This is a genomic window from Stenotrophomonas sp. 1337, from assembly GCF_031455455.1.
Lineage (GTDB): Bacteria > Pseudomonadota > Gammaproteobacteria > Xanthomonadales > Xanthomonadaceae > Stenotrophomonas > Stenotrophomonas indicatrix.
This window is the reverse complement of record NZ_JAVDSR010000012.1, coordinates 1-56552: the sequence shown is the minus strand read 5'-3', so window position 1 is coordinate 56552 and position 56552 is coordinate 1. Positions and strand designations below refer to the sequence as shown.

The following is a 56552-nucleotide window of genomic DNA, read 5'->3' as shown; positions in this document are numbered from 1 at the left end:
GAGGTGGGCCAGCTTGGCGTAATCCACTGGTTGCTGGCGCACCGCGTACAGGCCCAGCAGCGCCAGGCCGATGCCGAGCACGCCACCGACCACGCCTACCGCACCCGCTTCGACCAGACACTGCAGGAAGATCTGCCCGCGGCTGGCGCCCAGTGCGCGACGCACACCGATTTCACCGCTGCGGCGCAGGAACTTGGCCAGCAGCAGGCCGACCGTGTTGACCAGGCAGACACCGAGGAAACCCAGCGCCAGCCACATCTGCAGGCGCACGTCGCTGGGCACTGCGTTGTTGAAGGTCAGCCACTCCATCACGGTGCGCAGGCGCACGTTGGCCGGGCGCTCGAAACGGCCGGCAGCCCGCTGCTGGTCCGAGTAGTTCACCAGGTAGCGGCGGTAGTCCTCGGCCTTGGACGGGTCAAGCTCCACCCAGTACTGGATCCAGGTGCACGGCGCGTTGATCGAATTGCTGTCGTCATCGGGTGCGCCGTCGCGGAAGCAGTTCATGTTGCCGTTGCTGCCGAGCTTGAGGTCCATCGCGGTGGACAGCGGCATCATCAGGTCCTCTTCGCGGCCGTAGTTGCCCACAGTCAGGTCGAAGAAGTGCGGTTCCGGATTCCAGGTGTCCATCACCCCGATCACCCGCAGCGAATGGCCATCGGCACGGATCTCACGGCCGACACTGTCCGCTCCCTGGAACAGCTTGTCGTTGATCACCTTGGACAGCACCACCACGCGGGAGCGACCGTCATCGTCGCTGGCCGTCCAGGCACGGCCATACAGCATCGGCACGTTGAACATCGGGAAGAAGTCAGCCGAGGTCCAGCGGGTATCGATGTTGAACGGCTTCAACGTGCTGCCTTCCGGCTCGATGGTCGCGTCACCGGCACTCATCATCGCCTGGCGCTCGCCACGCTTCTCGCGCAGCAGCGTCTCGGCATCGAAGCGGGTCATCTGGGTCTCCGGCTCTTCGCCGGTCAGGTAACCCGAGCGCGGGCGCGGATCGACCTGCACGTAGAACAGGCGGTCGCTCTTGTCAGGGATCGGGTCGCCGGACAGCACGTGGAACACGGTCAGGGTGGTCATCGAAGCACCGATGCCCAGCGCGATGGCCACCACCATCAGCGCGGTCAGTACCTTGTTGCGGCGGAAGCTGCGTACCGCCAGTCGGGCGTAGTAGGCGAACATGGTCGTGCCCTCACTCGTTGACGGCGACGATGCGACGCGGGGTGGCCAGCACCGGCTCGCGCACCAGGTCGGTGACCTGGCCGTCGACGATGTGCACGTTGCGCTGCGCGCGTGCGGCCAGTTCCGGGTCGTGGGTGACCATCACGATGGTGGTGCCGGCGGCGTTGATCTCCTCCAGCAGTTCCATCACCCCGCGCGCCATCTGCGTGTCCAGGTTGCCGGTCGGTTCGTCAGCCAGCAGCAGACGGGGGCTGCCGGCCAGGGCACGGGCGATCGCCGCGCGCTGCTGCTGGCCGCCGGAGAGTTCGTTCGGGTAGTGCTTCATGCGCGAGCCCAGGCCAACCTGGCTCAGCGCCTTCTCGATGCGCTCGCGGCGCTCGCCGGCGCTCATCTTGCGGTAGCGCAGCGGCACGTCCACGTTGTCGAACAGGTTGAGGTCCGGAATCAGGTTGAAGCCCTGGAAGATGAAGCCGATCTTCTGGTTGCGCAGGCGGCTGCGGGCATCATCGCCGAGCTTGCTGACGTCCTGGCCATCAAGCATGTAGGTGCCGCTGGTGAAGGTTTCCAGCAGGCCGGCGATGTTGAGGAAGGTGGTCTTGCCGGAGCCGGACGGACCGGTGACGGCGACGAACTCGCCTTCCTTGACCTGCAGTTCCAGTGAACGCAGCGCGTGGGTTTCCACCTGTTCGGTACGGAAGACCTTGGCGACCGAACGCATTTCGAGCATGTACATGGGGTGTCCTCTCTCCAGGATGTATGAGTTGTCAGTTGACGGAGACGCGTTCGGCGTCCTTGAACAGGTCGCTGCCCGAGACCACGATGCGGTCCCCCGGCTGCACACCCGACTTGATTTCCACTTCGCCCAGGCTGCTGACGCCCAGTTCGATCGGACGACGCACCGCGGTGCGGCCATCCATTACGTACGCCACACCGTTGCCCTGTTCCACGAACGGGCCGCGCTCGACCTTCATGACATTCCTGCGGGTATCCAGCAGCACCCGCACCGACATCCGCTGGCTCTGGCGCAGGCCTTCAGGCTGGGCTGCGGCAAAGCGGACGCGTGCGTTGACTTCGCCATTGACCACTTCCGGCGACACCGCACTGATCTCGCCCGGGAACGGCTGGCCATTGCCGCCGGTCAGCTGCGCCGGCATGCCGATCGCCAGATCGCGCGCGAAGCTCTCCGGCACCTTGATCTCGACTTCGAACTTGGACAGGTCGACCACGCCCAGCACCGGCGCGTTGGCGGCAAGGTTGGTGGCCTGGGTGGCCTGCACCTGACCGACCTGGCCATCGAACGGTGCACGCAGGGTCAGTGCGTCCACCTGGCGCCGCACTTCGGCCACTACGGCCTTCTGGCGGTCGGCCAGCAAACGCTTGTTGCGTGCGTCCAGGTCCGCGCCCTGGCTCTGCAGGCGTGCATCGGTGGTGGCATTGACCAGGCTGATGTCGGCCTTCTTCAGGGTGTCCTGGGCCTTGGCCAGATCGATCTGCGGCACCGCGCCGCCATCGAAGCCGCGCTGGTAGCGCTGCAGGTCGCGGTCGGCGGCCTGTCGCTCGATGCTGGCTTGGTCGGTTTCCTTGCGCGATTTGGCCCGGGCCAGGGTGGCATCCAGGTTGGCGCGGCTGGCCTCGGCCTCCAGGCCGGCCAGGGTGGCCTCCTCCTGGGCGAGCTTGCTGCGCAGCTCGGGGCTGTCGATGATCGCCAGCTCCTGGCCCTTCTTGACCACGTCACCGGCGACCACCTTCAGGTCCACCGTGCCGGCGGAGATGGCGTACAGCACCGGGCTGTTGGCGGCGATCACGCGGCCGTCGGCGGCGATGTCGCGCACCAGGTCGCCGCGCTGCACTTCGGCGATGCGCACCCGGCTGCTGTCGAACGAGCTGCTGGCATTGGACCAGGCATGCACGGCCCAGCCGATGCCGGCCAGCAGCGCGATACCCGCCAGGGCCGGCCAGCGGTAACGGTGCCATGCGGCCTTGGGGGCACTGGCTGAAGCGGAGGAAACGATCTGGTCCTGGGCGGAGGTGTCGCGGATCATCGGGTTCGTGCCTGTCGGTGGTGCCAGAGTGGTGCTATGGACAAAGCACACAGCGTGCCAACTTTATTTCCTTTTCCATCAATGAGTTGAACGTGTGTCGCTACTGTCCGGGTGTCCGCGGACACCTTTCCGGACACTTTCATTAAGCGGACAGGAGGGGGCTGGCGGACGCGCAGGCTAGAATGCGGCGACCGTCTTCAAGGAAATGCGTGACATGTGTGGAATCGTGGGTGCGATCGCCGGGCGCGACGTGGTGCCGCTGCTGATCGAAGGACTGAAGCGACTGGAATACCGCGGCTACGATTCCTCCGGCATCGCCGTGATCGATCAGGCCGAACGGCCCGAGGTGCGCCGCGTACGCCGCACCGGTCGTGTCTCGGAGATGGCCACTGCTGCCGAGGCTGAAGGCTTCAACGCCAGCCTGGGTATCGGCCACACCCGCTGGGCCACCCATGGTGGTGTCACCGAGGCGAACGCGCATCCGCACATCAGCCATGGCGTGGCGCTGGTGCACAACGGCATCATCGAGAACCATGAGGAGCAGCGCGAGAAGCTGCGCGTGCTGGGCTATACCTTCGAGTCGCAGACCGACACCGAAGTGATCGCCCACCTGATCCACCACCATCTGAAGAAGGGCGATGACCTGCTGGTCGCGCTGCAGCACACGGTGAAGGAACTGACCGGTGCCTATGCGCTGGCCGTGGTCAGCCGTGCCGAGCCGGAACGCTTCGTCTGTGCCCGCATGGGCTGCCCGCTGCTGGTCGGGCTGGGCGAGGGCGAGAACTTCGTGGCGTCCGATGTGTCGGCCGTGCTGTCGGCCACGCGCAAGGTGATCTTCCTGGAAGAGGGCGACACCGCCGAGATCCGCCGTGATGGCGTGAGCATCTTCGATGGCAACGATCAGCCGATCGAGCGCGATGTGCATCTCTCCGATGTCTCGCTGGCATCGCTGGAGCTGGGCCCGTACCGCCACTTCATGCAGAAGGAGATCCACGAGCAGCCGCGTGCGCTGGGCGACACCATCGAAGCGGCGATCGATGCTGGTGGCTTCCCGGCCGAACTGTTCGGCAAGAATGCCGAAGCGGTGCTGTCGGGTATCGAGGGCGTGCAGATCCTGGCCTGTGGTACCAGTTACTACTCGGGCCTGACCGCGCGCTACTGGATCGAGGCCATCGCCGGCCTGCCGTGCAGCGTGGAGATCGCCAGTGAGTACCGCTACCGCGCCGCGTATGCCAATCCCAAGCACCTGATCGTGACCATCTCCCAGTCCGGCGAAACGCTGGACACGATGGAAGCGCTGAAGTACGCCAAATCGCTGGGCCACACGCACACGCTGTCGATCTGCAACGTGCCGGAAAGCGCGATTCCGCGCGCCAGCGAACTGGTCTGCTACACCCGTGCCGGCGCCGAGATCGGCGTGGCCTCGACCAAGGCGTTCACCACCCAGCTGGCCGCGCTGTTCCAGCTGACCGTGGTGCTGGGCAAGCTGCATGGCCGCGTTGATGCCGCACAGGAAGCGGACTACCTGGAGCAGCTGCGTTTCCTGCCGGGCAGCGTGCAGCATGCGTTGAACATGGAACCGCAGATCGCCGCATGGGCCGAGCGCTTCGCACGCAAGAGCAGTGCGCTGTTCCTCGGCCGTGGCCTGCACTATCCGATCGCCCTGGAAGGCGCGCTCAAGTTGAAGGAAATCTCGTACATCCATGCCGAGGCCTACCCGGCCGGCGAGCTCAAGCACGGGCCGCTGGCGCTGGTGGACGAGGACATGCCGGTGGTGGTGATCGCACCCAACGACAGCCTGCTGGAGAAGGTCAAATCCAACATGCAGGAAGTGCGCGCGCGTGGCGGCGAGCTGTTCGTGTTCGCCGACCAGGACAGCAACTTCAACGCGTCCGAAGGCGTGCACGTGATCCGCACCCCGCGCCATGCCGGCGTGCTCAGCCCGGTGGTGCACACCATCCCGGTGCAGCTGCTGGCGTACCACACCGCGCTGGCGCGCGGCACCGACGTGGACAAGCCGCGCAACCTGGCCAAGAGCGTTACGGTGGAGTAACACTCGGATCCATTGGATGCTGCATGCGAAAGGGGCCCACGTGGCCCCTTTCGTTTACGACGCTGGCGCTGCCAAGTGGGACAGCTGCCGGGTTTTCTGTCCGCAGTCGGCAGCAGGCAATCAATCTTTAATGCGCGACATCGCCTGTATTCAGCGGCGGTTTCAGCCGCGGTGCCATTCTCTGGATCGTCAGTTGGTTCCTACGACGAACTGTCCCATCGATGCCGCTAGTGACCGATGGTCGCAGTCGTAGAATCGAGTTGACCGAGATCCGGGTTGAGCCGTTGAACCCCCTCGTTCGTGTTGCAGCACGACGTCTGCCGATCCATTCCAAGCGGCAGGTGGGTGCGCCAGACGTGCACTGAAAGGTCTGTTCCCGGGGAGGGGGCGAATCGGCAGAGCACACTTTTTTGACTTCAGTGACCTGCACCAGGAAACAAGAATGAACGTCCGCGAGCTCCTGCAATCCAAGAAAGAAGCTGTCATCACCATCGACACGGAAGACACGATCGGTGCCGCCGCGCACAAGATGAGCGCGAATAAAATCGCCGCACTGGTAGTGATGAAGGATGATGCGCCGGTCGGCATCATTTCCGAAAAGGACATCGTCCGCAGCCTGGCCGATGATGGCCCGCAGGCCGGTCGCCGGGTGATTTCCAGCCTGCCGTCCACCGGCCTGGAAGGCATTGCGCCGGACGCCACGTTGAAGCAGGCCATGTCCCTGATGACCTACTCGCGTCGTCGCCACCTGATGGTCACCGACGGCAGCAAGCTGGTCGGCATCCTCAGCCTGGGTGACATCGTGAAGAACCTGCTGGGCGAGCTGGAGCTGGAAAAGGCCGTGTTGCAGGACATCTACATGGCGGCCCACTGAGGCCTGCGCTGTGTGATGAAACGAAGCCGGGCATTGCCCGGCTTCTTCGTTGGTAGCGCCGGGCCATGCCCGGCGAGCGCGTAGCGCAGGAATCAGAAACTGACCTTCACCGAATCGGCGCTGTAGTTCGCCGGGCCGTGGTAGACGACCTCGATGTTGTTGCCATCCGGATCGAGCACGAAGGCGCCGTAGTAGCCGGGATGGTACGGGCGCTCGCCGGGCGCGCCGTTGTCCTTGCCGCCAGCCGCCAGCGCAGCGCTGTGGAAAGCATCGACGGTGGCGGTATCGCGTGCCTGGAACGCCAGATGGTGGCGACCGGTCAGCTGGCCGGCAGCGGCCTCGCTGCTGGCGCTGGAAATGAACAACTCGTCGGCCCAGAAGTAGTCATCGCCTTCGCCGGCCACCGGGATGCCGATCGTGTCGAACACCGCCTGGTAGAAGCGGCGGCTGGCGGCCAGATCGCGTACGACCAGCTGGATGTGGTCGATCAATCGCCCACGGTGCAGTTCCATCGTTTCCATACGAACCTCGCAAAAAAGGGGGACGGAGTCGGTAGCGCCGGGCCGGGCCCGGCGAGCGCGCAGCGCGGCCTGCTCAAGGCCGCCGGGTATGGCCCGGCGCTACCGGAATTGTGCCCCTTTCTGGGTCAGGCGTTGGCGATGATCTCGACCCAGTAGCCGTCCGGGTCCTTGATGAAGGCCAGGTTCTTCATGCGGCCGTCGGTCAGGCGCTTCTGGAAGGTGACGCCCAGGTCTTCGAAACGCTGGCAGGCCGCTTCGATGTCCGGCACCGACACGCAGATGTGGCCGAAGCCGCGCGGGTCGCTGTTGCCGTCGTGGTAGACGGCGCCTTCCTGGTTCTCGGTGCCATGGTTGTGGGTCAGTTCCAGCACGCCCGGCAGGCCGGCCATCCACAGGCGGCGGGTGTTGTCATCTTCCGGCACCACGGTGCCGGCCGGTACGTAGGCCAGGAAGTACAGGCTGAACTGGGCTTCGGCGAAGTCGCGCTTGTCGATCAGCTGGTAGCCCAGCACGCGGGTGTAGAAGTCCAGCGAGGCGGTGGCGTCCTTGACCCGCAGCATGGTGTGGTTGAAGACGAAGCCGGTGGTCTCGGCCGGGGCCTGGGTGGCGACGCCGGGGACATCGCGCAGGGCGGGAATGGTCATGGGGGAGGTCCTTCAGACAGGGCCGTTGCCGGCCGGATGGGTGTCATTCTACGGGCCGGCAGCTGACGGCACCGCGACGTACAATGGCCGGATCGCACCGTTCCGTCCTGATGACCATTGCCCGCCATGTCGCAGCGTGAATGGGTGGCCGCCGCCATCCGCAAGATCGAAGCCGATTTCAACCGTTCCGCCGATACCCATCTGATCCCGCTGGCGCTGCCCGGGTTCGAGGGCATCGAGGTGTACCTGAAGGATGAATCGAGCCATCCCACCGGCAGCCTCAAGCACCGGCTGGCGCGTTCGCTGTTCCTGTATGCGCTGGCCAACGGCTGGCTGCGTGAAGGACGGCCGGTGATCGAGGCCTCCAGCGGCTCCACCGCCGTTTCCGAGGCCTACTTCGCGCGCCTGCTCGGCCTGCCGTTCATCGCAGTGATGCCGGCCACGACGTCGCCGGAGAAGATTGCCGCGATCGAGTTCCACGGTGGCCGCTGCCATCTGGTCGAGCGCGCCTGCGACCTCAACTGCGATTCGGAAAAGCTGGCCCGCGAAACCGGCGGCCACTTCATGGACCAGTTCACCTATGCCGAGCGCGCCACCGACTGGCGTGCCAACAACAACATCGCCGAATCGATCTTCAAGCAGATGGCCGAGGAGCCCAGCCCGATTCCGGACTGGATCGTGTGCAGCCCCGGCACCGGCGGTACCGCAGCAACGCTCGGGCGCTACGTCAGCTATCGCCGGCATGACACCCGCATCCTGTGTGCGGACCCGGAAGTCTCGGTGTTCTACGATGGATACCAGGCTGCCCTGGCCGGCGGCAACGAGTGGCGCGGCATGACCTGCAACGGCGGCTCGCGGGTGGAAGGCATCGGCCGGCCGCGGGTGGAGTCCAGCTTCATCCCGACCAGTGTCGATGCCATGGTGAAGGTGCCCGACGCCTTGAGCCTGGCTGCGATGCGTCATGTCAGCCGCCAGCTGGGGCGCCGCGTCGGTGGCTCCACCGGCACCAACTTCATTGGCGTGCTGCAGGCCGCGCAGTGGATGCGCGAGGCCGGCCGCCAGGGCAGTATCGTCAGCATCCTGTGCGACAGCGGCGATCGCTACGCGCACAGCTATTACGACCCGGCCTGGTATGTGCGGCAGGGAATCGATGTGGACGCTGCCGACGCGCAGGTAGCGGCGGCGGTGGCCGGGCAGGGCCTGCCTGGATTGCCGTGGTGCAGTCTGGAAGCGCTGTAAGCCCGTCAGGCATCCGCCGGGCATGGCCCGGCGCTACCAGGACAGGTCGGCAGCGCCGGGCCATGCCCGGCGAGCGCAGCGGCGCATTGGATCGCGCTCAATACCCGGCGGCCATGAAGGCATCCAGTACCGCATCGCGCAGCGCGTCGGGCAGGGCCTCGATCTCCACGGCGCGGTCGTCCAGGTGCAGGCGTGGGTCCAGGCTGCTGGCCCGGCCCTGGGCCAGGGCCTGCAGCCACAGCAGCACGCAGATGACGAATTCGCGCTCGTGGCCCAGCCGCACCTGGCTGGCACCGCGCTCGATCACTTCGAAGGGATACCATTCCTGCTCGTCGCTGAACCTGCCGCCCTGGCGCTGCAGTGCCTGCAACTGCTGCAGGTGGCGCGGCGCATCATCGCCCGCATCGCACAGCGCGGCGATCCAGGCCAGTTCAGTCGGGCTGGCCGACAGCGCCAGCGTTGGTGAACGTACTGCGGATGGAGCTGGAGCCAGACCTTCCATGTGGGGCCTCCTCGACACGTTCCGCTGCGGTCTCCCCCGCGCAGCAAGCTTCAGCCGGCGGCCGTAAGGCCGACGTGAACAATGGCCCGCCGCCCCTTGTCTGCCGGCCCGGCCAGCGCCATATCGATCTGGCTGCCCGCGCTGCCGGGCCCGTACTCTGGAGACCTGCCGTGACCGTTGCCAACCCCCTGCTCGATTTTTCCGGCCTGCCGCGCTTCGAGGCGATCCGCCCCGAGCATGTGGCGCCGGCGCTGGACGTGCTGCTGGCGCAGGCCGAAGCGGCGGTCAGCGCTGCCGAGCAGGTGCAGCCGGTAACCTGGCAGACCTTCGTCACCCCGCTGGACGACGCCACCGAACGCCTGTGGCGCGCCTGGGGCCTGGTGGGCCACCTGCAGGGCGTGGTCAACACGCCGGAACTGCGTGAGGCCTACAACAGCAACCTGCCGCGGGTGACCCGCTTTGCCAGTGCGCTGGGCCAGAACCTGGCGCTGTACCGCCAGTACCAGGCGCTGGCGGCCAGCACCGAAGCGGCCGGTTTTGATGAGGCGCGCCGCAAGGTGCTGGACAACACCCTGCGTGATTTCCGCCTCGGCGGTGCTGAACTGGATGCGGACGCGCAGCAGCGTTTTTCCGCCATCAAGGAGGAACTGTCGGCGCTGTCGGCGAAGTTCTCGCAGAACGTGCTCGACGCCACCGATGCGTGGTCGCTGATCGTCGAAGACCCGGCGCGCCTGGCCGGCGTGCCGGACGACGTGAAGGCTGCTGCACGCGCCGCTGCGGAAAAAGACGGCAAGGCAGGCTGGAAGCTGACCCTGCAGATGCCGTGCTACCTGCCGGTGCAGACCTGGGGCGAGGACCGCGACCTGCGCGAGATCCTGTACCGCGCCAGCGCGCAACGCGCCTCCGAGTTCGGCGACGATGCGCTGGACAACGGCGGCAACATCGATCGCATCCTTGCACTGCGTGCCGAGCTGGCCGCGCTGCTGGGCTTTGATTCCTACGCCGACTATTCGGTGGCCACCAAGATGGCCAGCGACCCCGCCGAAGTGCTGGGCTTCCTGCGTGACCTGGCCGCGCGCGCCAAGCCGTTCGCCGCCAAGGACCGCGCCGAGCTGGAGCAGTTCGCCCGCGAGCATCTCGGTATCGATAGCCTGCAGGCCTGGGATCTGGCGTTCGCCGCCGACCGCCTGAAGCAGGCGCGTTACAGCTACTCCGAGCAGGAAGTGAAGCAGTATTTCACCGAACCGAAGGTACTCGGCGGCCTGTTCTCGGTGATCGAGCAGTTGTACGGCCTGCGCGTGCAGGAAGACAGCGCGCCGGTCTGGCATGAGGACGTGCGCTTCTTCCGCCTGGTGGATGCGCAGGGCGCCCTGGTGGGCCAGTTCTACCTGGACCTGTACGCCCGCGAGGGCAAGCGTGGCGGCGCGTGGATGGATGACTGCCGCAACCGCCGCGAGCGCGCCGATGGCAGCGTACAGACGCCGCTGGTGTACCTGGTGTGCAACTTCGGCCGTGGTGCCGATGGCAAGCCGGCAACCTTCAGCCACAATGAAGTGACCACGCTGTTCCATGAAATGGGCCATGGCCTGCATCAGCTGCTGACCCGCATCGGCGAACTGGGCGTGGCCGGCATCAACGGCGTGGAGTGGGATGCGGTGGAGCTGCCCAGCCAGTTCATGGAGAACTTCTGCTGGGAATGGGACCACCTGCAGGGCATGACCGCGCATGTGGAAACCGGCGAGCCGCTGCCGCGCGCGCTGTACGAGCGCATGCTGGCCGCACGCAACTTCCACAGCGGCATGGCCACCGTGCGCCAGTTGGAATTCGGTCTGTTCGACATGCTGCTGCACAGCCAGTTCGAGGCGGCGCAGGACAGCGTGCTCGCACTGCTTGAGCGGGTGCGTGCGGAAGTGGCGGTGAACCATCCGCCGAGCTGGAATCGCTTCCCGCACCAGTTCAGCCATATCTTCGCCGGTGGCTATGCCGCCGGTTACTACAGCTACAAGTGGGCCGAAGTACTGAGCGCCGATGCCTACGCCGCGTTCGAGGAAGCGCCGCAGGCGCTGGCCGCAACCGGCGCGCGTTTCCGCGACGAGGTGCTGTCGCGCGGCGGCAGCCGCCCGGCCGCCGAGAACTTCAAGGCCTTCCGCGGCCGTGCGCCGCAGATCGACGCACTGCTGCGCCATTCGGGCATGGCGTAAGCAGGTTGCCGCCATCCACGCATGGCGTGGATCTACCGGAATGCTCCGGCATGGCGTAAACGCAAAAAAGGGCAGCGCTCCGGTAGCGCCGGGCCATGCCCGGCGAGCACGTAGCGCGGCGTAGGAAAGCCGCCGGGCATGGCCCGGCGCTACCGGGGCGTCCCGCTTTCAATCGGCGTAGATCATCTTCCGGGTCATGCCGCCGTCGACGATGAAATCCTGGCCGGTGCTGAAGCCGGACAACGAGGACAGCAGGTACACCGCCAGTGCGCCGATGTCCTCGGGTTCGCCGACGCGGCCAACCGGATGCTGGGCGTGGTCGGTGGCCGAGTACTGCGGCACGTGCCGGCGTGACGGCGCCTGCCAGGCATCGGTGCTGATCCAGCCGGGGCTGATGCTGTTCACCCGCACCGCCGGTCCCGCACTGATGGCCAGTGCATGGGTGAAGGCCACCAGCCCACCCTTGGCCGCAGCGTAGGCTTCGCTGTGCGCCTCGGACTGCCAGGCGCGCGTCGATGCGATGTTGATGATCGCGCCTGCGTCGGCCGACAACGCCGGCAATGCGTGCTTGCTGCACAGGAACGCGCCATGCAGCGATGACAGTCGGCGCTGCCATTCTTCCCACTCCATGTCCTGCAGCAGGGTGCCGTGCGGCCCGGCGATGCCGGCATTGTTGACCAGGCCGTCGATGCGCCCGAAGCGTTGCAGGGCCACTGCGATGAAGTCGCGCACGCTGCTTTCGTCGGTGATGTCCAGCCGCTGGAACGCGGCATCATCGCCGCGCTGCCATTCGGCCAGGCAGGCATGGCCCGCCTCCACATCCAGATCGCCGATCAGCACACGGCCGCCGGCCCCGAGCACCGCCTGGGCGATGCCGCGGCCGATGCCGTTGGCACCGCCGGTGACCAGCACCACCCTGCCGTGCAGCGGCGCAGCCGGCCAGGTGGCAATCGGCGGCACCGTGCTCATGACAGGTCGTCGCCGCGCAGGCGACGGTGCCAGCCCTCGACACCGATCCGGTCCAGGGTCTGGATGTTGCGCTCGACGATCACGTCCGGGTCCGGGTAGACATCCACCGCGCGTGCCACGCTGTCTTCGCGCAGCAGGTGCAGGGTGGGGTAGGGCGCGCGGTTGGTGTAGTTGCTGGCGTCATCGGCGGCGACGCCATCGAACTGGTAGTCCGGATGGAAGCTGGCCACCTGCAGGATGCCCTGCAGGTCCAGCGCCTCGATCGCCGCATCGGCGTTGTCGAGGAAGTCGTTGTAGTCGAGGAAGTCGGTCAGTACCTGCGGATGCACGATCAGGGTGGTATCGATCTGCTCGGCCGGCGTGTCGCGCAGCAGCACCAGTTCCTCGGCCAGTTCTTCCACCAGGGCTTCGGGTGTGGTCGCGTCGCTCAGCACGATGCGGACCTGGTCCTTCACGTACACCGCCTTGGCGAACGGGCACAGGTTCAGGCCGATGACGATGCGCTCCAGCCACAGGCGGGTGGCGGCGATCGGGTCATCGGTGGGCAGGGGGGTGTCGGTCATGGCGGGCGCATCGGCTGGCGGGGGTGGCCATTGTAGGCGGGCCGCTGCAGGGGCGCCGTTCACTGTGCAGGAACTGGACAACGGCGATGCTGGAAATTCCCATCGATTCAATTCCTTGCCGATATCACGCCAATGGCCGATTGCCGACGCTGCGGGCCAGGCGTGCAATGGCGGCACGACACAGGAGGACTTTTCATGACTGCATCTTCCCCATGGCTGCCGGACGCACTCTGGTCAGGCGCCTTCTTCGACGGTCAATGGAGCGCCGCTGCACAGCGCCAGCCGGTGATCGAGCCCGCCACCGGGCACTCGCTTGGCGAAATCGGCCTGGCCGATGCGGCGCAGGTCGCACGTTCGGCGGCCGCGGCGGCGCAGGCACAACAGGCATGGGCGGCAGCGCCGTACGAACAGCGCGCCGAGGTGCTGCGCAAGGCTGCACGCCTGGCCGAAGAAAACATCGATACGCTGATCGACTGGCTGGTCCGCGAAAGTGGCTCCACCCGCCTGAAGGCTGGTTTCGAGGCCAAGGTGACCATCAAGGCGCTGCATGAGGCCGCCGCGCTCCCTTCGCGCAGCGTGGGTGAGATCCTGCCGTCCGAGCCTGGGCGGCTGAACCTGGCGCGGCGCCGTCCGCTGGGTGTGGTCGGGGTGATCTCTCCGTTCAATTTCCCGCTGTACCTGGCGATGCGCGCGGTGGCACCGGCGATCGCGCTCGGCAATGCCGTGGTGCTCAAGCCGGACCCGCGCACGGCGGTGTGTGGTGGTGCGGTGATCGCACGCCTGTTCGAGCAGGCTGGTCTTCCGCAGGGTGTGCTGCAGATGTTGCCCGGCGACGGCGCCGCCGGTGCCGCGCTGACCAGCGACCCGCATGTGGCGATGATCCAGTTCACCGGCTCGACGGCGGCCGGACGCAAGGTTGGCGAAGCCGCCGGCAAGCACCTGAAAAAGGTGTCGCTGGAGCTGGGCGGCAAGAACGCGCTGATCATCCTTGACGATGCCGATCTCGACCTGGCCGTGGCCAACACCGCTTGGGGCGTGTACCTGCACCAGGGCCAGATCTGCATGGCCACCGGCCGTGTGCTGGTACAGCGCAGCATCCACCAGGCCTTCCTGCAGAAGCTGGTGGCCAAGGCGAAGTCGCTGAAGGTGGGTGACCCGGCACGCGAGGATGTTGCGCTGGGCCCACTGATCAATGCCGCGCAACGCGACCATGCGGCGCGTGTGGTCGACGACGCGGTGAAGGCCGGTGCCACGCTTGAAACCGGCGGCACCCACCAGGACCTGTTCTTCGCACCCACCGTGCTCGGCAACGTCAGTGTCGACAATCCGGCGTTCAACGAAGAGATTTTCGCGCCAGTAGCGGTGGTGGTGCCGTTCGATGACGACGACGAAGCCGTGCGCCTGGCCAATGACAGCGAGTACGGCCTGTCGATGGCGATCGTCTCCCGCAATGTCGGCCGCGCGCTGAAGCTGGGCGAGCGCCTGCGCACCGGTCTGCTGCACATCAACGACCAGACCGTGAACGACGAGGTCATCAATCCCTTCGGTGGGGTAGGGGCGTCCGGCAACGGCACCAGCATCGGCGGCCCGTCCAACGTGGAGGAATTCACCCAGTGGCAATGGATGACGGTCAAGGGCGAAGCCCCGGCCTATCCCATCTGATCGAGGAGAACGCAACGATGAGCAGCAACAGTGGATCGCGTGACATCACCGCCGCGGTGGTGCGCGGCAAGGAACAGCCCTTTGTCATCGAGCAGGCGCGCCTGCGCGGCCCGCAGGACGACGAAGTGCTGGTGAAGATCGTAGCGACCGGCCTGTGCCATACCGATCTGATCGTGCGTGACCAGTACTATCCGGTGCCGCTGCCGGCGGTGCTGGGCCATGAGGGTGCGGGCATCGTCGAGGCGGTCGGCCCCAACGTGCGCGAGCTGAAGGCCGGCGACCATGTCGTGCTGACCTACGGCCAATGCGGCCACTGCAATCCCTGTCGTGGTGGCCACGGTGCGTACTGCCGCGATTTCTTCGCGCTGAATTTCGGTGGTGATGATGGCCACGGCCATACGGCCATCACCGATGCACAGGGCCAACCGCTGCACGATCACTTCTTTGCACAGTCGTCGTTCGCCACGTTTGCGCTGGCGCGCGAGATCAATGCGATCAAGGTGCCTGACGATGCGCCGCTGGAGCTGCTCGGTCCGCTGGGCTGCGGCATCCAGACCGGTGCCGGTGCGGTGCTCAACTCGCTGCAGGTGCGATCGGGCAGCAGCTTCGCCAGCTATGGCGCCGGTGCGGTCGGCCTGAGTGCGGTGATGGCGGCCAAGGTCGCCGGTGCCACCACCATCATCGCCATCGACGTGGTGCCCTCGCGGTTGCAGCTGGCCATGGAGCTGGGCGCCACCCATGTGGTCAACAGCCGCGAGACCGATGTGATCGAGGCGGTGCGCGCGATCACCGGTGGTGGCGCCGATTTCGCGCTGGAATCGACCGGGCGCCCGGAAGTGCTGTCGGCCGGCATCGAAGCGCTCGGCGGGCTTGGCATGATGGGCGTGGTCGGTGCGCCGAAGCTGGGCACCACTGCCAGTTTCGATGTGAACAACCTGCTGCTGGGTGGCCGCAGCATCCGTGGCATTGTCGAGGGCGACAGCGTGCCGCAGGTGTTCATTCCGCAGCTGGTGACGCTGTACCAGCAGGGGCGCTTCCCGTTCGACAGGCTGGTGAAGTTCTACCCGCTGGAGCAGATCAACCAGGCGGCCGAGGACAGCACGCGGGGGATTACGTTGAAGCCGATTCTGCGGATCGCGGCGTGAGGTGAGGATGGGGTGGGTTTGCAGGGCTGCGCCCTGCACCCGCCGAATCGACGGCAATGGCAACAGCAACAGCAACAGCGGGCATACCGTGGGATGGCGGGGTGGGTCCGGTTGCGGGGGCCGCTGCAAGTACGTCCATGTAAGCTCGGTCGCCGCTTGCTCGTGTGCGCTGTCCTGCGCACACGGCAAGGCCCGGGTTGGGCGTCCTGCCCAACCCGCCCGAGGCATGCCTCGGGCCCATGCGGCTCACGCCCCCGCAACCGGACCCACCCCGCCTTCGACAGGTTCCCGCTGCTGTTGGTGGGTGTCGACCACGCGGCTGTTGGTGGGTGTTGACCACGCTGCTGTTGGTGGGTGTCGACCTTGGTCGACACGTGGATCCACGCGATGCGTGGATGAATGCCGGACGAGAATGGAAGCGCATTTCCCGGCTTGGCGCTGTGCTGGGGTGATCGTGGGCTCCCGCGATCTGTCGTAACGGCATGGGCTGCTCTTGGTGGGTGGCGACCACGCGGCTGTTGGTGGGTGTCGACCTTGGTCGACACGTGGATCCACGCCATGCGTGGATGAATGCCGGGCGAAAATGGAAACGCTCCGTTGTTGGCATGTAACGCGGGCATGGCGTGTGTGGGTGTACGCTGCATGCATGATGGCCACGACAGTCGGGCAACAGCAGCTGGTGGCGGCTCGGGCCGCCTTCGCCGAGGGCGACGTGCAGTCGCTGGCGATGCTGCCCCTGCCGTTGCAGCAGTCCTGGCAGCGCTCGCATGCGGCCGGTGTGCGCCCCGGGCAGGAGCCGTATTACCCGCCGTTGCAGGGCAATGGACACCGCTTGGAGTCCCGCGATGACCGCCGCCTGGCGCGTTGCGTGCAGCCGGAACTGGAGCAGTTGTGGGCCGCGTTCGGTGCGCGCGGGTGGACGATGTTCTGCGCCAACCGCGAGGGCATGGTGATCGTGCATCGCGCCCATGGCCTGGAAGATGCAGCGCTGCTGCGGCCGATCCAGGTGGGCCGGCGGCTGGGCGAGGCCGAGATCGGCACCACCGCGCCTGCGGTCAGCCTGGCCGACGACCTGCCCGCGCTGGTACGCGGCAATGAACACTATCTGCAGCGGTTCGCCCCCGTGTTCTGCCTGAGTGAGCCGCTGCATGACCTGCAGGGGCAGGTCTGCGGTGCGATCGACATCACTGGGCTGGGGGAACGCGATCCGGCGTTGCTGCAGGGCTATTTCCGGCAGGCAGCGCTGGCCATCGAGAACCGATTGATGCACACGCTCAGCGATGTGCATCTGCTGGCGGTGCAGCATGATCCGCGCTGGTTGGCATCACCGCTGCAGGGCCTGTTGGCGGTGCAGGAAGACGGCCAGTTGCTTTGCGCCAATCGCGTCGCCCGGCGCTTGCTCGGCCTGCCGCGGCGTGGGCCGCTGCCGCTGCTTTCGCTGGACACGCTGTTTGCCGGCGCCAGCGCAGCACAGCGACGTCGACTGCTGCAGCCCGGCCCTGCGCATCGGGTGCGACTGGGCGAGGGCAGTGCGGTCCATCTGCAGCATCTGCAGGCACCGCGCGCCGCACGGACGCGTTCACCGGCTACGGCCGCAGCGCCCGTGCAGGCGGCACCATTGCGTGACCAGCAGCGCGATGCGGCACGGCGAGCCGCCCATACCGCCGAAGGCAACCTCAGCCTCGCCGCACGCCAGCTCGGCATCTCGCGGACAACGCTGTACAAACTGCTGCGCGAGTGAGGCCGGCCACGTAGGCCGGCGCTACATCGCGGTGTTGATCAATCGCGGAAGTTGTTGAACTGCAGCGGCAGTTCGAACTTGCCGGCCTTCAGCACGGCGATGGCGTCCTGCAGGTCGTCGCGCTTCTTGCCCATCACCCGCAGCTTGTCGCCGTTGATCTGGGTTTCCACCTTCAGCTTGGCTTCCTTCAGCGCCGCAGCGATCTTCTTGGCGATCTTCTGCTCGATGCCCTGCTTGACGGTGATCTTCTGCCGGGCCTGCGCAAGGTTGGTTTCCACGTCGCCATATTCCAGGCTGAGCACGTCGATGCTGCGGGCGGCCAGGCGAGCGCGCAGGATGTCGTTCATCTGCTTGAGCTGGAACTCGCTCGGTGCGGACTGGGTGATCACTTCGCCGTCGCGCTCGAACTTGGCGTCCACGCCCTTGAAGTCGAAACGGGTGGCAAGCTCGCGGTTGGCCTGGTCGAGCGCATTGGTCAGTTCGTGGGTGTCGACTTCGGACACAACGTCGAAGGAAGGCATGGGCGTTACTCCGCAGAAATCAGTGGCGGCCATTCTATCGCGCCGGTCGCGGCGGCAACGCCCGCGGTCGGCGATAATGGGCCATGAACGTGCAACGCTCCCCTTCGCGCGCCGTGGCCTGGATGGTCGCTGCTGTCGCCTGTTTCTCGCTGATGGACGCCGGCATGAAGCAGCTCTCGGCCGGCTATCCCTCGCTGCAGGTCACCTTCCTGCGTGGCGCGGCGTCGCTGCCCTTCGTGCTGGTCTGGGTGCTGGCCAGTGCCGGGCCGCGCTCTCTGATCCCGCGCCGCTGGGGGCTGCACCTGCTGCGCGGCGGGCTGGGCATGGCGATGATCGGCTGCTTCGTGTTCGCCCTGCGCGACCTGCCGCTGTCCACCGCCTACACCATTTATTTCGTCGCGCCGCTGCTGATTGCCGCACTGTCGGTGCCGCTGCTGGGCGAGCGGGTCGGGCCGCGGCGCTGGGTCGCCATCGGCATCGGCCTGGTCGGCGTGCTGGTGGTGCTGCGGCCGGGCGTGGGCGGTTTCATCTCGGTGCCGGGCCTGATGGTGCTGGCCGCCGCCACCGCCTATGCCATCGCCGCGATCACCGTCAGCCTGCTGACCCGCACCGACACCTCGCAGTCGATGGTGGTCTGGTTCCTGGTCATCATGGCCATCGGCGCCGGGCTGCTGGCTATTCCCGGCTGGGTACCGCTGCAGCTGGCACATGCGCCGTTGATTGCCGGCATGGGCCTGGCCGGGGCGCTGGGCCAGATCGCGCTGACCAAGGCCTTCCAGCTGGGTGAGGCCTCGATGATCGCACCGCTCGAATACAGCGGCCTGGTCTGGGTGATCGGCTGGGACCTGGCCTTCTGGGGGCAGCTGCCCGATGGCTACACCTGGGCAGGCGCGGCAATCATCGTCGCCTCGGGCCTGTACCTGCTGCACCGCGAACGGGTGAACCGGCAGGAGCCGCCGAAACCGTTGGACCATCCCTGAACCGATCTGGCTGGGGAAGGGGCTCTGACCGCCGCCGATGTACCGATGCGGGCCGCTTAGAACCAAAAGGAATAACATTCTGGCCCATAGCGCGGGCGCGCGAGCGCCGGCGCTGGTAGGCTGCACGCCCCCTTCCATCGCCCTTCCGGTGAGCTGATCCCGTGATCGAGTTCCAGCGCCTGCACAAATCCTATGCCGTTGCCGGCCGCGCGGTCAGCGCGCTGCAGCCGCTGGACCTGACCATCGAGGCCGGCGAGGTGTTCGGCATCATCGGTCATTCCGGTGCGGGCAAATCGACGCTGATCCGCATGATCAACCGCCTGGAGGAGCCCAGTGGTGGCCGCCTGCTGATCGCCGGCGAAGATGTCACCGCGCTGGATCCGGAAGGCCTGCGCGCGCTGCGCCGCCGGATCGGCATGATCTTCCAGCACTTCAACCTGCTGTCCTCGCGCACGGTGGCCGGCAATGTCGCCTTCCCGCTGGAGCTGGCCGGTACGCCGAAGGCCGAGATCGATGCGCGCGTCGCCGAGCTGCTGCAGACCGTGGGCCTGCAGGCGCATGCGGACAAGTACCCGGCGCAGTTGTCGGGCGGCCAGAAGCAACGTGTGGGCATCGCCCGCGCACTGGCCACCCGCCCGCAGATCCTGCTGTGCGACGAGGCCACCAGCGCGCTCGATCCGCAGACCACCGCGTCGGTGCTGGCGCTGCTGTCGAAGATCAACCGCGAACTGGGCCTGACCATCGTGCTGATCACCCACGAGATGGACGTGATCCGTCGCGTCTGCGACCGTGTGGCCGTGCTTGATGCCGGCCAGCTGGTCGAGACCGGCCCGGTAACGAAGGTGTTCCTGCACCCGCAGCACCCGACCACCCGCCGTTTCGTCAGCGAATCGGAGCAGGTGGACGAGGGCACCCTGCACCGCGATTTCGACGCGGTCGGTGGCCGTGTCGTGCGCCTGACCTTCCTTGGCGCCGACACCTACGAACCCCTGCTCGGCAGCGTCGCGCGGCAGACCGGGGTCGACTACAACATCCTGTCCGGGCGTATCGACCGGATCAAGGACACCCCGTATGGCCAGCTGATCGTCGCCCTGGTGGGCGGTGACCAGTCCGCCGCGCAGGCCGCATTCGTGGCTGCCGGCGTGCATGTTGAGGAACTGCGTCGATGATCATCGCCACCGCCGGCGGCTTCTTCCGTCACCTGGATGCAGGCAAGTGGGCCGACATCGGCCAGGCCACCATCGACACCCTGCTGATGCTGGCCGGTTCGCTGCCGCTGACCCTGGCCATCGGCCTGCCGCTGGGCGTGCTGCTGTACCTGTTCGGTGCGCCACAGCTGAAACGCCGGCCGGTTGCCTACGGCGTGCTGGCGCTGGTGGTGAACCTGCTGCGCTCGGTGCCCTTCATCATCCTTATGATCGTGCTGATCCCGGTGACCCTGTTCATGATGGGCACCTCGCTGGGCGTACGTGGCGCGATCGTGCCGCTGGTCATCGGCGCTGCGCCGTTCTATGCGCGGTTGGTGGAAACCGCGCTGCGTGAAGTGGACCGCGGGGTGATCGAGGCGACCCAGGCAATGGGTGCCACCACCTGGCAGCTGGTCACCCGCGTGCTGCTGCCCGAAGCACGGCCGGGCCTGATTGCCGGTGCCACGGTGACCACCGTGGCCCTGATCGGCTTCACCGCGATGGGCGGTGCGATCGGTTCCGGTGGCCTGGGCGACCTGGCCTTCCGCGACGGCTACCAGCGCTCGCACACCGACGTGGCGCTGGTCACGGTGGTCCTGTTGCTGGTGCTGGTGCAGCTGCTGCAGATGCTGGGCGACCGCCTGGTCGCGCATTACAGCCGCAGATAACAGAATGCCGGGCGGCGCCCGGCATCGTTCAGGGTAGTGCCGGCCGCTGGCCGGCAACCTCATGTCTGGTAGTGCCGGCCGCTGGCCGGCAACCTCATGAACGCGGGAAGCACCGTGCAGTTGCCGGCCAGCGGCCGGCACTACCACCGTGTGCAGTCAACGCACGTTTGGTACTTCGTAGCCCAGCTTGCCCACCTGCTCGGCGTGCTGCGGCACGCGCTTGAGCTTGTCGGTGTTGACCCCGTACTCGTCGCGCAGGCGTTCGGCCAGGTCCTTGTACAGGGCCTTGTCCATGTCAGGCGTGCGGGCGAAGATCCAGGCCATCTCGCGGCCCGGGTAGCCGATCAGCGCCCAGGAATAGTCCGGCGCTACTTCCAGTACCCGCGAATGGGTCGGCACGACCCGGTAGAACCAGGTGCGCCAGCCGTGGTTGCCACTGTCGGGATCGACGCTGGCGCGCGCACGGATTTCCTGCAGCGGTTCACCGAAACCATCGCGGTAGCGATAGGTGATGGCGACCTTGTGGTCCTCGCGCAGCTCGTACTGGTTGACGCTGGCGACGTGGCCGCGCTCGATGAAGTTCGGCACGCGGCCGATCACGTACCAGGTCCCCATGAAGCGCTGCAGGTCGATCACCCCATCTGCAGAGGCTTCCGCGGCGCTGTTGCGGGACGACGGTGGGGAATTGGCAGCCACTGCCGGACCGCCCAGGGACAGGGCCAGCAACACAGCGCAGAGCGGGCGGATCGAGGTCATGCGGGAGCGGGCTCCAGTGGGCTTGCCCGCGCATGGTCACTGTGTGCACGCCATCCGTCAATGGTGTCGCAGCCGGTGAGAAGCCCCGCAGCCAAGCTGACCGGCATCGACCACCGGAGAATCCGCATGCGCACACGTCCCCGCCACCGCCCGCCAACTGAACGCGTCAGCGAACGCGCCGATCCGCGCCTGTTGCGGGTGGTGCCGCAGCTCGCCCTTGCTGGCCTGGCCGTGGTGCTGGTGTGGCCGGCCGCGCGCGGCAGCAGTGCCTGGCTGGGCTGGTTGCCGCTGTGGCTGGTCGGCATGCCGTTGGCGGCCTGGTGGGCACTGCTGCGCTGCCCGTTGCCTACGCTGGCCGCGCTCCGCTCGCTGCGACGCGACCATGGGCAGGCCCGGCGGCGCTCCCCCACACGTACGCGCAAGGCGCACACCGCCACGGCCTGACCTTCGACACGGGGGCGGCCCCGGTGATCCATGCTAGCGTTCCACGGCTAATGACTGCCTGGAGCTGCAATGTCACGATTCGCTTCCGCCTGCCTGCTGGCCGGCATGATGACCGCTGCCTCGGTGGGTACCGCCGTGGCCGCTGAAGACACCGACCGTTACGCCTGGCTGGAGGACGTCACCGGCGACAAGCCGTTGTCCTGGGTCAAGGAACAGAACGCCAAGTCCGAGGCGCGCCTGGCGCAGACCCCGGCCTTCAAGCAGATGGAGAGCAGCATCCGCGAGGTGCTCGACTCGGACGCCAAGATTCCCGGCGTGCAGAAGATCGGCGATTACTACTACAACTTCTGGAAGGACAAGCAGCACGAGCGCGGCCTGTGGCGTCGCACCACCCTGGCCGAGTACCGCAAGGCCTCGCCGACCTGGGAAACCGTGCTCGACCTGGATGCGCTGAACAAGGCCGAGAACGAAAACTGGGTCTGGCACGGCGCCGACTGCCTGCGTCCGGATTACAGCCGCTGCCTGATCGCGCTGTCGCGCGGTGGTGCCGACGCCGATGTCACCCGCGAGTTCGACCTGGCCAGCAAGAGCTGGATCAAGGACGGCTTCTTCCGTCCCGAATCGAAGGGCGGCCTGAGCTGGATCGACCGCGACACCGTGTTCGTCTACACCGATTTCGGCAGCGGCTCGATGACCACCTCCGGTTACCCGCGCGTGGCCAAGCTGTGGAAGCGTGGCACGCCGATGTCCGCCGCCAGCCTGGTCTATGAAGGCAAGCCGGAAGACATGTACATCGCGGCGATGCACGATGACACCCCGGGCTTCGAGCGCAACCTGGTCAGCCGTACGCTGGCCTTCTACAACAACGAGATCTACCTGCGCGGCGACGATGGCAAGCTGACCAGGATCGATGCGCCGAACTCGGCCGAGAAGGGCCTGCACAAGCAGTGGCTGACCCTGGAACTGCGCGATCCGTGGACCGTGGGTGGCAAGACCTACGCCTCCGGCGCACTGCTGGTGACCAAGCTGGATGATTTCCTGGCCGGCAAGCATGACTTCGAGGTGCTGTTCACCCCGACCGCGACCACCTCGCTGGCCAGTGCCTCGTGGACCAAGAACCACCTGGTGCTGAACGTGCTGGACGACGTCAAGAACCGCCTGTCGGTGCTGACTCCGACCGCCAAGGGCTGGCAGAAGAGCGATTTCGTCGGCGCGCCGGCTTTCGGCACCCTGGGCGTCAGTGCGGTCGACAGCAATGACAGCGATGCGGTATGGCTGACCGCCACCGACTACCTGACCCCGACCACCCTGGCGATCGCCGACATCGGCAAGGCGCCGGAAGTGCTCAAGACCATGCCGGCGTTCTTCGATGCCGACGGCAAGGTGATCGAGCAGCATTTCGCCACCAGCAAGGACGGTACCCGCGTGCCGTACTTCGTGGTGCACGACAAGGCGATGAAGCTCGACGGTTCCAACCCGACCCTGCTGTACGGCTACGGTGGTTTCGAGATTTCGCTGACCCCGTCGTACTCGGGCGGCATGGGCCGCGCCTGGCTGGAGAAGGGCGGCGTGTACGTGGTCGCCAACATCCGTGGTGGTGGCGAGTACGGCCCGCGCTGGCACCAGGCGGCGCTGAAGCAGAACCGTCACAAGGCCTATGAAGACATGGCCGCGGTTGCCCAGGACCTGGTCACCCGCAGGATCACTTCTGCCAAGCACCTGGGCGTGCAGGGCGGCAGCAACGGTGGCCTGCTCACCGGCAACATGCTGACCCAGTACCCCGAGCTGTTCGGTGCGGTGGTGGTGCAGGTTCCGCTGCTGGACATGAAGCGTTACAGCCACCTGCTGGCCGGCGCCTCGTGGATGGCCGAGTACGGCAACCCGGACACCAGCGACTGGGAGTTCATCAAGACCTTCTCGCCTTACCACCTGTTCGACGCGAAGAAGAGCTACCCGCCGGTGCTGTTCACCACCTCCACCCGCGATGACCGCGTGCATCCGGGCCACGCCCGCAAGATGGCCGCGAAGATGATCGATGCCGGCAAGGACGTGACCTACTACGAGAACATCGAAGGCGGTCATGGCGGTGCAGCCAACAACGCGCAGGCCGCGCACATGTCCGCACTGGCCTACAGCTTCCTGTGGGAGCGGTTGGGCGGTAAATGATGAAATGAAAAACGCCGCCCTCGGGCGGCGTTTTTCGTTGGGTATTCGTTGAACGATAGCGCCGGGCACGGCCCGGCGCTACCGGAATCGTTTCAATCCGCGCGCGATACGCTCCACCGCTTCCTGCAGCCGCGGCACTTCCTGGGTATAGGCCAGGCGTACGTGCTGGTTCGATCGATGGAAGCCGAAATCCAGGCCCGGGGTGAACGCCACATGCTCGGTCTCCAGGAAGTGTGCGCAGAACGCCTGCGCGTCATCGGTGAACGCGCTGACGTCGGCGTACAGGTAGAACGCCCCCTGCGGCTCCACTTCGATGCGGAAGCCCAGTTCGCGCAGGGCTGGCAGCAGGAAGTCGCGGCGCTGCTGGAAGGCCTGGCGGCGCTGCTCGAAGATCGCCATCGCCTCGTCGCTGAAACAGGCAAGGGCCGCGTGCTGGGCGATGCTCGAAGCGCTGATGTACAGGTTCTGCGCCAGCTTCTCCAGGTCGGGTACCGCCGCCGGTGGCGCCACCAGCCAGCCCAGTCGCCAGCCGGTCATGCCGAAGTACTTGGAGAAACTGTTCAGCACGAAGGCACTGTCATCCACCTGCAGCACGCTCGCTGCATCCAGGCCGTAGGTCAGGCCGTGATAGATCTCGTCGACCACCAGGTGGCCGCCGCGCGCATGCAGCGAAGCCGAGAGGGCCGCCAGTTCATCGGCTGACAGCACGGTGCCGGTGGGATTGGCCGGCGACGCCACCAACGCGCCGACGCTGTCGGCGTTCCAGTGCTGCTGCACCAGCGAAGGGGTCAACTGGTAGGCCGTTTCGGGGCCGACCGGAACGAGCTGCGCGCCGCCTTCCACCAGCCGCAGGAAGTGGCGGTTGCACGGATAACCGGGATCGGCCAGCAGCCAGTGGCGGCCGGGGTCGACCAGCAGGCTGCTGGCCAGCAGCAGCGCGCCGGAGCCGCCCGGCGTGACCAGGATGCGTTCGGGGTCGATATCCAGGCCGTAATGACTGCGATAGAAACCGCTGATCGCCTGGCGCAGGGCGGGCAGGCCGCGTGCGGCGGTGTAGCGGGTGTGCCCGGCGGCCAACGCCGCCTGGCCGGCACGCACGACCGGCTCGGCGGTGGTGAAGTCCGGTTCGCCGATCTCCAGATGGATCACATCGTGACCGGCCTGTTCCAGCGCCTGTGCGCGGGCCAGCAGGGACATCACATGGAAGGGAGCGATTTCGTGGCTGCGCCGGCTGTAGCCCGGCGTGTGGGGCAGGGTACTCATGCCCCACATGGTACGCCGGGTGTCCCGGTAGTGTCGGCCGCTGGCCGGCAACCTCGGGATGAACAGTCTGCTGCCGTTGCCGGCCAGCGGCCGGCACTACCCCCGCGCACCCATGACGATCCGCAGGGTTGCCCGCAGCCCCCCTGCCACCCAGACTCAGGCGCAAGGACGCCATTGCATTGCCGATCAAGGAGCCTTATTTCATGAAATCCACTCTCTGCCTGTTGCTTGCGAGCCTGATGACCAGCACCGCTACCGCCGCCACCCCGCCCGTTCCGCCGGATGTTGAGAAGCGTCCGCACGTGGTCAAGGCGCCGTTCGGCGCGACCCGCAACGATGACTATTACTGGCTGCGCGACGACAAGCGCGAGGACAAGGCCATGCTGGCCTACCTGCAGGCCGAGAACGCCTACGCCGACCAGCTGCTGGCACCGCTGAAGCCGCTGGAGGATGCGCTGTACGGCGAGATCGTCGGCCGCATCAAGCAGGACGATGCCAGCGTTCCGGCGCGCGAGCGCGGCTACTGGTACTACAGCCGCTACGAGACCGGCCAGGACTATCCCATCCATGCGCGCCGCAAGGCCAGCATGGACGCGCCGGAAGAGGTCCTGCTCAACGTCAACACGATGGCCGCCGGCAAGGGCTATTTCAGCGTCGGCTCGATGGAGGTCAGCCAGGACAACCAGCTGCTGGCCTGGGCCGACGATGACGTGGGTCGCCGCCAGTACGTCATCCGCTTCAAGGACCTGCGCACCGGCGCGGTGCTGCCGGATACGATCACCGGCACCTCCGGCGACCTGGTCTGGGCCGACGACAACCGCACTGTGCTGTACGTCGAGAACGATCCGGAAACCCTGCTGACCGTGCGGGTGAAGAAGCACGTGCTGGGCACCCCGGCCAGCGCCGACACCGTCGTCTACGAAGAGAAGGACGACAGCTTCTACATGGGCATCGGCCGCACCCGCGACGATCGCTTCATCACCATCGGCGTGCACAGCACCGTGTCCTCCGAAGAGCGCTACGCGCCGGCCAGCGACCCGACCACGTTCACCGTGCTCGCCCCGCGCCAACGCGACGTGGAGTACGACGCCGACCACTACGACGGCCGCTGGGTGATCCGCACCAACGATGGCGCGAAGAACTTCAAGCTGGTGACCGCACCGACCGATGCCACCTCGCGTGCGCAGTGGAAGGATTGGATCGCCCATGACGATGCGGTGTTCATCGAAGGCTTCGAACTGTTCGATACCTACACCGCCATCGCCGAACGTTCCGAAGGCCTGGAGCGCATCCGCCTGCTGTTCAAGGACGGTCGCAACGACTACGTAAAGGCCGACGAACCGGCCTATTCGATGGGCCTGGGCGACAACACCGAGGCTGACACCACGTGGCTGCGCTACGTGTACACCTCGATGACCACGCCGACCACGGTGTACGAACTGAACACCGCCACCGGCGAGCGTCGCCAGCTCAAGCAGCAGCCGGTGATCGGCTATGACGCCTCGAAGTACGAGACTGATCGGGTGTGGATCACCGCGCGCGACGGGGTGAAGGTGCCGGTGTCGCTGGTCTATCGCAAGGGCTACAGGAAGGATGGCACCGGCGCGCTGTTCCAGTACGCCTACGGCAGCTACGGCATGTCGATGGACCCCTACTTCAACCAGACGGCGGTGAGCCTGCTCGACCGTGGTGTGGTGTACGCCATCGCCCACATCCGCGGTGGCCAGGAAATGGGTCGCGACTGGTACGAGAACGGCAAGCTGCTGCACAAGCAGAACACCTTCAACGACTTCATCGACGTCACCCGTGGCCTGGTGGCACAGGGCTGGGCGGCGAAGGACCGTGTCGCCGCGTCCGGTGGCAGCGCCGGTGGCCTGCTGATGGGCGCCATCGCCAACCAGGCGCCACAGGACTACCGCGTGCTGGTGGCGCAGGTGCCGTTCGTGGACGTGGTCACCACCATGCTCGACCCGACCATCCCGCTGACCACCAACGAGTACGACGAGTGGGGCAACCCCGAGCAGAAGCCGTACTACGAGTACATGCTGTCCTACTCGCCCTACGACAACGTGAAAAAGCAGGCCTATCCGTCGCTGTTCGTGGGTACCGGCCTGTGGGATTCGCAGGTGCAGTACTGGGAACCGGCCAAGTGGGTGGCCAAGCTGCGTGATGACAACACCAGCACCTTCCCGATCCTGTTCCGCACCAACATGGAAGCCGGCCACGGCGGCAAGTCCGGGCGCTTCCAGCGTTACCGCGAACTGTCCGAGTCGTATGCATTCGTGCTGCAGCAGCTGGGCGTCGAAACGCCCGCGGCCGGTGCTGCGACGGAATGACGCATCGTGGCGGCGGTGATATCGCCGCCGCCACCTGCGCTCGGTATCCTTGCGCGATGCGCCCGCCCGAACCGCCTGCCACCAAGGACCTGCCAACGCCCGCCCGGCCGGTGCGGTTCCGTTGGGCGTGGTGGCTGCTGGCCTATGCCAGCCTGGGCACCGGCATCGTCGGCATCTTCGTGCCGGGGCTGCCTACCACCGTATTCATCCTGATCTCGGCCTGGGCCGCCTCGCGCGGCTCCGAGCGCCTGCACGGCTGGCTGCTGCAGCACCCGCGCTTCGGCCCGGCCATCGCCAACTGGCAGGCACATGGTGCGGTGAGCCGCTACGGCAAATGGATGGCCACGATCACCATGGCGGTGTGCGCCGGCATCATGCTGTGGTGCGTGCCGGTGGCCTGGGTGAAGTGGTTCTCCATCGGCAGCATGACCGTGGTGGCGATCTGGCTGTGGACCCGGCCGCTGCCGCCGGCCGATTGATCTCTCCCGCCGGGCATGGCCCGGCGCTACCAGGGGTGCTGGGTTGCGGTAGCGTCGGGCCATGCCCGGCGGATGCCTGACGCGGCACCCTGCACCAACCGCTCAGCCGCCAATGGCTATACTCGGGGCATGAACATCCCCCATCGCAATGTCATCCTGATTCCGCTGGCAGCGGCCTCGCTGCTGTTCCTCGCCGCATGCGGCAACAAGGGCCCGCTGGTGCTGCCGCAGAAGCCGGTGCCGGTGGAAGAAACCGTCGAACCGGCCGCTGATGCCGACGCCACGCCTGCTGCCACCCAGGCCCCGCGCGACGGCAGTCCGTCCGTCACTCCTGATCCGGCCAAGAAGGTGGACGACGGGAATGAGTAAGGCCGGTACCAACGGCCTGCGCTTCAGCAAGATGCACGGCGCGGGCAACGATTTCGTAGTGATCGACCTGCGCGACGGCACGCCGCCGCCCACCCCGGAACTGGCCGCGCGCCTGGCCGACCGCCATACCGGCGTCGGCTGCGACCAGATCCTGACCATCGAGCCGCCGCGCGCCGAAGGCTCCGTCGCCTCTTACCGCATCTGGAACGCCGATGGTTCCAATTCCGAGCAGTGCGGCAACGGCGCGCGCTGCATCGCTGCCTGGCTGGTGCGCGAGGGCAGTGCGCAGGGCGACCGCTTCGTCATCGACAGCCCGCTGGCCAGCCACGCCGTGGATGTCCTCGGCGATGGCCAGTACGCGGTGGCGATGGGCGTGCCGCTGTTCGATCCGGCGCAGGTGCCGCTGATCGGCTTCGCCCACCCGCGCGAGGAGTACCTGCTGCCACTGCAGGGTGAGACCGTGCGCTTCGCGGCGGTGTCGATGGGCAATCCGCACGCGGTGATTGAAGTGGGCCTGGTCGATGCCGCACCGGTCGAGCGCGTGGGCGGACTGCTGCAGCAGCATGCCTCGTTCCCGAAGTCGGTGAACGTGGGCTTCGCCCAGGTAATGGGCCCGGAACATGTGCGCCTGCGCGTGTTCGAGCGCGGCGTCGGTGAAACCCTGGCCTGCGGCAGTGGCGCCTGCGCGGCGGCAGTGACCCTGATGCATCGCGGCCGCCTGCAGCGCGATGCGCGCATCAGCCTGCCTGGTGGCGACCTGCGCATCCAGTGGCCGGGCGATGGCCAGCCGGTGGTGATGGCGGGCCCGACCGCATTCGTCTTCGAAGGGGAGTGGATCGCATGACTGAGACCGTCGACAAGCTCGGTGCCCATGAAGTCGCCGCCTGGTTGCGGCGCCATCCGGGTTTCCTCAAGCAGTTCCCGGACCTGGCGCTGACCCTGGTGGTGCCACGCGATGACGGCCCGACCGCATCGCTGGCCAGCTACCAGCTGGAAGTGCTGCGCGAGAAGAACCGCGAGCTGGCGCGACGGTTGGCCGACCTGGGCGCGACCGCGCAGGTCAACGAGCGGTTGGCGGTGCGCACGCATCAGCTCACCCTGGCCCTGATGAAGCAGGACAACGCCGCCGACACGCTGCGCGCGATGGCGGCGTCACTGCAGGAAGATTTCGCCGGCGATCTGGTACGGCTGGTCGTGCATGCGCCGGTGGCGGGGCTGGAGCAGGCCGAGTGGCTACAGGTGCTGGCTGCCGATGATGCGCAGCTGGGCCCGTTCCGCGACTGCCTGAAGGATGGTGAGCCGATCTGCGGCCGCCTGCACGGCGACAAGAACGCGGTGCTGTACGGCGCGCGCAGCGAGGAGGTGCAGACCACCGCGCTGCTGCCGCTGCCGGGTGTTGGCCTGATCGCGGTGGGCAGCCATGATCCGAACCGCTTCTATCCCGGCATGGGCACGCTGTTCCTGCGGATGATGGGTGAGGCCCTGGTGACCGGGCTCAAGCGCTTCGCGGATTGAGCGGGAAACGACGACGATGAGCGCGGTGCAGGCGTTCCTGCAGCACCTGCAGGTGGAGCGGCGGATGTCGGCGCATACGCTCGATGCCTATCGCCGCGACCTGGACGCGTTGTCGGTGTGGGCCGAACCCCGCGGGGTGGCCGTGGAGGCGCTGGATACCGACGCGGTGCGCCAGTTCGTTGCCGATGAACACCGCCGCGGCCTGTCGGCCAAGAGCCTGCAACGCCGGCTGTCGGCCTGCCGCAGCTTCTATGCCTGGCTGCTCAAGCATGGCCGCATCGAGGCCAGCCCGGCAGCGACACTGAAGGCGCCGCGTGCGCCGCGACGGCTGCCGCAGGTACTCGACGCCGATGAAGCCGTGCAGCTGGTTGAACTGGAGCCGGAAGGCGAGCTGGGTCGTCGTGACCGCGCATTGCTGGAACTGTTCTATTCCTCCGGCCTGCGCTTGAGCGAAGTCTGTGCGCTGACCTGGCGCGATCTGGATTTCGCCAGCGGCCTGGTCAACGTGATGGGCAAGGGCAACCGGCAACGTCGCGTCCCCTTCGGAAAGCCGGCACGCGAAGCGCTGCTGACCTGGCGCAGCGAAAGTGGCGGTGGTGGCGCCACACCGGTTTTCCCCGGCCGCAACGGGCCGATCAGCCAGCGCGCGGTGCAGATCCGCATCCGCCAGCTGGGGCAGCGCCAGGGCCTGTTCAAGCACGTGCACCCGCACATGCTGCGGCACAGTTTCGCCAGCCACATCCTGGAATCCTCCGGTGACCTGCGCGGTGTGCAGGAACTGCTCGGCCATGCCGACATCGCCACCACGCAGATCTACACCCACCTGGATTTCCAGCATCTGGCCAAGGTCTACGATGCGGCGCATCCGCGCGCGAAACGTCGCAAAGACCCGCCCGACTCGGGGGGGTAGCGCCGGGCCATGCCCGGCGGCTGTGCGATCCATGTGTCGTGTACGCGACGCCGCCCGCACTGCGCGCTCGCAGGGCATGGCCCGGCGCTACCGGAACGGCCGCCGCTTGATCTGGATCAGGGCGGGGCAGTGGTCGCCGGTGCATCGTGGCCGCAGGCCACGACGAGATGCCGACCATGGCAAAGCCCATTCCGCTGCGCCCCAAGCACCCCGAGCGCATCTGCTGGGGCTGCGACCGTTACTGCGCTGCCGACGCACTGGCCTGTGGCAACGGCTCGGGCCGCACCCAGCACCCGATCGAAACCCAGGGTGAAGACTGGTACGTGGCGTGGGGCATTGAACCCAATCCGGACCGGCCATCGCATGCCAAGCGCTGAACGGCAGCTATCGGTGCGGGCTTGATCGCTTCGGCGGCTGTCCCCATGTCCCGTGAACAGCTATCGGAGGCCGCATGGACCCCAGTCAGAATCCCACCGTTTTCCACGCCACCACCATCGTCTGCGTTCGTCGCGGCGAGCACGTGGCCATTGCCGGCGACGGCCAGGTCACCCTCGGCCACACGGTGATGAAGGGCAACGCACGCAAGGTCCGCCGCCTTGGCCGCGATGGCCAGGTACTGGCCGGCTTTGCCGGTGCCGCCGCCGATGCCTTCACCCTGTTCGAGCTGTTCGAAGCCAAGCTGGAAAAGCATGGCCAGCTGCAGCGCGCCGCGGTGGAACTGGCCAAGGATTGGCGCACCGAGCGCCGCCTCGGCAAGCTCGAAGCCCTGCTGGCGGTGGCCGACAAGGAAACCTCGCTGATCATCAGCGGCACCGGCGACGTGATCGAGCCGGAGGACGGCATCATCGCCATCGGTTCCGGTGGTTCGTATGCGCTGTCCGCTGCACGCGCGCTGATGGCGCACACCGAACTGGATGCACGCACCATCGCCAGCGAAGCGATCAACATCGCCGGTGACATCTGCATCTACACCAACCGCAACGTGGTGGTCGAGGAGTTGTGACGGGGAACCGTCACACGCATTCCTGATCCGCCGGGCATGGCCCGGCGCTACCGACAACGCATTCGTGAGCACACCCATGCCGCACAAGATCGAAGTTTCCTCCGCCACCATGACCCCGCGCGAGATCGTGCAGGAGCTGGACCGGCACATCGTCGGCCAGCACGACGCCAAGCGCGCGGTCGCCATCGCCCTGCGCAACCGCTGGCGCCGCATGCAGCTGCAGCCCGAGCTGCGCAACGAGGTCATGCCCAAGAACATCCTGATGATCGGCCCGACCGGCGTCGGCAAGACCGAGATCGCGCGCCGCCTGGCCACGCTGGCCAACGCGCCGTTCGTCAAGGTCGAAGCGACCCGCTTCACCGAAGTCGGCTATGTCGGCAAGGATGTCGAGCAGATCATCCGTGACCTGGCCGATACCGCGGTCAAGCTGTACCGCGAGCAGGCCAAGGTGCGCGTGCGCACGCAGGCCGAAGAGCGCGCCGAAGACCGCATCCTCGATGCGCTGCTGCCGCGCCGCAGCGGTGGCATCGGCTTCGACCCGGAGGCTGCGCGCAACGAACCGTCGGCGCAGGACAACGAGACCCGCATCAAGTTCCGCAGGATGCTGCGCAACGGCGAGCTGGACGATCGCGAGATCGAGCTCGACCTGACCGCCAACGTCAGCATGGACATCATGACCCCGCCGGGCATGGAGGAAATGGGCCAGCAGCTGAAGTCGATGTTCGCCAACCTCGGTGGTGGCGCCAAGGCCCACAAGCGCACGCTGACCATCAAGGCCGCGCGTCCGCTGCTGCAGGAAGAAGAGGCCGGCAAGCTGGTCAACGAGGATGACATCCGCACCGCCGCGATCGAGGCCTGTGAACAGCACGGCATCGTGTTCATCGACGAGATCGACAAGGTCGCCAAGCGAGGTGACAACGTGGGTGGCGGTGATGTCTCGCGCGAAGGCGTGCAGCGCGATCTGCTGCCGCTGGTGGAAGGTTCCAACGTGTCCACCAAGTACGGCACGATCAAGACCGACCACATCCTGTTCATCGCATCGGGTGCGTTCCACCTGGCCAAGCCCAGCGACCTGATCCCGGAACTGCAGGGTCGCTTCCCGATCCGCGTGGAGCTGGGTGCGCTGAGCAAGGCTGATTTCGTGCGCATCCTGACCGAGCCGAAGGCTGCGCTGACCAAGCAGTACGAAGCGCTGCTGGCCACCGAAGGCGTCAAGGTCAGCTTCACCACCGATGCCATCGACCGCCTGGCCGAGATCGCCTTCCAGGTGAACGAGCGCCAGGAGAACATCGGTGCGCGCCGCCTGCATACCGTGCTGGAGCGCCTGCTGGATTCGCTCAGCTACGAAGCACCGGACCGCGATGGTGAAACCTTGGCCATCGACAGTGCCTATGTCGATGCGCACCTGGGTGAACTGGTGCAGGACCCGGACCTGAGCCGTTACATCCTGTAACCGGGAATGCGAAAAGGCCGCCGAAAGGCGGCCTTTTTCGTTATGCAGGGTCGGATCCCTCGCCATGGCGAGGGATCCGACCCGTTACGTACTCGCCGGGCATGGCCCGGCGCTACCTTTGTGGCCGAATCTGCGGTAGCGCCGGGCCATGCCCGGCGGCGCCGTCACGCCTCCGGCAGCGGCTCGGGCACCGAACCCGGTACGAACACGCCTTCCTTCACGTAGGCGGCCAGGGTCATGTCCAGCGCCAGCATGCCGTCGCGCTTGAGGTCCATCAGGTCCGGTTCGACCATCGCCCCGTGCAGCACGCCGAGCACGGTGGCGTGCAGCATGCGCGCGGCGATCTTCGGGTCGGCGCCGTCGCGCAGCTGGCCCAGGTCCTGGGCACGGCGCAGGGCGCGTTCCATCCGGTCCAGGGCATCGCGGAAACCGCTCTGCTGCAGTTCGGTCAGCACCCTGGTGTCGGCCGAGGCATCGCTGCGCAGCATGATCTCCATGGTCTTGCGCAGGCGCTCGTCCTCGGACAGCTCGATGAACGAGTGGATCATCACCGCGCGCAGGTCATGCACCGGCGTGTCGCGCTGGTCGGTGGAGGTGCGCTCCAGCTCCTGCATGAAGGGCAGGTGCACCCGTTCGACGATCGCGGTCAGCACCTCGCCCTTGTTCTTGAAATGCCAGTACACGGCGCCGCGGGTGTAGCCGGCGCGGGCACCGATCATCTCCAGCGTGGTCCGGGCCACGCCGTGTTCGTGGAAACAGGCTTCGGCGGCATCCAGGATGCCTTCGCGGGTTGCCTGGGTGTCCTCTTTGGTTTTGCGGGCCATGAGCGGGTACGAGTGCGGGTGAAACGTGGCTGAATTGTACCGCTTTACAAACAAACACGCATGTATGTATATTTCCCTCCCATCATTCCCGTCGTGTGCGTGGCAGGCCTGTCCCGGCTCCCACTTCACGCGGGTGGGCGCTGTCCGCGCGGTCTTCACTCCTGCAAGGGGAGGGACCGTCGTATCAGCACCTGCTGAGATCCCTCCCTTCAAGAGCCATTCCCATCATGTTGCTGAGCCGAATCCGACCCTTCGCGTTGTCGCTGGCGATCGCTGCCACCGTCGCTGCCTGTGGCGGCCAACCCCAGGCACCCGAACAGGGACCGGGCCAGGTCAGCGTGGTCACGCTGAAGTCCGAGACCGTCGGGCTGACCCGTGAGCTGCCGGGCCGCACCAACGCCTTCCTGGTGGCCGAAGTGCGCCCGCAGGTCAACGGCATCGTCGCCAAGCGCCTGTTCACCGAGGGTGGGATGGTCAAGGCCGGCGAGCCGCTGTACCAGATCGAGGACGCCAGCTACCGCGCCCAGGCCAACAGTGCGCGTGCACAGCTGGCCCGCGCCGAAGCCACCGCCAATGCGGCGCGGCTGAGCGCCAAGCGCATCACCGAGCTGGCCAAGGTCGACGCGGTCAGCCAGCAGGATCTGGAAAACGCCGTGGCCGCGCAGAAGCAGGCAGAGGCCGATGTCGGCGCCGCCAAGGCCTCACTGGATGCCGCCAACGTGACCCTCGGCTATGCGCGCATCACCGCGCCGATCAGCGGCCGCATCGGCAAGTCCAGCGTCACCCAGGGCGCGCTGGTCAGCGCCGGCCAGGCCACGGCGCTGGCAACCGTGCAGCAGCTGGACCCGATCTACGTCGACCTGACCCAGTCCTCGGCCGAGCTGCTGCAGCTGCGCCGCGAACTGGCCGCCGGCCGCCTGCAGGACAACCAGCAGACGCCGGTCAGCATCCTGATGGAAGACGGCAGCACCTTCGAACACAAGGGCACGCTCGAGTTCTCCGAAGTCAGCGTCGATCCGGCCACCGGCAGCTTCGCGCTGCGGGTCAGGGTCGACAACCCCGATGGCCTGCTGATGCCGGGCATGTACGTGCGCGCGGTGATCGGCGGCGGTGTGCGCAGCGATGCGGTGCTGGTGCCGATGCAGGGCATCGCCCGCGATCCGAAGGGCGATACCAGTGCAATGGTGGTCGGCAAGGACAACAAGGTCGAAGTGCGCCCGGTCAAGGTCAGCCGCACCGTCGGCGACAAGTGGCTGGTCGAGGACGGCCTGAAGGCTGGCGACAAGGTCATCGTCGAAGGCCTGCAGAAGATCGGCCCGGGCATGCCCGTGAATGCCACCGAACAGGGCGCCGCCCCGGCCAAGCCGGCCGCCGCCCAACCTGCAGCTGCGGCCGCAGGCGCGAAGTAAGCGGAGAACTCCATGGCACGTTTCTTCATCGATCGACCCATCTTCGCGTGGGTCATCGCGATCATCATCATGCTCGCCGGCGGCCTGGCCCTGTTCAAGCTGCCGATCTCGATGTACCCCAACGTCGCACCGCCGGCGGTGGAAATCAGCGCCAGCTACCCGGGTGCTTCGGCCAAGGTGGTCGAAGACTCGGTGACGCAGATCATCGAGCAGAACATGAAGGGCCTTGATGGCCTGATCTATTTCTCCTCCAACAGTTCGTCCAATGGCCAGGCCACCATCACCCTGACCTTCGAGAGCGGGACCAACCCCGACATCGCCCAGGTGCAGGTGCAGAACAAGCTGCAGCTGGCGATGCCGCTGCTGCCGCAGGAAGTGCAGCGGCAGGGCATCAACGTGGCCAAGTCCAGCTCGGGCTTCCTGAACGTCATCGCGTTCGTGTCCGAAGACGGCAGCATGGATGCCAACGACATCGCCGACTACGTCGGTTCCAACGTCGTGGACCGTCTCAGCCGCGTTCCGGGCGTGGGCAACATCCAGGTGTTCGGTGGCAAGTACGCCATGCGCATCTGGCTGGACCCGAACAAGCTGCACACCTACGGCATGTCGGTGCCGGAAGTGGTCGCTGCGGTGAAGGCACAGAACGCGCAGGTGGCCATCGGCCAGCTGGGTGGTGCGCCGTCGGTGAAGGGCCAGCAGCTCAACGCCACCATCAACGCGCAGTCGCGCCTGCAGACCCCGGAACAGTTCCGCAACATCATCGTGCGCGGTGCGCAGGACGGTGCCGAACTGCGCCTGGGCGATGTAGCCCGCGTCGAGCTGGGCGCCGAGTCGTACGACTTCGTCACCCGCTACAACGGGCAGCCGGCCAGCGGCCTGGCGGTCACCCTGGCCACCGGCGCCAACGCGCTGGATACCGCTGCCGGTGTCGATGAAACGCTGAAGGAACTGGAAGGCTTCTTCCCGGCCGGCCTGAAGGCCGAGATCCCGTACGACACCACCCCGTTCGTGCGCGTGTCGATCAAGGGCGTGGTGCAGACCCTGCTCGAAGCGATCGTGCTGGTATTCGTGGTGATGTACCTGTTCCTGCAGAACTTCCGCGCCACCCTGATCCCGACCATCGCCGTGCCGGTGGTGTTGCTGGGTACCTTTGGCGTGCTGTCGGTGCTTGGCTTCTCGGTGAACATGCTGACCATGTTCGCGATGGTGCTGGCCATCGGCCTGCTGGTGGACGATGCCATCGTGGTGGTGGAGAACGTCGAGCGCATCATGTCCGAAGAGGGCCTGTCGCCGCTGGAAGCCACCCGCAAGTCGATGAGCCAGATCACCGGCGCGCTGGTGGGTATCGGCCTGGTGCTGTCGGCGGTGTTCGTGCCGATGGCCTTCATGAGCGGCTCCACCGGCGTGATCTACCGGCAGTTCTCGGCGACGATCGTGTCGGCGATGGCGTTGTCGGTGCTGGTCGCGATCGTGCTGACGCCAGCGCTGTGCGCCACCATGCTCAAGCCGCTGAAGAAGGGGGAGCACCATGTCGCCCACCGCGGTTTCGCCGGTCGCTTCTTCAACGGCTTCAACCGTGGCTTCGACCGCACCAGCGAGAGCTACCAGCGCGGCGTGCGCGGCATTCTGCATCGCCCGTGGCGGTTTATGGGCATCGTGGCCGCGCTGTTCCTGCTGATGGGCGTGCTGTTCGTGCGCCTGCCCAGCTCGTTCCTGCCCAACGAAGACCAGGGCGTGCTGATGGCGCTGGTGCAGGCGCCGGTGGGCGCAACCCAGGAGCGCACGCTGGAATCGATCGCCGCGCTCGAAAAGCACTTCATGGAAAACGAGAAGGGTGCGGTCGAATCGGTGTTCTCGGTGCAGGGCTTCAGCTTCGCCGGCATGGGCCAGAACGCGGGCATGGCCTTCGTCAAGTTGAAGGACTGGAAGGATCGTGACGCCGACGACGGCGTGATGCCGATCACCGGACGTGCGATGGCCGCGCTGGGGCAGATCAAGGATGCCTTCATCTTTGCCTTCCCGCCGCCGGCCATTCCGGAACTGGGTACGGCCTCCGGCTACACGTTCTTCCTGAAGGACAACAGCGGCCAGGGCCACGAGGCATTGCTGGCGGCCCGCAACCAGCTGCTGGGCCTGGCGGCCGGCAGCAAGAAGCTGGCCAACGTGCGACCGAACGGCCAGGAAGACACCCCGCAGTTCCGCATCGATATCGATGTGGCCAAGGCCAGCTCGCTGGGCCTGTCGATCGACCAGGTCAACACCACTCTGGCCACCGCGTGGGGCAGCTCGTACATCGATGACTTCATCGATCGCGGCCGCGTCAAGCGCGTGTTCGTGCAGGCTGACCAGCCGTTCCGCATGGTGCCGGAGGACTTCGATCTCTGGTCGGTGAAGAACGACAAGGGCGAGATGGTTCCGTTCAGCGCCTTCGCCAGCAAGCATTGGGACTACGGCTCGCCGCGCCTGGAACGCTACAACGGCGTGTCGGCTACCGAAATCCAGGGCGAACCGGCCCCGGGCGTGGCGTCCGGTGATGCCATGGCCGAGATCGAACAGCTGGCCAAGCAGTTGCCGGCGGGCTTCGGCGTCGAGTGGACGGCGATGTCCTACCAGGAACGCCAGGCGGGCTCGCAGACGCCGCTGCTGTACACCCTGTCGCTGATGATCGTGTTCCTGTGCCTTGCCGCGTTGTATGAAAGCTGGAGCGTGCCGACCTCGGTGCTGCTGGTGGCGCCGCTGGGCATCCTCGGTGCGGTGCTGGCCAATACCTTCCGTGGCATGGAGCGCGACATCTATTTCCAGGTGGCGATGCTGACCACGGTGGGTTTGACCAGCAAGAACGCGATCCTGATCGTCGAGTTCGCCAAGGAGCATCTGGAGAAGGGCGCGGGGCTGATCGAAGCGACGATGCACGCGGTCCGCGACCGTCTGCGCCCGATCATCATGACCTCGCTGGCCTTCGGCATGGGCGTGCTGCCGCTGGCAATCTCCAGCGGTGCCGGCTCCGGCGCCAAGCAGGCGATCGGCACCGGCGTGCTCGGTGGCATGGTGGTCGGCACCGTACTCGGCGTGTTCTTCGTGCCGCTGTTCTTCGTCGTGGTGCAGCGCGTGTTCAAGAAGCGCAACGCCACCAGCTGATTTGAAACGGTAGTGCCGGCCGCTGGCCGGCAGCTGCTGATCGCTTGATGTGAATCCAATGAGGTTGCCGGCCAGCGGCCGGCACTACCTCCTGCCATCCGGCAGTACCGATGGAAGTCATTCCAATGAAAAGTGCATCTCTGTTCCTCTCCATCGCTGCGGCACTGGCGCTTGTCGGCTGCGGCACCCTGGCGCCGAAGAACACCGCAGTGGCCCCGGCCATTCCGTCGCAGTGGCCGGCCGAAGCCGCGCAGGGCGAAGTGGCCGATGCGGCCGCGGTCGGCTGGCGTGACTTCTTCACCGACGAGCGCCTGCAGCAGGTGATCGGCCAGGCGCTGGACAACAACCGCGACCTGCGCGTGGCCGTGCTCAACGTCGAAAAGGCGCGTGGCCAGTATCGCGTGCAGCGCGCAGACCGGGTACCGGCCGTGGCCGTGACCGGGCAGATGGACCGCCGCGGTGGCGACGTGCCGGTCACCGAGCAGTTCAGCGCGGGCGTCGGCGTGGCCGAGTTCGAACTGGACCTGTTCGGCCGCGTGCGCAACCTGAGCGAAGCCGCGCTGCAGCAGTACTTCGCTGTAGCCGCCAACCGCCGCAACGCGCAGCTGAGCCTGGTGGCCGAGACCGCCACCGCGTGGTTGACCTACGGTGCCGACGCGCAACAGTTGAAAATCGCCGAAGCCACGGTGAAGACCTATGAGGATTCGCTGCGCCTGGCCGAAGCACGCCATGAGCGCGGTGGCAGTTCGGGGTTGGAACTGACCCAGACCCGCACCCTGGTCGAGACTGCGCGTACCGATGCCGCACGCCTGCGTGGGCAGCTGGCCCAGGACCGCAACGCGCTGGCGCTGCTGGCCGGTGGCCAGCTGGATCCGGCGCTGCTGCCGGACAGCATCGCGCCGCAGGTGCTTGCGCTGGCACCACCGCCGGCTGGCCTGCCCAGCGACGTGCTGCTGCAGCGCCCGGACATCATGGCGGCGGAACATCAGCTGTTGGCGGCCAATGCCAACATCGGTGCCGCACGCGCTGCGTTCTTCCCCAGCATCTCGCTGACCGGCAGCATCGGCAGTGGTTCGGGTGAATTGTCCGGCCTGTTCGACAGCGGTACGCGGGTGTGGAGCTTCCTGCCGAAGATCACCTTGCCGATCTTCCAGGGCGGCAAGCTGCGCGCGAACCTGGCCGTGGCCAACGCCGACCGCGATATCGCGCTGGCGCAGTACGAAAAGTCGATCCAGAGTGGTTTCCGCGAAACCGCCGATGCGCTGGCATTGAATGTCAGCCTGGATGAACAGGCGGCCTCGCAGCAGCGCCTGGTGGAAGCGGCCGAGCAGGCCAACCGCCTGTCGCAGGCGCGCTATGACGCGGGCCTGGACAGCTTCGTCACCCTGCTGGATGCACGTCGTACCGCCTACAACGCGCAGCAGAGCCAGCTGCAGACACAGCTGGCGCAGCAGGCCAACCGCATCACGCTGTACAAGGTGCTGGGCGGCGGCTGGCACGAGCGCGGGTAAGCGCGCAGACCGGTAGTGCCGGCCGCTGGCCGGCAGCGCGCGGGATCAACAGGGATCGTGCAGTTGCCGGCCAGCGGCCGGCGCTACCGGTCAATGAGCAGGGCTACACCGCTTCGTCGTCGCGCCGCTCGGTGCGGCAGGCGCGTACCCGCGTCAATGCGTCGCCGGCTTCGCGCGCCATTCTTTCGTACTCGGCGCGGATCTCTTCCAGGCGCTCTTCGTCCAGCTCTTCCAGGTCCAGCAGCTCGTTGTTGGCCTCGGCGGTGGCGCGGATCAGCTCATCCAGCTTGATCTGCATCGCCGCGGTGTCCGAGTTCTGCGTGTGCTGGATCAGGAACACCATCAGGAAGGTGATGATGGTGGTGCCGGTGTTGATCACCAGCTGCCAGGTGTCGTTGAACTTGAATATGGGGCCACTGATGCCCCACAGCACGACGATCGACACTGCGGCCAGGAAGGTCCACGGCGAGCCGGTGGCGGCCGCGGCCTTCTTGGCGATCGTATTGAACAGGTTCCTTGCGCTCATCGTCATCGTTCCACGGGAATGGCGACGATCATCGGCACATGGCCGTGCAGGTGCCGTGCAGCAGGCGTGGACTCAGGCGCGCAGGCGCGGTGCTTCCTGGCTGCGCACCGGGCTGGCCAGGTAGACGTGCTGCCAGCAGCGTTCGACGAATTCGCGGGCCTGCGCTTCACTCAGGCGCGGCATGATCTGCAGGGCGTACTGGGTCTGGAACAGCTCATCGCGCTGGGCGTTGCTGGCGCGTGGCTGGGTGATCAGCGAATCACAGGCGAACTTGATCCACGGGACATAGGTGCCGAACGAGGTGTGCGCGAGTGCGCCATCGGCGTGCTGGCGGCGCCAGTAATCCAGCTCCGCATCGACATTGATGACAGGGGGAATGGCGGGAACTTCAGCGTGCATGACGATCCAATCGGTTGGAGGTGAAGGGAGTGGGGGCCCATTACAGTGTGGCCCGGGCGGCGGTGCATGCCGCGTCAGCGTGATGTGCAGCCAGCGTGGCGATGGCGCAGCAGCTGTGCGTGTTCAACCGCACCCAGGCGTTCGGCCATGGCGGCCATCGCATTGCACAGGCGCACCAGGTCGCGGGGATGGTCGTGCAGCAGATCCTGCTGCATGTCCTGGTAGGCGCTCCAGAACGGGGCACTGCGCTGGTGCAGTGCGTATTGCTGCTGCAGTCGGCTCCAGATCGCGGCCAGGGCCGGGTCACTGCGAGGACGTACGGCATGCGCTTGCATGGTCGGCTCCAATCCGGGGCGGGGCCCCGGTTGCATTCCACCCTAGACGTCGCTGCGCAGCAGGATGTTAGTGGCGCGTGTTGACCGCACGCAGCTGACTGCGCAGCAGTTCACGTTGAAGCGTGCAGACGCTGCCGGCACAAGGCTGTGCCGGCACTGAAGCGTTCATCAAGGCGGGCTCATCAGCCGTGGCGGATGCTCATTCGCCGATGTCTTCGTTCCAGATTTCCGGATGTTGCGCAATGAAACCGCCAAGCAGGTCCACGCATTCCTGGCTGTCCAGGTCGATCACGTTGACGCCGTTTTCCCGCAGCCAGTCGATGCCGCCCTGGAAAGTGCGCGATTCGCCGACCACCACCGTGCCGATGTTGAACTGCCGCACCAGGCCGGAGCAGTACCAGCACGGGGCCAGGGTCGTGACCATGATGGTGTCCTGGTAGCGGCGCTGGCGGCCGGCCTTGCGGAAGGCATCGGTTTCGCCATGCACGGACGGGTCACCTTCCTGCACGCGGCGGTTGTGGCCGCAGCCGAGCAGGCGGCCGTCGTTGTGGTACAGCGCCGCGCCGATCGGCACACCGCCCTCGGCCAGCCCCTGGCGGGCTTCGGCAATGGCGGTCTGCAGCAGGGCCTGGTAGTCGGGCGTGGTGATCATGCGGGGCTCCGGTAGGTCGTGGGGCGCCATGATACGGCCAGCGTTCCCCGCGGGGGCCCGGCGGTGCGATAATCGGGGGCATGAGCGAATCCCCCTACAAATCCGGTACCACCCATTTCGGGTTCCGCGACGTTGACGCCAAGGACAAGCAGAAGCTGGTCGGCCAGGTGTTCACGTCGGTCGCGCGCAACTACGACCTGATGAACGACCTGATGAGCATGGGCGTGCACCGGGCATGGAAGCGCTACTACGTCGCCACCGCGCAGGTGAAGCCGGGTGACCGCGTGCTCGATCTGGCCGGTGGCACCGGCGATATCGCCGCGCTGCTGAAGGAGCGCGTCGGTGCCGAGGGCTCGGTGGTGCTGGGCGACATCAACGCCGGCATGCTGTCGGTCGGCCGTGACCGCCTGACCAACCGCGGCCTGGTGCTGGGCCTGGACTACGTGCAGTGCAACGCCGAGGCCCTGCCGTTCCCGGACAACAGCTTCGACCTGGTGACCATCGCCTTTGGTCTGCGCAACGTGACCGACAAGGACGCTGGCCTGCGCGAGATGTTCCGCGTGCTGAAGGTGGGCGGCCAGGCCCGTGTGCTGGAGTTCTCCGAAGTCACCGCCGACTGGTTCAAGCCGATCTACGACTTCCACTCGTTCAAGATCCTGCCGAAGCTGGGCAAGCTGTTCGCCAACGATTCGGACAGCTACCAGTACCTGGCCGAGAGCATCCGCAAGCATCCGCCGCAGGAAGAACTGAAGGCGATGATGGGGCAGGCCGGCTTCGAGCGCTGCCACTACAAGAACCTCACCGGCGGCATCGTCTCGATCCACTCCGGCTACAAGCTGTAAGCCTTGACGGTCGCCGGGCATGGCCCGGCCGGCGCTACCACGCAACGTCCCGGCACGGTCCTGGTAGGTGCCAACCTTGGTTGGCACACGCCCGTCCGCGAGCGCTGACAGGTCCGTGCCAACCAAGGTTGGCACCTGCCGGGCCATCGCGGGGCCGGCCATTACCCCGCACCGCGCAACGCTTCCCGGCCGGGGGAGAGGTACCATTGGGGTTTGTTCCCCGTAACGGTCCCGATTCATGCGCAATCCGCTGATGCTCCTTCCGCTGGCCGTGGCCCTGGCCGCCGGCTGCTCCCAGGAGGCGGCCGCACCCGCCGCCGCTCCGACTGCCCAGAAGGCTCCCGCCGCCCCCGTGAACGCCGAAAACCGCAGCCACGATGAAAGCTCGTACGCCGAGCCGGACAAGGTCGTCGTCAAGGACATCGCGCTGGACCTGAAGCTGGACTTCGACCAGAAGCAGATCGGCGGCACCGCCACCTACACCCTGGAATGGAAGCAGAAGGACGCCAAGCAGCTGGTGCTGGACACCCGCGAGCTGAGCATCGCCAAGGTCGAAGCGATCGCCGCTGACGGTGCGCGCAGCCCGCTGCAGTTCGTGCTGGCCCCGGCCGACAAGGTGTTCGGCAGCAAGCTGACCATCGAAACCCCGCAACAGCCGGCCAAGGTCGAAGTGACCTACCACACCGCACCGACCGCTTCGGGCCTGCAGTGGCTGGCGCCGTCGATGACCGAGGGCAAGAAGCTGCCCTTCATGTTCAGCCAGTCGCAGGCGATCCACGCCCGTTCCTGGGTACCGCTGCAGGACACCCCGAGCGTGCGCTTCACCTACAGCGCGCACGTGGTCTCGCGCCCGGACGTGATGGTGCTGATGAGCGCCGACAACGATCCCAAGGCCGCGCGTGACGGTGACTACACCTTCAAGATGCCGCAGCCGATTCCGTCCTACCTGCTGGCGATCGCCGCCGGCGACCTGGTGTTCGAGCCGATCTCCGGCCGCTCCGGCGTCTGGGCCGAGCCGACCATGGTCAACAAGGCCGCCAAGGAATTCGAAGACACCGAGAAAATGATCGGTGCCGCCGAGAAGCTGTACGGCGAATACCGCTGGGGCCGCTACGACATGCTGGTGCTGCCGCCGTCGTTCCCGTTCGGCGGCATGGAAAACCCGCGCCTGACCTTCGCCACGCCGACCGTGATCGTCGGCGACAAGTCGCTGGTCTCTTTGGTCGCCCATGAACTGGCACACAGCTGGTCGGGCAACCTGGTGACCAATGCAAGCTGGAAGGACATCTGGCTCAACGAAGGCTTCACCACCTACGTCCAGGGCCGCATCACCGAAGCCCTGTATGGCAAGGAGATGGCCGAAATGGAAAAGCAGATCGACCAGACCGATCTGCTGGCCGAAGTGAAGGACATGAGCCCGGCCGACCAGGCATTGGCGCTGCCGCCGCTGAACGAACGTGACCCGGACGAAGCCCTGAGCCAGGTGGCTTACGTCAAGGGTTCGTGGTTCCTGGAATTCCTGGAACAGCGTTTCGGCCGCGAAACCTTCGACCCGTTCCTGCGCGGCTGGTTCGATGACCACGCTTTCCAGAGCGCCAACACCGACCAGTTCGTCGAGTACCTGAAGAAGAACCTGCTGCCGAAGAATCCGTCGGCGGTCACCGAGGCAGAACTGAAGGCGTGGCTGGACGAACCGGGCATTCCGGCGTTCGCAGCCAAGGCGCAGTCGCGCAATTTCAGCAGCGTCGATACCGCGCGCATCGCCTTCGCCAGCGCCGGCACCGTGCCGAGCAGCCAGGTGATTGCCGAGTGGAGCACCCAGGAGTGGGTCCGCTTCATCGACGGCCTGGGTGCTACCCAGCCGCTGGACAAGCTGGCCACGCTGGACAAGGCGTTCCACTTCACTGGCACCCCGAATGGCGAGATCGCCATGCGCTGGTACCCGCTGACCATCCGCAGCGGTTACGAGCAGGCCAATGAAGCGGCTGCTGCGTTCATCGAGCGTGTTGGTCGTCGCAAGCTGATCCTGCCGATCTACGCTGAACTGGTGAAGACCCCGAAGGGGCTGGAGCTGGCCAAGCAGGCGTTCGAGAAGGCCAAGCCGGGCTACCACCCGATCACCACCGCCTCGGTGCAGGACATGCTGGCCAAGGCTGAAGCCAAGTAAACGGTAGTGCCGGCCGCTGGCCGGCAACCCGATACTGCTTTACCAGCAACGGCGGGGAAACCCGCCGTTGCTGTATCCGCTTTTCGCTGCCGATAGAATCGGGATGCACCCGTAAAGGACTCCGCCATGAAACGACTGATCCTGCTCACCGCCTGCACCCTGGCCCTGGCCGCCTGCAGCAACCCCGAGGAAGAACGCAAGGCGCAGGAGGCCGCCGCGGCCGCCGTGCAGGCGCAGAAGGAAGCCAAGGCCGAGGACGTGGCCAAGCAGTACGACATGGCCGTGGCCGCGCAGGACTGGGAGCGTGCGCGCCTGCATGGCGCCTCGCTGCTGGACCAGTACAAGGACACCGCCGCCGCCGAGCGCATCGCCGCCGGCTTCGACGAGGTCAAGGCCAAGGGCGATGCCGCGCGCGACCTGCGCCGCATGCAGGCGCTGTGGCAGTACAACCAGATTCCGGTCGGCAGCAAGGGCAACCAGGTGTCGGCGCAGATCTTCAGCAAGGAGCGGGTGGATGTGGATGGCAGCGGCGCCAAGCCGGTGCAGCTGGTGTTCCGCGACCACCCCGAATGGAAGCGTCATGCCTACCTGGTGCTGCAGGCCGGCGATTTCCGTTGCCCGCAGTGCACGGTGAAGGTCACCGTGGATGACGGCAAGCCGATCTCCATGGCGGCCTGGCGGCCGAAGACCGATGAAGCCATCGCGATGTTCATCACCGACCAGAAAGCGCTGTGGAAGCTGGCGGCCAAGGGCAAGTCGATCAGCATCGAATTCCCGGTCAAGGCCGGTGGCACGCGCACGGCCGTGTTCGAGACCGGTGGTGTGGATGCCAGCCGCATGCCGGCGTGGTGGCGTTGACCGTGCAGGCACCGGCGGCTGCGTCGTCGCTGTCGGCGATCCGCCACTGGGTGTTCGACATGGATGGCACGCTGACCGTGGCGGTGCATGATTTCGCGCGGATCAAGCGCGAACTGGCGATTCCGCAGGAGGATGACATCCTCACCCATCTGGCCGGGTTGCCGGCCGCAGAGGCCAGCGCCAAGCACGCCTGGCTGCTGGCGCACGAGCGTGCGCTGGCCGCTGCTTCCCAGCCGGCAACGGGAGCGGTGGCGCTGGTACGCGCGCTGCAGGGCGCCGGCTGCCGGCTGGGCATCCTGACCCGCAACGTGCGCAGCCTGGCGCAGGTCACCCTGCAGGCGATCGGGCTGGGCGACGTCTTTGCCGAAGACGACATCATCGGCCGCGACGAGGCCGAGCCGAAACCCTCACCGGCCGGCCTGCAGTACTTCCAGCAGCGCTGGCAGGTTGAGCCCGCGCAGGTGGTGATGGTAGGCGACTATCGCTTCGATCTGGAATGCGGCCGCGCGGCGGGCAGCCGTACGCTTCTGGTCAATGCCCCGGACAACCCGTGGCCGGGCATGGCCTGTTGGCACCTGGCCGATTGCGGGGCGGTGCTGGAGCGCTGGCGGCACTAGCGCGGCGCCCTCTGCGCGCGCTGGCGGGAGTCTGGGGGCAAGCCAGAGGTCAACTGCCGACTGTCATCACAGTGTATTGTGCGCGGCCGGCTGGACGTTCTTGGAGTGTCCCGCCGGGGTTGAAGCGGAGACGGTTGCGGAACCATCGCCGCGCACTTCCGCGACCCGATTGAAGCTGAGGTGGATGCTGAAGGTGCCGGCGGGAAGTTCCGCTGCGCTGGCGGTGGTGTCGGGTAACACGTTGTCCGGTGTGGCCCGCTGCCAAGGATGGGGCATGGGTGTCCTTTGCTCCATTTCTGGATTCCTTTCATGCTCCGAGCTGCGTGGGTGTCGCTGTACCGGCGTCTGTGTCCGATTGCCGCCTTCTTCCTGTTTGGCCTGGTCGCCCTGTCGTTGTCCCGGCTGGGGCTGTCGCTGTGGCATGCCGCGCGGGTGAGTGCTGCCGACGGCTGGTCCACGGTGTTGCTGCAGGGGCTGCGGGTGGATGTGTCGACCCTGTGCCTGCTGTACGGCATCCCTGCGGTGCTGGCGCTGCTGTTGCCGCTGGAGGGACGCGTGGGCCGCGCGTGGCGCCATCTGTTGCGGTGGTGGCTGATCCTGGCGAGCGTGCTGCTGGTGTTCATGGAGTTGGCCACGCCGAGTTTCATGGCCGAGTACGGCCTGCGCCCCAATCGCCTGTTCCTGGAGTATCTGATCTATCCCGAAGAAGTCGGGATGACGCTGCTGCGCGGCCATCTGCTGGCCGTGGTGATCGAAGTTGCCGCGGTGATCGTGCTGTTCTGGGCATTGCTTCGCGGGTCGCGGCGCTGGGTCGGCAACAGCCCGGCGCTCGCAGTCGAAGCCGGGTGGCTGTGGCGGCTGCCATTGGCGTTGCTGGTGCTGCTGCTGGCGGCGCTGGGCGTGCGTTCCAGCCTGGGTCATCGGCCCTTGAATCCGGCGCTGGTGGCATTCTCCACCGACCCCACCATCAACGCCTTGCCGCTGAATTCGCTGTACACCGTCGGCTATGCCGCGCGGCAACTGGCGACCCGCAGCGAAACCTCTCGCGTCTACGGTGACCTGCCACTTGCCGAGGTGGTCAGCGAACTGCGCGCCAGCAGCGGCCTGCCGGCATCGGCATACGTCTCCGACGCACTGCCGAGCCTGGCGCTGCGTCCGCCGCAGTACCAGGGCAAACCGCGCAATCTGGTGATCGTGCTGGAAGAAAGCCTGGGTGCGCAGTTCATCGGCAGTCTCGGCGGACGACCGTTGTCGCCCAACTACGACCGCCTGAGCAGGCAGGGCTGGGCGTTCGAGCGGCTGTATGCCACCGGCACGCGTTCGGTGCGCGGCATCGAGGCGGTCCTGACCGGGTTCCCGCCGACCCCGGCCGAATCGGTGGTGAAGCTGCCTGCCAGCCGCCAGCGCTTTTTCACCCTGGCCGATGTGCTGGGGCGGCATGGCTACGACACCGGCTTCTACTACGGCGGCGAAAGCCACTTCGACAACATGCGCGAGTTCTTCCTCGCCAATGGCTTCACCCGCATCGTGGACCGCAAGGATTACCGGAAGCCGGCCTTCGTCGGCTCCTGGGGCGCGTCGGACGAGGATCTGTTCGCTCGCGCCGACCAGCAGTTCCGGCAGCTGAAAGCGCAGGGCACGCCGTTCTTCGGCCTGGTGTTCACCTCCAGCAACCACGATCCCTTCGAGTTCCCCGACGGCCGAATCGACCTGTACGAGCAACCGAAGCAGACCCGCGACAACGCCGCCAAGTACGCCGACTACGCGCTGGGCGAGTTCTTCCGCAAGGCGATGGCCTCACCGTACTGGCAGGACACCGTGTTCCTGGTGGTGGCCGACCATGATTCGCGGGTGTTCGGCAAGAACATGGTGCCGATCGGCAACTTCCATATTCCCGGGTTGATCCTTGGCGGCGGCATCGGGGCGCGCCGCGATGCCCGCATCGTCAGCCAGATCGATCTGCCGCCGACGCTGTTGTCATTGCTGGGCATTGCCGATGCCACCCCCACCGTTGGCCAGGACCTGACCGACCTGCAGCGGCTGCAGCCCGGACGCGCGCTGATGCAGTACGACCGCAATCTGGCGTGGATGGAGGGCAACGACGTGGCCATCCTGCAGCCGGACAAGCCAGCGCAGGGCTTCCGCTACGACCCGGCCAGCGACCAGCTGCAGCCGCAGCCGCTGCGGCCGGAACTGGCACGGCGCGCACATGCCTACGCGATGTGGGGCACGCTGGCCTACGAGAAAGAGCTGTACCGGTTGCCGAAGGCCAGGCCCTGAGCCGGAAGGGCGGGGCGGCGATGCGGTGCCGGCCGTTGGCCGACAGTGTCGACCAAGGTCGACACCTACCAGAGGCATTCCCGCCAGAAGCATTCCCGATAGCGCCTCGGGTGGAGAGCCCCCTTGTTGTTCAAGGGGGCGCGCCGAAGGCGCGGGGATAAGGAGAAATGCGCGGGCAGTTCGTTTACGCGTTCAACGCGTAACCGAACTGCTGCTTGAACTGCTCGTTGAACTCATCGAAGGTGAAGCGCTGGTTCTGGGTGCCCGGGTGCTCGACCTTCAGCGCGCCCATCAGGTTGCCCATGCGGCCGATGGTCAGCCAGTCGAAGCCCTTCTGGATGCCGTAGATCAGGCCGGCGCGGAACGCGTCGCCACAGCCGGTCGGATCGACCACGCGGCGCTCGTGCGCCGGCGGGATGTCGTAGCTCTTTTCCGGGGTGTGGATCACTGCGCCCTTCGGGCCGCGGGTGGTGATGTAGGCCTTGACCCGGCTGACGATCTCTTTTTCGTTCCAGCCGGTGCGTTCCTGCAGCAGGTTCGACTCATAGTCGTTGACCACCACGTAATCGGCCTGCTCGATGAACTCCCGCAGTTCCGGGCCGTTGAACAGCGGCATGGCCTGGCCCGGGTCGAAGATGAACGGCACGCCGTCTTCGTGGAATTCCAGCGCGTTCTGGATCATGCCTTCGCGGCCGTCCGGGCCGACCAGGCCCAGGCTGACGCCCGGCACGTCGCGCACGTGGTTTTCGTAGGAACGCATCATCGCGCCCGGGTGGAAGGCGGTGATCTGGTTGTTGTCGTGGTCGGTGGTGATGAACGCCTGCGGGGTGAACAGCTCATCGATCACGCGCACGCGGGTGAGGTCGATGCCCAGGGCATCGAAGTGCTCGCGGTACGGGCCGAAGTCCGAACCCACCGTGCCCATCGGGATCGGATCGCCACCGAGCAGGTGCAGGTTGTAGGCGATGTTGCCGGCGCAGCCGCCGAACTCGCGGCGCATGCGCGGCACCAGGAAGGACACGTTCAGGATGTGCACCTTGTCCGGCAGGATGTGATTCTTGAACTGGTCCGGGAACACCATGATGGTGTCGAAGGCAAGAGAACCACAGATCAGAGCGGACATCGATGTAAGCCTATGCGGTGAATTTTGGGGTGGGCCTGCCCACTTCGGCAGGCAAGCAAACGGCGCCCTTGGGCGCCCGACGGCGCAAAGGTTACCCGCTGGTGCCGCTCAGGGCCAGAACCGGGTGATGCCCGATCAGGCCGAAAGCCTGTGAAGGCGCGGGTTCAGCTAGTTTTCTCCTTGCTCGGCGGCAGGCAGGTTGCTAGGCTTGTCGACCTCGATTTCTGCCCATTTTTTCGCCATCCCGCGTTGGGCGCGACACCCCTCAGGATCAACTCCCAGATGTTCAAGAAACTGCGCGGCATGTTCTCCAATGACCTGTCCATCGACCTGGGCACGGCCAACACCCTCATCTATGTGCGTGGTCAGGGAATCGTGCTGAACGAGCCGTCCGTGGTCGCTGTGCGCCAGGATCGCGCCATTGGTGGTACCCGGTCGGTGGCAGCCGTTGGCGCCGAGGCCAAGCAGATGCTTGGCCGTACCCCGGGCCACATCACCACCATCCGCCCGATGAAGGACGGTGTCATCGCCGACTTCACCTACACCGAGGCGATGCTCAAGCACTTCATCAAGAAGGTGCACAAGTCGCGCTTCCTGCGCCCGAGCCCGCGCGTACTGGTCTGCGTGCCGGCCGGCTCGACCCAGGTCGAGCGCCGCGCCATCAAGGAATCGGCCGAGGAGGCCGGTGCCCGCGACGTGTTCCTGATCGAAGAACCGATGGCGGCTGCGATCGGTGCCGGCATGCCGGTCACCGAGGCCCGTGGCTCGATGGTCATCGATATCGGCGGCGGCACCACTGAAGTGGCGGTGATCTCGCTCAACGGCATCGTCTATTCCGCCTCGGTGCGTATCGGCGGCGACCGCTTCGACGAATCGATCACCAACTACGTGCGCCGCAACCACGGCATGCTGATCGGTGAAGCCACCGCCGAGCGCATCAAGGTCGAACTGGGCTGTGCCTACCCGCAGGCGGAAGCGATCGAGATGGAAATCTCCGGCCGCAACCTCGCCGAGGGCGTGCCGAAGATGATCAAGATCAGCTCCAACGAAGTGCTTGAAGCGCTGCACGAGCCGCTGTCTGGCATTGTCAGCGCGGTCAAGCTGGCACTGGAACAGACCCCGCCGGAACTGTGCGCCGACGTCGCCGAGCGCGGCATCGTGCTGACCGGTGGTGGCGCCCTGCTGCGCGACATGGACCGCCTGATTTCCGAGGAAACCGGTCTGCACGTGCAGGTGGCTGATGACCCGCTGACCTGCGTGGCCCGCGGTGGCGGTCGTGCGCTGGAACTGGTCGACATGCACGGCAACGAGTTCTTTGCGCCGGAATAAGCCGTCCCGGCTGCCTGCGCCCGCAGCGCCCCTCCGGGGTGCGGCCCGCCACATCGGCGGGTCGGCACCGGCGGGGCGCCCGCGTGTTTCCCTTCCGCCTTCTGCCAGTTGAATCGCTGCCGTGCCGCCCTACGCCGGACCTCCCGTCGCTTCCCGATCCGGTGATGCCGCCAGCCCGCTGCGGCTGCTGGCCTATCTCGCACTGGCAATCACCTTGATCGTCCTCGACGACCAGGCTGGCTGGCTGGCGCGTCTGCGCGAGCAGGCCAACAGCCTGGTGCAGCCGGTGTGGGCCCTGGCCGGCCTGCCCGGCAAGCTCGGCGGCCAGGTGCGTGACACCGCCGCCAGCCACGGCCAGCTGGTGACCGAGAACCGCGAGCTGCGCAACCAGCTGCTGCTGGCCAACGCCCGCCTGACCCGCCTGCAGACCGCCGCACTGGACAACGCCCAGTTGCGCGAACTGCTGAACGTGGCCGAGCGCAGTGGCCTGGACGTGCAGCTGGCGCCGATCCTGGACATCGACCTGGACCCGGTCAAACAGCGCCTGGTGCTGGACGCCGGCAGCCGCGAAGGCGTGCACGTTGGCCAGGCGGTGATCGATTCCGGCGGCCTGATGGGCCAGGTGATCAGCGTGACCGCGGGCAGCTCTACCGTGCTGTTGCTGACCGACCCCGACCACGCGGTGCCGGTGACCGTGGCCCGCAATGGCGTGCGCCTGATCGTCTACGGCCGCGGCGACAAGCTGGAACTGCGCGACATCCCGCTCAGCGCCGGCGTGGAAGTGGGCGATGAGATCGTCACGTCCGGTCTCGGTGGCCGCTTCCCTGCCGGATTCCCGGTCGGCACCATCACCGGGCTGCGCCCGGACGATACCCATGCCTTCCTGGTGGGCGAACTGAAACCGGCCGCGCAGCTTGATCGCGGCCGCGACGTGCTGCTGCTGCGCCCCGGCGCTGCGATCCGCATTCCGCCGAACCTGCGCCTGCAGATGGAACAGGCCGCTCCCGGTGGCCCGGCCGATGCCACAGCGCTGCCGACCGGCCCCGCGCCTGCAGCAACGCAGGCTACCCCGGTAGTGCCGGCCGCTGGCCGGCAGCCGTCCTCGTCTGCGACGAATCCGGCTGCCCGCGCATCCTCCCTTACCCCCGCGCCTTCGGCGCGCCCCCCTCAACAAGAGGGGGGCTCTCCCCCAGCCAGCTCCCCGGTAGTGCCGGCCGCTGGCCGGCAACCGCAGCAAACTCAACCGCAGCCCACCCAACCGCAGCCGGAGGCGCAGCGATGAGCCGCCTTCGCGACAACCGCTGGGTGCTGCCGGCCAGCCTGGTGGTGGCCCTGCTGCTGGGCCTGCTGCCGTTGCCCGCGCTGCTGCAGCCGCTGCGTCCCTATTGGCTCGCACTGGTGCTTGCCTACTGGGTCATCGAAGCGCCCGAGCGCGTCGGCCTCGGCATCGCCTTCGCCAGCGGCGTCGTCGCCGACCTGCTGTATGGCGGGGTGCTGGGCGAGCAGGCGCTGCGCTTGGTGATGCTGGCCTTCATCCTGCAGCGCTTCCGCGCGCGCATCCGCTTCTTCCCGATGTCGCAGCAGATGCTGGCCATCGGCGGCCTGCTGTTCAACGATCGCATCGTCAGCGCGCTGGTCCATATCCTGGTGGGCGAGCCGACCCTGCCGTGGTCGTACTGGTGGGCACCGTTGCTGGGCATGGGCCTGTGGCCGCTGGTGTTCGTACTGCTGGACGCGGTGCGCTTCGGCAAGCGCGGGCGCTGAGCCATGCTGCCGCGCCGCCAGGTCAAGAATCCGCACGCCGAAGCCGAACAGTTCCGGCGCCGTGCGGCGTTGGGCTTCTTCGGCGTGCTGGTCTGCCTGCTGGGCCTGGGCGGCTGGTACTTCAAGCTGCAGGTGCTGGACCACGACATCTACGCCACCCGATCCGAAGCCAACCGCATCAAGCCGCGGCCGGTGGTGCCCGGGCGCGGCATGATCTATGACCGCAATGGTCGGTTGCTGGCCGAGAACGTGCCGGCATTCCGCTTGGATGTGACCCCGGACAAGGTCAAGGACATGGACGCCACCCTAGAAGGGCTGGCGAAGATCATCCAGATCAGTCCGGAAGAGCTGGAAGCGTTCAACAAGTCGCGCAAGGCGCGCCGCAAGTTCCTGCCGGTCACGCTGAAGCTGCGCATGAGCGATGAGGAAATGGCGCGCTTCGCGGTGGACCGCTGGCGCTTTCCCGGCGTCGAGCTGGAACCGTACCTGACCCGTCGCTATCCCTATGGCGACCTCTTCGCGCACATCATCGGCTACGTTGGCCGGGTCGACGACAAGGATCTGGAGATCCTCGGCGAGGGCAATGCCGCATTGACCCACATCGGCAAGTCCGGCCTGGAGCGCTATTACGAGCAGGAACTGCGCGGCAAGGTCGGCTACGAGCAGGTCGAGACCAACGTGCAGGGCCGCGCGATCCGCACCATCGGCCGTGTCGCTGCGCAATCCGGCGCCGACCTGCGGCTGTCGATCGACGCCGACCTGCAGCGGGCGATGGTGGCTGCCTTCGGTGATCAGGAAGGCTCGGCCGTGGCGATGGACCCGCGTACCGGTGAAGTGCTGGCGATGGTCAGCCTGCCGTCCTACGACCCGAACCTGTTCGTCAACGGCATCTCGCATGCCGATTTCAAGGCGCTGAACGACAACCCGTCGCGCCCGCAGTTCAATCGCCTGGTACTCGGCGGCGTTGCCCCCGGTTCGACCCTGAAGCCGCTGATCGGCCTGGCCGGCCTCGATTCGGGCGTTCGCCGTCCGGAGGACAAGGTGCTGTCGACCGGCATGTTCTACCTGCCGGGCACCTCGCGTGGCTGGGGTGATTCGCATCGTGGCGGTCACGGCTGGACCGATCTGCGCAAGTCCATCGCGCAGTCGGTCAATACGTACTACTACCGGCTGGCATTGGACCTGGGCATCGAGCGGTTCGACCATTACATGGAGTACTACGGCTTCGGCCAGCCGACCGGCATCGATCTGACCGGCGAGATCTCCGGCATCCTGCCGTCGCCGGCCTACAAGCGGAAAAGCCGCAAGGAAGCCTGGTATCCCGGCGACACGGTGAACATCAGCATCGGCCAGGGCGACTGGAAGGTCACCCCGCTGCAGCTGGCCCGTGGTGTCAGCGGCCTGGCCAATGGCCAGCTGCGCACGCCGCATCTGGTGATGCAGCAGCGTGCTGGTTTCGACAGCGACTGGGTGGCGGCGGAGCCCGGCCCGAGCAAGCCGGTCAGCCCCAACCCGAACAATCTTCAGGCCGTGCGCGAAGGCATGATGGCCACCATGCTTCCCGGCGGCAGCGCCGCACGCATGGCGGCCGGCGCGCCGTACACGATGGCGGGCAAGACAGGCACGGCACAGGTCGTCAGCCGCAAGGGCACGGCCGCGGTCAATCCCAGAAGCCTGCCGATGCACCTGCGCCACCGTGCGCTGTTCGTCGGCTTCGCGCCGGCCGAGCAGCCGGTGATCGCGCTGGCCATCGCCGTGGAAGGCGGCGGTTACGGCGGCGCGGCGGCCGCACCGATCGCGCGCAAGATCTTCGATGCCTGGCTGCTGGGCAAGATGCCTGAAGGCATGCAGCCGCTGGACAGCGAACGCGGCACCACCGCCATCGGCATCACCGCCTTCGACAATGAGGACGTGAACGCGCGCCCGGCCGGCGACGCCGCCGCCGCCGAGCTGGGCGAGCACCCGGTGCTGATCGGCATGCCCGCACCGCCACCGGCGCCGGCACCGGTTCCGGGTTCGCCATCTGCTGCGGCGTTGCCCGTCGGTCCTCGCCCGACCGTCGCGGCGGAGGCCAGCCGATGAGCGCCTTCTTGCGCTGGGCCGGGGAAATGCTGCAGCGGTTCTTCAGCAGCCTCGACTGGCTGCTGTGCCTGGCCCTGGGCGCGCTGATGGTGATCGGCCTGGCGACGTTGAAGAGTGCTGGCGGCGATGGCCTGGTGATGGCGCAGGGCGTGCGTTTTGCCGTGGGCCTGGCGGCGATGTGGGGCATTTCGCGGGCGCCGATCCTGCGCATCCGCTCGGCCACGCCACTGATCTACGCCATCTCGATGATCCCGTTGCTGGCGGTGTTCGCGCTGGGAACGGGGAAATACGGCCGGCAGTGGCTGGACCTCAAGTTCTTCTACCTGCAGCCGGCCGAACTGCTCAAGGTCAGCCTGCCGATGATGGTGGCCTGGTACCTGCACAAGATGCCGCTGCCGCCGCGCTTCAACACGGTGCTGGTGGCGATGGTGATCATCGGTGTGCCGACCGGGCTGGTGATGCTGCAGCCGGACTTCGGCACCGGCGTGCTGATCGCCGCCAGTGGTGTGTTCGTGCTGCTGCTGGCGGGCCTGCCGTGGTGGTGGGTGGGGCTGGGCGTGGGCGGTGTGGCAGCGGTGGCGCCGGTCGCCTGGTTCTGGTTGCTGCGGCCGTACCAGAAGGACCGCATCATGATGTTCCTCGACCCGGAAATGGATGCGCTGGGCGCGGGCTGGAACATCATCCAGTCGAAGATCGCCATTGGTTCCGGCGGTTTCGACGGCAAGGGCTGGGGCGAAGGCTCGCAGTCGCACCTGAATTTCATTCCCGAGCAGACCACCGACTTCGCGTTCTCGGTGCTGAGCGAGGAGTTCGGCTGGATCGGCGTGGCGCTGGTGCTGACGCTGTACCTGGTGGTGATCGGGCGCTGCCTGTGGATCGCCAGCCAGTCGCGCGATTCGTACTCGCGCCTGCTGGCGGGTGCCACGGGTCTGGCGTTCTTCGTCTATGTGCTGGTGAACGGCGGGATGATTTCCGGCCTGCTGCCGGTGGTGGGGGTGCCGATGCCGTTGATCAGTTACGGCGGTACGTCGGCGGTGTCGCTGCTGGCGGGGTTCGGGTTGGTGATGGCGGTGCGTCGTCACAATCCGGTGCATGGCGGTTACGGGTAGTTTCCAGCCATCGGCGCAGCCCCTCGTGGGTGGTTGCTGAAAGCAACAGCCGTGGTTGGCCGGGCGGGGTGGATTCGCGGGGGACGCCGTGAACCCATCCCTGAAGTGACCCCCAGGAGTTGGACACCTGATCCAACCCCGAGGGTTACATGAATAGATATGAGGTTTGTTTCAAATTGCAGGTCGCCAAAGAGGC

The 56552-nt window shown here is 66.7% G+C and carries 51 protein-coding genes (1 of these 51 running past the window's edge); 34 read left to right on the top strand and 17 right to left on the bottom strand.

Annotation, left to right across the window (positions count from 1 at the left end; all coding sequences use genetic code 11):
• The 3 genes in view from J2X70_RS16120 to J2X70_RS16110 are tightly spaced (at most 31 nt apart) and all read right to left on the bottom strand, a layout consistent with a single transcriptional unit that may run on beyond the window.
• A protein-coding gene (locus J2X70_RS16120) for an ABC transporter permease (RefSeq protein ID WP_025877340.1) crosses the window boundary here: on the bottom strand, positions 1-1185 show its 5' portion. 120 nt of this gene lie to the left of the window's left edge; only the first 1185 of its 1305 coding nucleotides appear in the window; it begins with the start codon at positions 1183-1185; its stop codon lies beyond the left edge, outside the window.
• 10 nt (positions 1186-1195) lie between these two features.
• Positions 1196-1918: an ABC transporter ATP-binding protein gene (locus J2X70_RS16115; RefSeq protein WP_032976565.1), complete on the bottom strand. Its 723-nt coding sequence runs from the start codon at positions 1916-1918 to the stop codon at positions 1196-1198.
• A gap of 31 nt (positions 1919-1949) precedes the next feature.
• Positions 1950-3227, bottom strand: a complete 1278-nt coding sequence (locus J2X70_RS16110; protein WP_025877336.1) for an efflux RND transporter periplasmic adaptor subunit — start codon at positions 3225-3227, stop codon at positions 1950-1952.
• Between the two features lie 214 nt (positions 3228-3441).
• On the opposite strand from J2X70_RS16110, the gene glmS reads away from it, so the two are divergent.
• Positions 3442-5280 carry a glutamine--fructose-6-phosphate transaminase (isomerizing) gene (gene glmS, locus J2X70_RS16105; RefSeq protein ID WP_309911194.1) on the top strand — a complete coding sequence of 613 codons (1839 nt, stop codon included), beginning with the start codon at positions 3442-3444 and terminating at the stop codon, positions 5278-5280.
• A gap of 442 nt (positions 5281-5722) precedes the next feature.
• Positions 5723-6154: a CBS domain-containing protein gene (locus J2X70_RS16100; RefSeq protein WP_025877332.1), complete on the top strand. Its 432-nt coding sequence runs from the start codon at positions 5723-5725 to the stop codon at positions 6152-6154.
• A gap of 92 nt (positions 6155-6246) precedes the next feature.
• On the opposite strand, the gene J2X70_RS16095 is transcribed toward J2X70_RS16100, so the two are convergent.
• Together J2X70_RS16095 and gloA are read right to left on the bottom strand one after the other, a co-directional pair.
• Entirely contained in the window at positions 6247-6675 is a 429-nt protein-coding gene (locus J2X70_RS16095; protein WP_025877330.1) for a VOC family protein, read from the bottom strand.
• Between the two features lie 125 nt (positions 6676-6800).
• Positions 6801-7319 carry a lactoylglutathione lyase gene (gene gloA, locus J2X70_RS16090; protein WP_059065188.1) on the bottom strand — a complete coding sequence of 173 codons (519 nt, stop codon included), beginning with the start codon at positions 7317-7319 and terminating at the stop codon, positions 6801-6803.
• Positions 7320-7445: 126 nt separating this feature from the next.
• Between gloA and J2X70_RS16085 the strand changes: the two genes are divergently transcribed.
• The gene (locus J2X70_RS16085) at positions 7446-8558 is read left to right on the top strand and encodes a PLP-dependent cysteine synthase family protein (RefSeq protein WP_025877326.1); all 1113 of its coding nucleotides are present in this window, start codon (positions 7446-7448) and stop codon (positions 8556-8558) included.
• Positions 8559-8655: 97 nt separating this feature from the next.
• Here the strand turns inward: J2X70_RS16085 and J2X70_RS16080 are convergent, their stop codons facing one another.
• Positions 8656-9060, bottom strand: coding sequence for a hypothetical protein (locus J2X70_RS16080; protein ID WP_032976560.1), 405 nt, complete (start codon positions 9058-9060; stop codon positions 8656-8658).
• 170 nt (positions 9061-9230) lie between these two features.
• Between J2X70_RS16080 and J2X70_RS16075 the strand changes: the two genes are divergently transcribed.
• Positions 9231-11261: a M3 family metallopeptidase gene (locus J2X70_RS16075; protein WP_059065185.1), complete on the top strand. Its 2031-nt coding sequence runs from the start codon at positions 9231-9233 to the stop codon at positions 11259-11261.
• 168 nt (positions 11262-11429) lie between these two features.
• Here J2X70_RS16075 and J2X70_RS16070 read toward each other — a convergent pair whose 3' ends face one another.
• Positions 11430-12230, bottom strand: coding sequence for an SDR family oxidoreductase (locus J2X70_RS16070; protein WP_309911191.1), 801 nt, complete (start codon positions 12228-12230; stop codon positions 11430-11432).
• Positions 12227-12793, bottom strand: a complete 567-nt coding sequence (locus J2X70_RS16065) for a DUF1415 domain-containing protein (protein WP_025877318.1) — start codon at positions 12791-12793, stop codon at positions 12227-12229. The genes J2X70_RS16070 and J2X70_RS16065 overlap by 4 nt, the downstream gene beginning before the upstream one ends.
• 195 nt (positions 12794-12988) lie before the next feature.
• Between J2X70_RS16065 and J2X70_RS16060 the strand changes: the two genes are divergently transcribed.
• The 3 genes from J2X70_RS16060 (at position 12989) to J2X70_RS16050 (ending at position 17341) form a co-directional block, all read left to right on the top strand.
• Positions 12989-14455: a benzaldehyde dehydrogenase gene (locus tag J2X70_RS16060; RefSeq protein WP_025877317.1), complete on the top strand. Its 1467-nt coding sequence runs from the start codon at positions 12989-12991 to the stop codon at positions 14453-14455.
• 17 nt (positions 14456-14472) lie between these two features.
• Entirely contained in the window at positions 14473-15600 is a 1128-nt protein-coding gene (locus tag J2X70_RS16055; protein ID WP_025877316.1) for an NAD(P)-dependent alcohol dehydrogenase, read from the top strand.
• Positions 15601-16249: 649 nt separating this feature from the next.
• Complete coding sequence (locus tag J2X70_RS16050) at positions 16250-17341, top strand: helix-turn-helix domain-containing protein (RefSeq protein WP_223483514.1); 1092 nt, start codon at positions 16250-16252, stop codon at positions 17339-17341.
• A gap of 38 nt (positions 17342-17379) precedes the next feature.
• Here J2X70_RS16050 and J2X70_RS16045 read toward each other — a convergent pair whose 3' ends face one another.
• Complete coding sequence (locus tag J2X70_RS16045; RefSeq protein ID WP_025877313.1) at positions 17380-17862, bottom strand: YajQ family cyclic di-GMP-binding protein; 483 nt, start codon at positions 17860-17862, stop codon at positions 17380-17382.
• Positions 17863-17945: 83 nt separating this feature from the next.
• Here J2X70_RS16045 and J2X70_RS16040 point away from each other — a divergent pair, with 83 nt between their 5' ends.
• From J2X70_RS16040 to J2X70_RS16030, 3 genes are all read left to right on the top strand, one after another.
• Positions 17946-18842 carry a DMT family transporter gene (locus J2X70_RS16040; RefSeq protein WP_049465804.1) on the top strand — a complete coding sequence of 299 codons (897 nt, stop codon included), beginning with the start codon at positions 17946-17948 and terminating at the stop codon, positions 18840-18842.
• Between the two features lie 161 nt (positions 18843-19003).
• On the top strand, positions 19004-20011 hold the full coding sequence (locus J2X70_RS16035; protein WP_025877309.1) for a methionine ABC transporter ATP-binding protein: 1008 nt from the start codon (positions 19004-19006) through the stop codon (positions 20009-20011).
• Positions 20008-20697, top strand: coding sequence for a methionine ABC transporter permease (locus tag J2X70_RS16030; RefSeq protein WP_025877307.1), 690 nt, complete (start codon positions 20008-20010; stop codon positions 20695-20697). Before J2X70_RS16035 ends, J2X70_RS16030 begins: the two co-directional genes overlap by 4 nt.
• 156 nt (positions 20698-20853) lie before the next feature.
• Here J2X70_RS16030 and J2X70_RS16025 read toward each other — a convergent pair whose 3' ends face one another.
• Entirely contained in the window at positions 20854-21453 is a 600-nt protein-coding gene (locus J2X70_RS16025; protein WP_025877305.1) for a lipocalin family protein, read from the bottom strand.
• Between the two features lie 126 nt (positions 21454-21579).
• On the opposite strand from J2X70_RS16025, the gene J2X70_RS16020 reads away from it, so the two are divergent.
• Both J2X70_RS16020 and J2X70_RS16015 read left to right on the top strand, forming a co-directional pair.
• Complete coding sequence (locus J2X70_RS16020) at positions 21580-21897, top strand: hypothetical protein (RefSeq protein WP_032976554.1); 318 nt, start codon at positions 21580-21582, stop codon at positions 21895-21897.
• Between the two features lie 69 nt (positions 21898-21966).
• Positions 21967-24063: a prolyl oligopeptidase family serine peptidase gene (locus J2X70_RS16015; protein WP_309911185.1), complete on the top strand. Its 2097-nt coding sequence runs from the start codon at positions 21967-21969 to the stop codon at positions 24061-24063.
• A gap of 78 nt (positions 24064-24141) precedes the next feature.
• Here J2X70_RS16015 and J2X70_RS16010 read toward each other — a convergent pair whose 3' ends face one another.
• On the bottom strand, positions 24142-25326 hold the full coding sequence (locus J2X70_RS16010; RefSeq protein WP_025877299.1) for a pyridoxal phosphate-dependent aminotransferase: 1185 nt from the start codon (positions 25324-25326) through the stop codon (positions 24142-24144).
• A 203-nt stretch (positions 25327-25529) separates the two neighbouring features.
• Between J2X70_RS16010 and J2X70_RS16005 the strand changes: the two genes are divergently transcribed.
• The 9 genes from J2X70_RS16005 to hslU all read left to right on the top strand — a co-directional run bounded on the left by J2X70_RS16005 (position 25530) and on the right by hslU (position 33391).
• Positions 25530-27662 (top strand): S9 family peptidase, encoded by a 2133-nt coding sequence (locus J2X70_RS16005; protein ID WP_309911182.1) that lies wholly within the window; start codon positions 25530-25532, stop codon positions 27660-27662.
• A gap of 56 nt (positions 27663-27718) precedes the next feature.
• On the top strand, positions 27719-28141 hold the full coding sequence (locus tag J2X70_RS16000; protein ID WP_032976551.1) for a YbaN family protein: 423 nt from the start codon (positions 27719-27721) through the stop codon (positions 28139-28141).
• A 129-nt stretch (positions 28142-28270) separates the two neighbouring features.
• On the top strand, positions 28271-28510 hold the full coding sequence (locus J2X70_RS15995) for a lipoprotein (RefSeq protein WP_025877294.1): 240 nt from the start codon (positions 28271-28273) through the stop codon (positions 28508-28510).
• On the top strand, positions 28503-29354 hold the full coding sequence (gene dapF, locus J2X70_RS15990) for a diaminopimelate epimerase (protein WP_033832253.1): 852 nt from the start codon (positions 28503-28505) through the stop codon (positions 29352-29354). The genes J2X70_RS15995 and dapF overlap by 8 nt, the downstream gene beginning before the upstream one ends.
• A complete protein-coding gene (locus J2X70_RS15985; protein WP_105164670.1) occupies positions 29351-30025 on the top strand; it encodes a DUF484 family protein in 675 nt (224 codons plus the stop codon). Before dapF ends, J2X70_RS15985 begins: the two co-directional genes overlap by 4 nt.
• Before the next feature lie 16 nt (positions 30026-30041).
• Complete coding sequence (gene xerC, locus J2X70_RS15980; RefSeq protein ID WP_309911179.1) at positions 30042-30935, top strand: tyrosine recombinase XerC; 894 nt, start codon at positions 30042-30044, stop codon at positions 30933-30935.
• Between the two features lie 176 nt (positions 30936-31111).
• The gene (locus J2X70_RS15975; protein WP_025877286.1) at positions 31112-31312 is read left to right on the top strand and encodes a DUF3079 domain-containing protein; all 201 of its coding nucleotides are present in this window, start codon (positions 31112-31114) and stop codon (positions 31310-31312) included.
• A 74-nt stretch (positions 31313-31386) separates the two neighbouring features.
• Positions 31387-31938: an ATP-dependent protease subunit HslV gene (gene hslV / locus J2X70_RS15970; protein WP_025877284.1), complete on the top strand. Its 552-nt coding sequence runs from the start codon at positions 31387-31389 to the stop codon at positions 31936-31938.
• Positions 31939-32014: 76 nt separating this feature from the next.
• Positions 32015-33391: an ATP-dependent protease ATPase subunit HslU gene (hslU, locus tag J2X70_RS15965; protein WP_263929598.1), complete on the top strand. Its 1377-nt coding sequence runs from the start codon at positions 32015-32017 to the stop codon at positions 33389-33391.
• A 164-nt stretch (positions 33392-33555) separates the two neighbouring features.
• Here hslU and smeT read toward each other — a convergent pair whose 3' ends face one another.
• Positions 33556-34215, bottom strand: coding sequence for an efflux transporter SmeDEF transcriptional repressor SmeT (gene smeT / locus J2X70_RS15960; RefSeq protein ID WP_025877280.1), 660 nt, complete (start codon positions 34213-34215; stop codon positions 33556-33558).
• A gap of 227 nt (positions 34216-34442) precedes the next feature.
• On the opposite strand from smeT, the gene smeD reads away from it, so the two are divergent.
• The 3 genes from smeD to smeF all read left to right on the top strand — a co-directional run bounded on the left by smeD (position 34443) and on the right by smeF (position 40273).
• Positions 34443-35624 carry a multidrug efflux RND transporter periplasmic adaptor subunit SmeD gene (smeD, locus tag J2X70_RS15955; RefSeq protein WP_032976547.1) on the top strand — a complete coding sequence of 394 codons (1182 nt, stop codon included), beginning with the start codon at positions 34443-34445 and terminating at the stop codon, positions 35622-35624.
• Positions 35625-35636: 12 nt separating this feature from the next.
• Positions 35637-38762 (top strand): multidrug efflux RND transporter permease subunit SmeE, encoded by a 3126-nt coding sequence (smeE, locus tag J2X70_RS15950; protein WP_309911176.1) that lies wholly within the window; start codon positions 35637-35639, stop codon positions 38760-38762.
• Between the two features lie 110 nt (positions 38763-38872).
• A complete protein-coding gene (gene smeF, locus J2X70_RS15945; RefSeq protein WP_309911174.1) occupies positions 38873-40273 on the top strand; it encodes a multidrug efflux RND transporter outer membrane subunit SmeF in 1401 nt (466 codons plus the stop codon).
• Between the two features lie 103 nt (positions 40274-40376).
• Here smeF and J2X70_RS15940 read toward each other — a convergent pair whose 3' ends face one another.
• The 4 genes from J2X70_RS15940 to J2X70_RS15925 all read right to left on the bottom strand — a co-directional run bounded on the left by J2X70_RS15940 (position 40377) and on the right by J2X70_RS15925 (position 42185).
• A complete protein-coding gene (locus tag J2X70_RS15940; protein WP_025877275.1) occupies positions 40377-40799 on the bottom strand; it encodes a low affinity iron permease family protein in 423 nt (140 codons plus the stop codon).
• A 72-nt stretch (positions 40800-40871) separates the two neighbouring features.
• The gene (locus J2X70_RS15935; protein ID WP_025877273.1) at positions 40872-41198 is read right to left on the bottom strand and encodes a hypothetical protein; all 327 of its coding nucleotides are present in this window, start codon (positions 41196-41198) and stop codon (positions 40872-40874) included.
• Positions 41199-41272: 74 nt separating this feature from the next.
• Positions 41273-41533, bottom strand: a complete 261-nt coding sequence (locus tag J2X70_RS15930; protein ID WP_025877271.1) for a hypothetical protein — start codon at positions 41531-41533, stop codon at positions 41273-41275.
• A gap of 199 nt (positions 41534-41732) precedes the next feature.
• Complete coding sequence (locus J2X70_RS15925; protein ID WP_005411083.1) at positions 41733-42185, bottom strand: nucleoside deaminase; 453 nt, start codon at positions 42183-42185, stop codon at positions 41733-41735.
• An 80-nt stretch (positions 42186-42265) separates the two neighbouring features.
• On the opposite strand from J2X70_RS15925, the gene ubiE reads away from it, so the two are divergent.
• From ubiE to J2X70_RS15900, 5 genes are all read left to right on the top strand, one after another.
• Complete coding sequence (gene ubiE / locus J2X70_RS15920; protein ID WP_025877269.1) at positions 42266-43027, top strand: bifunctional demethylmenaquinone methyltransferase/2-methoxy-6-polyprenyl-1,4-benzoquinol methylase UbiE; 762 nt, start codon at positions 42266-42268, stop codon at positions 43025-43027.
• A 238-nt stretch (positions 43028-43265) separates the two neighbouring features.
• Positions 43266-45194 carry a M1 family metallopeptidase gene (locus J2X70_RS15915; protein ID WP_025877267.1) on the top strand — a complete coding sequence of 643 codons (1929 nt, stop codon included), beginning with the start codon at positions 43266-43268 and terminating at the stop codon, positions 45192-45194.
• A gap of 126 nt (positions 45195-45320) precedes the next feature.
• Positions 45321-46052, top strand: coding sequence for a hypothetical protein (locus J2X70_RS15910; RefSeq protein ID WP_223486683.1), 732 nt, complete (start codon positions 45321-45323; stop codon positions 46050-46052).
• Positions 46040-46669 carry an HAD family hydrolase gene (locus J2X70_RS15905; RefSeq protein WP_343238831.1) on the top strand — a complete coding sequence of 210 codons (630 nt, stop codon included), beginning with the start codon at positions 46040-46042 and terminating at the stop codon, positions 46667-46669. Before J2X70_RS15910 ends, J2X70_RS15905 begins: the two co-directional genes overlap by 13 nt.
• 309 nt (positions 46670-46978) lie before the next feature.
• Entirely contained in the window at positions 46979-48949 is a 1971-nt protein-coding gene (locus tag J2X70_RS15900) for an LTA synthase family protein (RefSeq protein WP_309911169.1), read from the top strand.
• Between the two features lie 184 nt (positions 48950-49133).
• On the opposite strand, the gene J2X70_RS15895 is transcribed toward J2X70_RS15900, so the two are convergent.
• A complete protein-coding gene (locus J2X70_RS15895; RefSeq protein ID WP_059065157.1) occupies positions 49134-50072 on the bottom strand; it encodes a carbohydrate kinase family protein in 939 nt (312 codons plus the stop codon).
• Between the two features lie 282 nt (positions 50073-50354).
• Here J2X70_RS15895 and J2X70_RS15890 point away from each other — a divergent pair, with 282 nt between their 5' ends.
• From J2X70_RS15890 to rodA, 5 genes are all read left to right on the top strand, one after another.
• Positions 50355-51401 (top strand): rod shape-determining protein, encoded by a 1047-nt coding sequence (locus J2X70_RS15890; protein ID WP_025877255.1) that lies wholly within the window; start codon positions 50355-50357, stop codon positions 51399-51401.
• Between the two features lie 121 nt (positions 51402-51522).
• Entirely contained in the window at positions 51523-52683 is a 1161-nt protein-coding gene (mreC, locus tag J2X70_RS15885; RefSeq protein ID WP_301865571.1) for a rod shape-determining protein MreC, read from the top strand.
• A complete protein-coding gene (gene mreD / locus J2X70_RS15880) occupies positions 52680-53165 on the top strand; it encodes a rod shape-determining protein MreD (protein ID WP_025877251.1) in 486 nt (161 codons plus the stop codon). The genes mreC and mreD overlap by 4 nt, the downstream gene beginning before the upstream one ends.
• A gap of 3 nt (positions 53166-53168) precedes the next feature.
• Entirely contained in the window at positions 53169-55247 is a 2079-nt protein-coding gene (gene mrdA, locus J2X70_RS15875; RefSeq protein WP_032976538.1) for a penicillin-binding protein 2, read from the top strand.
• Complete coding sequence (gene rodA / locus J2X70_RS15870; protein WP_025877247.1) at positions 55244-56356, top strand: rod shape-determining protein RodA; 1113 nt, start codon at positions 55244-55246, stop codon at positions 56354-56356. The genes mrdA and rodA overlap by 4 nt, the downstream gene beginning before the upstream one ends.
• Positions 56357-56552: the final 196 nt, after the last annotated feature.

What these genes read in the sequence shown, in the direction of transcription:
- J2X70_RS16115 (WP_032976565.1), bottom strand. Translation starts at nt 1,918, where the DNA reads ATGTACATGCTCGAAATGCGTTCGGTCGCCAAGGTCTTCCGTACCGAA.
- J2X70_RS16110 (WP_025877336.1), bottom strand. Translation starts at nt 3,227, where the DNA reads ATGATCCGCGACACCTCCGCCCAGGACCAGATCGTTTCCTCCGCTTCA.
- glmS (WP_309911194.1), top strand. Translation starts at nt 3,442, where the DNA reads ATGTGTGGAATCGTGGGTGCGATCGCCGGGCGCGACGTGGTGCCGCTG.
- J2X70_RS16100 (WP_025877332.1), top strand. Translation starts at nt 5,723, where the DNA reads ATGAACGTCCGCGAGCTCCTGCAATCCAAGAAAGAAGCTGTCATCACC.
- J2X70_RS16095 (WP_025877330.1), bottom strand. Translation starts at nt 6,675, where the DNA reads ATGGAAACGATGGAACTGCACCGTGGGCGATTGATCGACCACATCCAG.
- gloA (WP_059065188.1), bottom strand. Translation starts at nt 7,319, where the DNA reads ATGACCATTCCCGCCCTGCGCGATGTCCCCGGCGTCGCCACCCAGGCC.
- J2X70_RS16085 (WP_025877326.1), top strand. Translation starts at nt 7,446, where the DNA reads ATGTCGCAGCGTGAATGGGTGGCCGCCGCCATCCGCAAGATCGAAGCC.
- J2X70_RS16080 (WP_032976560.1), bottom strand. Translation starts at nt 9,060, where the DNA reads ATGGAAGGTCTGGCTCCAGCTCCATCCGCAGTACGTTCACCAACGCTG.
- J2X70_RS16070 (WP_309911191.1), bottom strand. Translation starts at nt 12,230, where the DNA reads ATGAGCACGGTGCCGCCGATTGCCACCTGGCCGGCTGCGCCGCTGCAC.
- J2X70_RS16065 (WP_025877318.1), bottom strand. Translation starts at nt 12,793, where the DNA reads ATGACCGACACCCCCCTGCCCACCGATGACCCGATCGCCGCCACCCGC.
- J2X70_RS16060 (WP_025877317.1), top strand. Translation starts at nt 12,989, where the DNA reads ATGACTGCATCTTCCCCATGGCTGCCGGACGCACTCTGGTCAGGCGCC.
- J2X70_RS16055 (WP_025877316.1), top strand. Translation starts at nt 14,473, where the DNA reads ATGAGCAGCAACAGTGGATCGCGTGACATCACCGCCGCGGTGGTGCGC.
- J2X70_RS16050 (WP_223483514.1), top strand. Translation starts at nt 16,250, where the DNA reads ATGGCCACGACAGTCGGGCAACAGCAGCTGGTGGCGGCTCGGGCCGCC.
- J2X70_RS16045 (WP_025877313.1), bottom strand. Translation starts at nt 17,862, where the DNA reads ATGCCTTCCTTCGACGTTGTGTCCGAAGTCGACACCCACGAACTGACC.
- J2X70_RS16040 (WP_049465804.1), top strand. Translation starts at nt 17,946, where the DNA reads ATGAACGTGCAACGCTCCCCTTCGCGCGCCGTGGCCTGGATGGTCGCT.
- J2X70_RS16030 (WP_025877307.1), top strand. Translation starts at nt 20,008, where the DNA reads ATGATCATCGCCACCGCCGGCGGCTTCTTCCGTCACCTGGATGCAGGC.
- J2X70_RS16025 (WP_025877305.1), bottom strand. Translation starts at nt 21,453, where the DNA reads ATGACCTCGATCCGCCCGCTCTGCGCTGTGTTGCTGGCCCTGTCCCTG.
- J2X70_RS16020 (WP_032976554.1), top strand. Translation starts at nt 21,580, where the DNA reads ATGCGCACACGTCCCCGCCACCGCCCGCCAACTGAACGCGTCAGCGAA.
- J2X70_RS16015 (WP_309911185.1), top strand. Translation starts at nt 21,967, where the DNA reads ATGTCACGATTCGCTTCCGCCTGCCTGCTGGCCGGCATGATGACCGCT.
- J2X70_RS16010 (WP_025877299.1), bottom strand. Translation starts at nt 25,326, where the DNA reads ATGAGTACCCTGCCCCACACGCCGGGCTACAGCCGGCGCAGCCACGAA.
- J2X70_RS16005 (WP_309911182.1), top strand. Translation starts at nt 25,530, where the DNA reads ATGAAATCCACTCTCTGCCTGTTGCTTGCGAGCCTGATGACCAGCACC.
- J2X70_RS16000 (WP_032976551.1), top strand. Translation starts at nt 27,719, where the DNA reads ATGCGCCCGCCCGAACCGCCTGCCACCAAGGACCTGCCAACGCCCGCC.
- J2X70_RS15995 (WP_025877294.1), top strand. Translation starts at nt 28,271, where the DNA reads ATGAACATCCCCCATCGCAATGTCATCCTGATTCCGCTGGCAGCGGCC.
- dapF (WP_033832253.1), top strand. Translation starts at nt 28,503, where the DNA reads ATGAGTAAGGCCGGTACCAACGGCCTGCGCTTCAGCAAGATGCACGGC.
- J2X70_RS15985 (WP_105164670.1), top strand. Translation starts at nt 29,351, where the DNA reads ATGACTGAGACCGTCGACAAGCTCGGTGCCCATGAAGTCGCCGCCTGG.
- xerC (WP_309911179.1), top strand. Translation starts at nt 30,042, where the DNA reads ATGAGCGCGGTGCAGGCGTTCCTGCAGCACCTGCAGGTGGAGCGGCGG.
- J2X70_RS15975 (WP_025877286.1), top strand. Translation starts at nt 31,112, where the DNA reads ATGGCAAAGCCCATTCCGCTGCGCCCCAAGCACCCCGAGCGCATCTGC.
- hslV (WP_025877284.1), top strand. Translation starts at nt 31,387, where the DNA reads ATGGACCCCAGTCAGAATCCCACCGTTTTCCACGCCACCACCATCGTC.
- hslU (WP_263929598.1), top strand. Translation starts at nt 32,015, where the DNA reads ATGCCGCACAAGATCGAAGTTTCCTCCGCCACCATGACCCCGCGCGAG.
- smeT (WP_025877280.1), bottom strand. Translation starts at nt 34,215, where the DNA reads ATGGCCCGCAAAACCAAAGAGGACACCCAGGCAACCCGCGAAGGCATC.
- smeD (WP_032976547.1), top strand. Translation starts at nt 34,443, where the DNA reads ATGTTGCTGAGCCGAATCCGACCCTTCGCGTTGTCGCTGGCGATCGCT.
- smeE (WP_309911176.1), top strand. Translation starts at nt 35,637, where the DNA reads ATGGCACGTTTCTTCATCGATCGACCCATCTTCGCGTGGGTCATCGCG.
- smeF (WP_309911174.1), top strand. Translation starts at nt 38,873, where the DNA reads ATGGAAGTCATTCCAATGAAAAGTGCATCTCTGTTCCTCTCCATCGCT.
- J2X70_RS15940 (WP_025877275.1), bottom strand. Translation starts at nt 40,799, where the DNA reads ATGAGCGCAAGGAACCTGTTCAATACGATCGCCAAGAAGGCCGCGGCC.
- J2X70_RS15935 (WP_025877273.1), bottom strand. Translation starts at nt 41,198, where the DNA reads ATGCACGCTGAAGTTCCCGCCATTCCCCCTGTCATCAATGTCGATGCG.
- J2X70_RS15930 (WP_025877271.1), bottom strand. Translation starts at nt 41,533, where the DNA reads ATGCAAGCGCATGCCGTACGTCCTCGCAGTGACCCGGCCCTGGCCGCG.
- J2X70_RS15925 (WP_005411083.1), bottom strand. Translation starts at nt 42,185, where the DNA reads ATGATCACCACGCCCGACTACCAGGCCCTGCTGCAGACCGCCATTGCC.
- ubiE (WP_025877269.1), top strand. Translation starts at nt 42,266, where the DNA reads ATGAGCGAATCCCCCTACAAATCCGGTACCACCCATTTCGGGTTCCGC.
- J2X70_RS15915 (WP_025877267.1), top strand. Translation starts at nt 43,266, where the DNA reads ATGCGCAATCCGCTGATGCTCCTTCCGCTGGCCGTGGCCCTGGCCGCC.
- J2X70_RS15910 (WP_223486683.1), top strand. Translation starts at nt 45,321, where the DNA reads ATGAAACGACTGATCCTGCTCACCGCCTGCACCCTGGCCCTGGCCGCC.
- J2X70_RS15900 (WP_309911169.1), top strand. Translation starts at nt 46,979, where the DNA reads ATGCTCCGAGCTGCGTGGGTGTCGCTGTACCGGCGTCTGTGTCCGATT.
- J2X70_RS15895 (WP_059065157.1), bottom strand. Translation starts at nt 50,072, where the DNA reads ATGTCCGCTCTGATCTGTGGTTCTCTTGCCTTCGACACCATCATGGTG.
- J2X70_RS15890 (WP_025877255.1), top strand. Translation starts at nt 50,355, where the DNA reads ATGTTCAAGAAACTGCGCGGCATGTTCTCCAATGACCTGTCCATCGAC.
- mreD (WP_025877251.1), top strand. Translation starts at nt 52,680, where the DNA reads ATGAGCCGCCTTCGCGACAACCGCTGGGTGCTGCCGGCCAGCCTGGTG.
- mrdA (WP_032976538.1), top strand. Translation starts at nt 53,169, where the DNA reads ATGCTGCCGCGCCGCCAGGTCAAGAATCCGCACGCCGAAGCCGAACAG.
- rodA (WP_025877247.1), top strand. Translation starts at nt 55,244, where the DNA reads ATGAGCGCCTTCTTGCGCTGGGCCGGGGAAATGCTGCAGCGGTTCTTC.